54 protein-coding genes (1 of these 54 running past the window's edge) are annotated in these 57,671 nt (G+C 55.0%); 22 read left to right on the forward strand and 32 right to left on the reverse strand.

The window, feature by feature from the left end; all coding sequences use genetic code 11:
* Nucleotides 1-681: 681 nt before the first annotated feature.
* Nucleotides 682-1,101: a hypothetical protein gene (locus SBL51_RS05765; protein ID WP_317929942.1), complete on the forward strand. Its 420-nt coding sequence runs from the start codon at nucleotides 682-684 to the stop codon at nucleotides 1,099-1,101.
* Between the two features lies 1 nt (nucleotide 1,102).
* Complete coding sequence (locus SBL51_RS05770; protein WP_317929943.1) at nucleotides 1,103-1,747, forward strand: glutathione S-transferase family protein; 645 nt, start codon at nucleotides 1,103-1,105, stop codon at nucleotides 1,745-1,747.
* A 539-nt stretch (nucleotides 1,748-2,286) separates the two neighbouring features.
* Here the strand turns inward: SBL51_RS05770 and clpX are convergent.
* The 10 genes from clpX to SBL51_RS05820 all read right to left on the reverse strand — a co-directional run bounded on the left by clpX (nucleotide 2,287) and on the right by SBL51_RS05820 (nucleotide 11,516).
* Nucleotides 2,287-3,621, reverse strand: coding sequence for an ATP-dependent Clp protease ATP-binding subunit ClpX (gene clpX / locus SBL51_RS05775; RefSeq protein ID WP_317929944.1), 1,335 nt, complete (start codon nucleotides 3,619-3,621; stop codon nucleotides 2,287-2,289).
* A 69-nt stretch (nucleotides 3,622-3,690) separates the two neighbouring features.
* A complete protein-coding gene (gene nifM / locus SBL51_RS05780) occupies nucleotides 3,691-4,533 on the reverse strand; it encodes a nitrogen fixation protein NifM (RefSeq protein ID WP_317929945.1) in 843 nt (280 codons plus the stop codon).
* Between the two features lie 21 nt (nucleotides 4,534-4,554).
* A complete protein-coding gene (locus SBL51_RS05785) occupies nucleotides 4,555-5,022 on the reverse strand; it encodes a nitrogen fixation protein NifZ (protein WP_317929946.1) in 468 nt (155 codons plus the stop codon).
* A 33-nt stretch (nucleotides 5,023-5,055) separates the two neighbouring features.
* Nucleotides 5,056-5,391, reverse strand: a complete 336-nt coding sequence (nifW, locus tag SBL51_RS05790; RefSeq protein WP_317929947.1) for a nitrogenase-stabilizing/protective protein NifW — start codon at nucleotides 5,389-5,391, stop codon at nucleotides 5,056-5,058.
* A 277-nt stretch (nucleotides 5,392-5,668) separates the two neighbouring features.
* Nucleotides 5,669-6,202 carry a hypothetical protein gene (locus SBL51_RS05795; RefSeq protein ID WP_317929948.1) on the reverse strand — a complete coding sequence of 178 codons (534 nt, stop codon included), beginning with the start codon at nucleotides 6,200-6,202 and terminating at the stop codon, nucleotides 5,669-5,671.
* 161 nt (nucleotides 6,203-6,363) lie between these two features.
* Complete coding sequence (gene cysE / locus SBL51_RS05800) at nucleotides 6,364-7,257, reverse strand: serine O-acetyltransferase (protein ID WP_411860463.1); 894 nt, start codon at nucleotides 7,255-7,257, stop codon at nucleotides 6,364-6,366.
* 49 nt (nucleotides 7,258-7,306) lie between these two features.
* Entirely contained in the window at nucleotides 7,307-8,461 is a 1,155-nt protein-coding gene (nifV, locus tag SBL51_RS05805) for a homocitrate synthase (RefSeq protein ID WP_317929949.1), read from the reverse strand.
* A 435-nt stretch (nucleotides 8,462-8,896) separates the two neighbouring features.
* Nucleotides 8,897-10,105, reverse strand: a complete 1,209-nt coding sequence (gene nifS, locus SBL51_RS05810) for a cysteine desulfurase NifS (protein ID WP_317929950.1) — start codon at nucleotides 10,103-10,105, stop codon at nucleotides 8,897-8,899.
* A 2-nt stretch (nucleotides 10,106-10,107) separates the two neighbouring features.
* Nucleotides 10,108-11,028 carry a Fe-S cluster assembly protein NifU gene (gene nifU, locus SBL51_RS05815; RefSeq protein WP_317929951.1) on the reverse strand — a complete coding sequence of 307 codons (921 nt, stop codon included), beginning with the start codon at nucleotides 11,026-11,028 and terminating at the stop codon, nucleotides 10,108-10,110.
* A gap of 164 nt (nucleotides 11,029-11,192) precedes the next feature.
* On the reverse strand, nucleotides 11,193-11,516 hold the full coding sequence (locus SBL51_RS05820; protein WP_317929952.1) for an iron-sulfur cluster assembly accessory protein: 324 nt from the start codon (nucleotides 11,514-11,516) through the stop codon (nucleotides 11,193-11,195).
* Between the two features lie 247 nt (nucleotides 11,517-11,763).
* Here SBL51_RS05820 and SBL51_RS05825 point away from each other — a divergent pair, with 247 nt between their 5' ends.
* A complete protein-coding gene (locus SBL51_RS05825) occupies nucleotides 11,764-12,036 on the forward strand; it encodes a nitrogen fixation protein NifZ (RefSeq protein ID WP_317929953.1) in 273 nt (90 codons plus the stop codon).
* A 316-nt stretch (nucleotides 12,037-12,352) separates the two neighbouring features.
* On the opposite strand, the gene SBL51_RS05830 is transcribed toward SBL51_RS05825, so the two are convergent.
* The 12 genes from SBL51_RS05830 to cysQ form a co-directional block, all read right to left on the reverse strand.
* A complete protein-coding gene (locus tag SBL51_RS05830) occupies nucleotides 12,353-12,790 on the reverse strand; it encodes a hypothetical protein (protein ID WP_317929954.1) in 438 nt (145 codons plus the stop codon).
* 540 nt (nucleotides 12,791-13,330) lie between these two features.
* On the reverse strand, nucleotides 13,331-13,720 hold the full coding sequence (locus SBL51_RS05835) for a hypothetical protein (RefSeq protein ID WP_317929955.1): 390 nt from the start codon (nucleotides 13,718-13,720) through the stop codon (nucleotides 13,331-13,333).
* Nucleotides 13,721-13,732: 12 nt separating this feature from the next.
* Nucleotides 13,733-14,266 carry a hypothetical protein gene (locus SBL51_RS05840; protein WP_317929956.1) on the reverse strand — a complete coding sequence of 178 codons (534 nt, stop codon included), beginning with the start codon at nucleotides 14,264-14,266 and terminating at the stop codon, nucleotides 13,733-13,735.
* A gap of 23 nt (nucleotides 14,267-14,289) precedes the next feature.
* The gene (locus tag SBL51_RS05845; protein WP_317929957.1) at nucleotides 14,290-14,613 is read right to left on the reverse strand and encodes a (2Fe-2S) ferredoxin domain-containing protein; all 324 of its coding nucleotides are present in this window, start codon (nucleotides 14,611-14,613) and stop codon (nucleotides 14,290-14,292) included.
* Nucleotides 14,614-14,789: 176 nt separating this feature from the next.
* The gene (locus SBL51_RS05850) at nucleotides 14,790-15,002 is read right to left on the reverse strand and encodes a CCE_0567 family metalloprotein (protein ID WP_317929958.1); all 213 of its coding nucleotides are present in this window, start codon (nucleotides 15,000-15,002) and stop codon (nucleotides 14,790-14,792) included.
* Nucleotides 15,003-15,051: 49 nt separating this feature from the next.
* On the reverse strand, nucleotides 15,052-15,516 hold the full coding sequence (locus SBL51_RS05855) for a NifX-associated nitrogen fixation protein (protein ID WP_317929959.1): 465 nt from the start codon (nucleotides 15,514-15,516) through the stop codon (nucleotides 15,052-15,054).
* Between the two features lie 51 nt (nucleotides 15,517-15,567).
* Complete coding sequence (locus SBL51_RS05860) at nucleotides 15,568-16,041, reverse strand: NifB/NifX family molybdenum-iron cluster-binding protein (protein WP_317929960.1); 474 nt, start codon at nucleotides 16,039-16,041, stop codon at nucleotides 15,568-15,570.
* Nucleotide 16,042: 1 nt separating this feature from the next.
* Nucleotides 16,043-17,482: a nitrogenase iron-molybdenum cofactor biosynthesis protein NifN gene (gene nifN, locus SBL51_RS05865; protein ID WP_317929961.1), complete on the reverse strand. Its 1,440-nt coding sequence runs from the start codon at nucleotides 17,480-17,482 to the stop codon at nucleotides 16,043-16,045.
* 1 nt (nucleotide 17,483) lies between these two features.
* The gene (gene nifE, locus SBL51_RS05870) at nucleotides 17,484-18,938 is read right to left on the reverse strand and encodes a nitrogenase iron-molybdenum cofactor biosynthesis protein NifE (protein WP_317929962.1); all 1,455 of its coding nucleotides are present in this window, start codon (nucleotides 18,936-18,938) and stop codon (nucleotides 17,484-17,486) included.
* 354 nt (nucleotides 18,939-19,292) lie between these two features.
* Nucleotides 19,293-19,511: a hypothetical protein gene (locus SBL51_RS05875; RefSeq protein ID WP_317929963.1), complete on the reverse strand. Its 219-nt coding sequence runs from the start codon at nucleotides 19,509-19,511 to the stop codon at nucleotides 19,293-19,295.
* A 302-nt stretch (nucleotides 19,512-19,813) separates the two neighbouring features.
* Nucleotides 19,814-20,071 (reverse strand): hypothetical protein, encoded by a 258-nt coding sequence (locus SBL51_RS05880; RefSeq protein WP_317929964.1) that lies wholly within the window; start codon nucleotides 20,069-20,071, stop codon nucleotides 19,814-19,816.
* Between the two features lie 671 nt (nucleotides 20,072-20,742).
* The gene (gene cysQ / locus SBL51_RS05885; protein ID WP_317929965.1) at nucleotides 20,743-21,567 is read right to left on the reverse strand and encodes a 3'(2'),5'-bisphosphate nucleotidase CysQ; all 825 of its coding nucleotides are present in this window, start codon (nucleotides 21,565-21,567) and stop codon (nucleotides 20,743-20,745) included.
* Between the two features lie 183 nt (nucleotides 21,568-21,750).
* Here cysQ and yrfG point away from each other — a divergent pair, with 183 nt between their 5' ends.
* From yrfG to SBL51_RS05900, 3 genes are read left to right on the forward strand one after another with little or no spacing between them, the layout of a single operon-like run.
* Nucleotides 21,751-22,419, forward strand: a complete 669-nt coding sequence (gene yrfG / locus SBL51_RS05890; RefSeq protein ID WP_317929966.1) for a GMP/IMP nucleotidase — start codon at nucleotides 21,751-21,753, stop codon at nucleotides 22,417-22,419.
* An 18-nt stretch (nucleotides 22,420-22,437) separates the two neighbouring features.
* Nucleotides 22,438-23,400: an ELM1/GtrOC1 family putative glycosyltransferase gene (locus SBL51_RS05895; protein ID WP_317929967.1), complete on the forward strand. Its 963-nt coding sequence runs from the start codon at nucleotides 22,438-22,440 to the stop codon at nucleotides 23,398-23,400.
* 14 nt (nucleotides 23,401-23,414) lie between these two features.
* Nucleotides 23,415-24,332 carry a hypothetical protein gene (locus SBL51_RS05900; RefSeq protein WP_317929968.1) on the forward strand — a complete coding sequence of 306 codons (918 nt, stop codon included), beginning with the start codon at nucleotides 23,415-23,417 and terminating at the stop codon, nucleotides 24,330-24,332.
* A 66-nt stretch (nucleotides 24,333-24,398) separates the two neighbouring features.
* Here SBL51_RS05900 and SBL51_RS05905 read toward each other — a convergent pair whose 3' ends face one another.
* From SBL51_RS05905 to SBL51_RS05920, 4 genes are all read right to left on the reverse strand, one after another.
* Nucleotides 24,399-25,433, reverse strand: a complete 1,035-nt coding sequence (locus tag SBL51_RS05905; protein ID WP_317929969.1) for a glycosyltransferase — start codon at nucleotides 25,431-25,433, stop codon at nucleotides 24,399-24,401.
* A gap of 19 nt (nucleotides 25,434-25,452) precedes the next feature.
* The gene (locus SBL51_RS05910; protein WP_317929970.1) at nucleotides 25,453-26,175 is read right to left on the reverse strand and encodes a YrbL family protein; all 723 of its coding nucleotides are present in this window, start codon (nucleotides 26,173-26,175) and stop codon (nucleotides 25,453-25,455) included.
* Nucleotides 26,172-27,185, reverse strand: coding sequence for a glycosyltransferase (locus tag SBL51_RS05915; protein ID WP_317929971.1), 1,014 nt, complete (start codon nucleotides 27,183-27,185; stop codon nucleotides 26,172-26,174). The genes SBL51_RS05910 and SBL51_RS05915 overlap by 4 nt, the downstream gene beginning before the upstream one ends.
* A gap of 149 nt (nucleotides 27,186-27,334) precedes the next feature.
* A complete protein-coding gene (locus SBL51_RS05920) occupies nucleotides 27,335-28,453 on the reverse strand; it encodes a glycosyltransferase family 4 protein (RefSeq protein ID WP_317929972.1) in 1,119 nt (372 codons plus the stop codon).
* 244 nt (nucleotides 28,454-28,697) lie between these two features.
* Here SBL51_RS05920 and SBL51_RS05925 point away from each other — a divergent pair, with 244 nt between their 5' ends.
* The 6 genes from SBL51_RS05925 to SBL51_RS05950 all read left to right on the forward strand — a co-directional run bounded on the left by SBL51_RS05925 (nucleotide 28,698) and on the right by SBL51_RS05950 (nucleotide 34,824).
* Complete coding sequence (locus tag SBL51_RS05925; protein WP_317929973.1) at nucleotides 28,698-29,090, forward strand: RNA-binding S4 domain-containing protein; 393 nt, start codon at nucleotides 28,698-28,700, stop codon at nucleotides 29,088-29,090.
* Nucleotides 29,091-29,302: 212 nt separating this feature from the next.
* On the forward strand, nucleotides 29,303-30,880 hold the full coding sequence (locus tag SBL51_RS05930) for a serine protease (RefSeq protein WP_317929974.1): 1,578 nt from the start codon (nucleotides 29,303-29,305) through the stop codon (nucleotides 30,878-30,880).
* Entirely contained in the window at nucleotides 30,877-31,320 is a 444-nt protein-coding gene (locus SBL51_RS05935; RefSeq protein ID WP_317929975.1) for a DUF4124 domain-containing protein, read from the forward strand. Before SBL51_RS05930 ends, SBL51_RS05935 begins: the two co-directional genes overlap by 4 nt.
* A 174-nt stretch (nucleotides 31,321-31,494) precedes the next feature.
* Nucleotides 31,495-32,376: an Hsp33 family molecular chaperone HslO gene (hslO, locus tag SBL51_RS05940; RefSeq protein ID WP_317929976.1), complete on the forward strand. Its 882-nt coding sequence runs from the start codon at nucleotides 31,495-31,497 to the stop codon at nucleotides 32,374-32,376.
* Nucleotides 32,377-32,698: 322 nt separating this feature from the next.
* Entirely contained in the window at nucleotides 32,699-34,264 is a 1,566-nt protein-coding gene (locus SBL51_RS05945; protein ID WP_317929977.1) for a phosphoenolpyruvate carboxykinase, read from the forward strand.
* 92 nt (nucleotides 34,265-34,356) lie between these two features.
* Nucleotides 34,357-34,824, forward strand: coding sequence for a GNAT family N-acetyltransferase (locus SBL51_RS05950; protein WP_317929978.1), 468 nt, complete (start codon nucleotides 34,357-34,359; stop codon nucleotides 34,822-34,824).
* A 107-nt stretch (nucleotides 34,825-34,931) separates the two neighbouring features.
* On the opposite strand, the gene SBL51_RS05955 is transcribed toward SBL51_RS05950, so the two are convergent.
* Nucleotides 34,932-35,759 carry an NAD-dependent protein deacetylase gene (locus SBL51_RS05955; protein WP_317929979.1) on the reverse strand — a complete coding sequence of 276 codons (828 nt, stop codon included), beginning with the start codon at nucleotides 35,757-35,759 and terminating at the stop codon, nucleotides 34,932-34,934.
* 140 nt (nucleotides 35,760-35,899) lie between these two features.
* On the opposite strand from SBL51_RS05955, the gene SBL51_RS05960 reads away from it, so the two are divergent.
* On the forward strand, nucleotides 35,900-36,313 hold the full coding sequence (locus SBL51_RS05960) for a hypothetical protein (protein ID WP_317929980.1): 414 nt from the start codon (nucleotides 35,900-35,902) through the stop codon (nucleotides 36,311-36,313).
* Between the two features lie 39 nt (nucleotides 36,314-36,352).
* On the opposite strand, the gene SBL51_RS05965 is transcribed toward SBL51_RS05960, so the two are convergent.
* Entirely contained in the window at nucleotides 36,353-37,315 is a 963-nt protein-coding gene (locus SBL51_RS05965) for a DoxX family membrane protein (RefSeq protein ID WP_317929981.1), read from the reverse strand.
* Nucleotides 37,316-37,934: 619 nt separating this feature from the next.
* Here SBL51_RS05965 and SBL51_RS05970 point away from each other — a divergent pair.
* Nucleotides 37,935-40,241, forward strand: coding sequence for a Tex family protein (locus SBL51_RS05970; protein WP_317929982.1), 2,307 nt, complete (start codon nucleotides 37,935-37,937; stop codon nucleotides 40,239-40,241).
* Nucleotides 40,242-40,345: 104 nt separating this feature from the next.
* Here the strand turns inward: SBL51_RS05970 and SBL51_RS05975 are convergent, their stop codons facing one another.
* Entirely contained in the window at nucleotides 40,346-42,121 is a 1,776-nt protein-coding gene (locus SBL51_RS05975) for a hypothetical protein (RefSeq protein WP_317929983.1), read from the reverse strand.
* 614 nt (nucleotides 42,122-42,735) lie between these two features.
* Between SBL51_RS05975 and SBL51_RS05980 the strand changes: the two genes are divergently transcribed.
* Nucleotides 42,736-43,608 carry a polysaccharide deacetylase family protein gene (locus tag SBL51_RS05980; protein WP_317929984.1) on the forward strand — a complete coding sequence of 291 codons (873 nt, stop codon included), beginning with the start codon at nucleotides 42,736-42,738 and terminating at the stop codon, nucleotides 43,606-43,608.
* A 60-nt stretch (nucleotides 43,609-43,668) separates the two neighbouring features.
* Here SBL51_RS05980 and SBL51_RS05985 read toward each other — a convergent pair whose 3' ends face one another.
* Genes SBL51_RS05985 through SBL51_RS05995 form a run of 3 tightly spaced genes read right to left on the reverse strand, consistent with a single transcriptional unit; the run spans nucleotide 43,669 to nucleotide 48,983 of the window.
* Complete coding sequence (locus SBL51_RS05985; protein ID WP_317929985.1) at nucleotides 43,669-45,270, reverse strand: hypothetical protein; 1,602 nt, start codon at nucleotides 45,268-45,270, stop codon at nucleotides 43,669-43,671.
* A 25-nt stretch (nucleotides 45,271-45,295) separates the two neighbouring features.
* Complete coding sequence (locus SBL51_RS05990) at nucleotides 45,296-47,725, reverse strand: LamG domain-containing protein (RefSeq protein WP_317929986.1); 2,430 nt, start codon at nucleotides 47,723-47,725, stop codon at nucleotides 45,296-45,298.
* A gap of 10 nt (nucleotides 47,726-47,735) precedes the next feature.
* Nucleotides 47,736-48,983 carry a hypothetical protein gene (locus SBL51_RS05995; protein ID WP_317929987.1) on the reverse strand — a complete coding sequence of 416 codons (1,248 nt, stop codon included), beginning with the start codon at nucleotides 48,981-48,983 and terminating at the stop codon, nucleotides 47,736-47,738.
* A gap of 518 nt (nucleotides 48,984-49,501) precedes the next feature.
* On the opposite strand from SBL51_RS05995, the gene SBL51_RS06000 reads away from it, so the two are divergent.
* The 7 genes from SBL51_RS06000 to SBL51_RS06030 all read left to right on the forward strand — a co-directional run.
* Entirely contained in the window at nucleotides 49,502-52,162 is a 2,661-nt protein-coding gene (locus SBL51_RS06000; protein ID WP_317929988.1) for a hypothetical protein, read from the forward strand.
* Between the two features lie 88 nt (nucleotides 52,163-52,250).
* The gene (locus SBL51_RS06005; RefSeq protein WP_317929989.1) at nucleotides 52,251-52,991 is read left to right on the forward strand and encodes an SH3 domain-containing protein; all 741 of its coding nucleotides are present in this window, start codon (nucleotides 52,251-52,253) and stop codon (nucleotides 52,989-52,991) included.
* Nucleotides 52,961-53,605, forward strand: a complete 645-nt coding sequence (locus SBL51_RS06010) for an outer membrane beta-barrel domain-containing protein (protein ID WP_317929990.1) — start codon at nucleotides 52,961-52,963, stop codon at nucleotides 53,603-53,605. Before SBL51_RS06005 ends, SBL51_RS06010 begins: the two co-directional genes overlap by 31 nt.
* 33 nt (nucleotides 53,606-53,638) lie before the next feature.
* A complete protein-coding gene (locus SBL51_RS06015; RefSeq protein ID WP_317929991.1) occupies nucleotides 53,639-54,148 on the forward strand; it encodes a TlpA disulfide reductase family protein in 510 nt (169 codons plus the stop codon).
* Nucleotides 54,145-54,369 (forward strand): DUF4266 domain-containing protein, encoded by a 225-nt coding sequence (locus SBL51_RS06020; protein WP_317929992.1) that lies wholly within the window; start codon nucleotides 54,145-54,147, stop codon nucleotides 54,367-54,369. Before SBL51_RS06015 ends, SBL51_RS06020 begins: the two co-directional genes overlap by 4 nt.
* Before the next feature lie 31 nt (nucleotides 54,370-54,400).
* Nucleotides 54,401-55,564, forward strand: a complete 1,164-nt coding sequence (locus SBL51_RS06025; protein ID WP_317929993.1) for a DUF3570 domain-containing protein — start codon at nucleotides 54,401-54,403, stop codon at nucleotides 55,562-55,564.
* Nucleotides 55,565-55,662: 98 nt separating this feature from the next.
* Nucleotides 55,663-57,671 carry the 5' portion of an alpha/beta hydrolase family protein gene (locus SBL51_RS06030; protein WP_317929994.1) on the forward strand. The gene runs 31 nt beyond the window's last position, so only the first 2,009 of its 2,040 coding nucleotides appear in the window; it begins with the start codon at nucleotides 55,663-55,665; the stop codon falls past the right edge of the window.

Here is a 57,671-nt window from a genome sequence, read left to right on the forward strand (position 1 = left end):
CACCGGAGCGGATGATATTCCGTAGGGGCGATCGGCGATCGCCCGCAAGGTCCACCACCGCAGAGATAGAATTTGGCACAGAGGCCACCGCCGGCCCCCCGACGGTAAGAGCACAACACCGGAGCGGGTGATATTTCGTAGGGGCGATCGGCGATCGCCCGCAAGGTCCACCACCGCAGAGATAGAATTTGGCACAGGGGCCACCGCCGGTCCCCCGACAGTATGAGCACAACACCGGAGCGAGTGATATTTCGTAGGGGCGATCGGCGATCGCCCGCAAGGTCCACCACCGCAGAGATAGAATTTGGCACAGAGGCCACCGCCGGCCCCCCGACGGTAAGAACACAACACCGGAGCGAGTGATATTTCGTAGGGGCGATCGGCGATCGCCCGCAAGGTCCACCACCGCAGAGATAGAATTTGGCACAGAGGCCACCGCCGGCCCCCCGACGGTAAGAGCACAACACCGGAGCGAGTGATATTTCGTAGGGGCGATCGGCGATCGCCCGCGATGGACGCAATCATCACGGAGATGGAATTTGGCACAGAGGCCACCGTCGGTCGCGCCTCCGGGTAAGGGCTGACCGTAACACCTGGGCAAAAGCGCGGAACACTCCTTGCAGCAGCCTGATTTGCATGCCGTAAAACCCCCAAATTGGTAACAAAGCCCACAAAACCGAAATGACTGAACTGGCCACGCCCCTGCCCTCGCTCGCCGAGGAAAACCTTCGCCTGCAGCCGTTGCTGGCAGCCATCACGCTCGAGCCGCCGGAGTGCGACTGTATAACCGCAGTGATGCTGAAAATACTCGATGGCAAGTGCAAGATGCCGCCCCATGAGAAGGTGACCATGGAGGCGCTCTACCGCGCCACCAAACATCTACCCGGCCACCACCTGGGCGACGACTATCACACCTTTATCACCCCGTTTCTGGAGTGCGACCGCAGCCAGATTGCCGAAGAGAAGATTATGGCGATCTACGAACAGCGGGTATTGGCAGAGACCCAAATCTCGCGGCCGGTGATGAAAAAATTTAAAGGGCGGATGCGAAGCGAAGGGGTGCTGCCCAAGAAAGATAAATCCACCAGCGAGGATGACTAACGTGTTGAATTTCTATATGACCCCCGGCTCCTGCACCACCGGTATCCACATTTTATTGGAGGAGCTGGAGCTGGTGTTCAGTGCCAACATCGTCAACCTGGTGAAGGGCGATCAACACACGCCGGAATTCCGCGCTATCAACCCGCGCGGTACCATTCCGGTACTGGTGTTAAACAATGGCCAACCGTTAACCTCCTTCCTCGAGATCGCCTGGTGGCTGGGTTCGGCCTATCCCAAAAAAGGGTTGATTCCCACCGACCCCGTTGCCCAGGCGCGGATGCTCGACCTGCTCAGCTACGCGGTTAACCACATCCACGGCCAGGCCTTTACCCGCATCTTTACCCCCAGCAACTATTTTGTCGGCGACGCCGAGCCCGGCGTGCAGGAACCCCTATTGTACGAACAGGGTAAAGCGATGGTGATCACTGCCTTTGAGTGGGTGGCCGGGCAGATTCAAGCCAATATCGACGCCGGCCTCTATGCCTGTGGGCAGTTCAGCCTGGCCGATGCCGCCCTCTTCTACGTGGAGTTTTGGGCGGTGCGCAGTGATATTCCACTGCCCGAGGCGTGTCAGCAACACTACCAGGCCATGCTGAAACGGCCGCTGGTACGCCAGGTGCTGATGGAAGAGGGTTACCGGGTTTAAACCTTCCCACATTCTAAACTTGGGAACATGGAGGCGCGAGACCATTCAACTCAAGCAGAACCGCTATTTAATTCTCGTCCGTATCGTGTGCCCAGGGAGTTGGGGCGTAAGCCTGCGCCTTTAATTTAGCGTGTGGATTTACGTTGGTGAGGGGATTTATTTTCCCTGAAGTGGCTGTCTGTTCGGGTAAGCCATGCCAGCAACTATTTTGAGTTCCGGTAAGCTCGCCATAGGTTTCGATGCTCATTTTCCGTTAAAGGTTTTAGCTCGCCTATTTTCGCAACAAACAGGTAGCAGACAATATTGCCAACCACTGGCACCAACCAGACTCCTTTTATGAGCTGCTGTTTCAGTGGCAGGGGTAAATTCTCTCGCCGTCCAACTCGGCTGGTCAGTATTGCGGCCGGCAGCAGCCACGCCGCCCCAATCATAACTGCGACTACTACAAGAATTGTCTCTAACCCCACCATTACACACACCGGACAGATAAAAAAACAGGGCTATTAAAGCCCTGTTTTTTTTATCTGCGCAATAACCGCTCAGTTTTTATTGCTTAACACCATCTCAGAGTCGTCATCGTGACTGTGACTGGCGTGGTTGTGCTCCATCTCTTCCGATGAACCCAGAATCTCCTCGACGATAAATTCCGCCGCGTCGTTGACCTCTTTCTCATCAACAATGCAGGTGCTGATACCGGTTTTGGAGGGGAGATCGAACATGGTTTTGCGCAGTACGCTCTCCATAATGCCACGCAATCCCCGGGCACCGGTGCCACGGTCCAACGCTTTTTGCGCGATGCGGCGCAGCGCAGCGTCGGTGAACTCCAGCTTCACCCCTTGGTATTTAAACAGCTGCCGGTACTGGCGCACCAGGGCATTTTTAGGCTCCTGCAGAATGCGCAACAGCGCGTCGATATCGAGCTCTTGCAGGAAGGTGATGATGGGGAAGCGGCCGATAAATTCCGGAATAATGCCAAACATCTGGAAATCTTCCGGGCTCATCATGGCCAGCAGTTCATTGTTGGATTTTTTGCTGCTTTCGCTAACCATATTGCTGGCGGAAAAACCGATAGAACGTTTGCTCGGCTGAATCCGCTCGGAGACAATTTTATCCAAACCGGGGAAGGCGCCACCGACAATAAACAGAATATTGGTGGTGTCGATCATCACCTCTTCACCACCGCGGCGTTTGTCGCCCTTGGTCAGTTTCACCTGGCTGCCTTCGACCATTTTCAACAGTGCCTGTTGTACCCCTTCACCGGAGACATCGCGCACCGCCGCGGCACCGTTGCTGGTGCGCGCCAGCTTATCGATCTCATCGATGTAGACAATACCCCACTCGGCACGATTCACATCGCCATCGGCCGCCTCCAGCAATCGCTGCAGCACACTGTCGACATCATCACCGACATAGCCGGCCTGAGTGAGGGTGGTGGCATCGGCGATGACAATAGGCACACCAATAATGCGCGCTAAACTTTTCACCAGCAGGGTTTTACCTGTACCGGAGGGGCCGGCCATCAGCACGTTGGATTTCTCCAATTCAGCGCCGGTGTCGGCGTTGAGATCCTGCTCATCGTCGCCCTGATTTAACAGGCGCAGGTAGTGGGTGTAGACCGCGACCGAGAGGGTCTCTTTGGCTTCGTCCTGGCCGATCACATAACCATCGAGGTGTTCCTTAATTTCCAGCGGAGTTTTCAAGCTATTGATCATGGTGGCGCACTGTTTTTTGCGCCCCCAACTGGAGACCACCTGGTGGGCCAGACTGACACAACCTTCGCAGATCATCCCATTGTTGCCTGAAATCAGCGGCACTTCCGGAGATTTCTCCACGCCACAAAATGAACACTGAGCTTTATTGGTAGCATCTGTCATAGGCTAGACCTCGTCCGTTCGTTGACTAGTCGCGTTACTGCGACTAAAGCTTGAGGGTGCCGGCCTAAATCAGAGCGATTTAAGCCAGGCGCGTTGCCGAACTTTGCGGTTTCGATCCGAAAGTTTTTCAACAATAGAGGGCAGTACTTCGGCAAGTGGTACCGGCCCCTCGGGAGAGATGGAATCGCACATCAGTACGTGAAAACCAATAGGCGATTCAATCACATCACTGACTTCGCCGGCTTTCATGGAAAACAGCACATTTTCGATACTGGGGAAGAGCACCCCCTTTTTCACTCGCCCCAATTCACCGCCATTCATAGCCGTCGGGCACTCGGAATATTTGATGGCCTGCTCAGCAAAGCGTTTGGGCTTTTTCTGCAAACGCATGGCAATCTGGGTGGCCCGTTTGAAGGCCTCCTCGCGGCAGTTTTCCGGGAAGTCGGGATTGATGGTGATTAAAACGTGGCGCGCCTGGCGGGTCTCAGCCCGAAAAAATTTATCCGGGTTCATATAGTAGTAGAGCTTGGCGTCCGTTTCGGAACAGCCATCGGCGCTGGCCGCCACCATCTCCATGGTGGCATCCACCCGCAGGTTGGCGGTTACCGCCCGACGGAAGGCGTCGAGGTCGAGCTCAAAATTACTCAGCGTTTCGACAAACTCTTCGGTGTTATTGAAGCGTGCCGAAATACTGTTGATTTCACTCTCCACCTGCTCCGGTGTCACCACCACGTGGGCGGCTTCGGGGCTACGCAGCACTTTGGATTGCAGGGCCACCTGTGCCTGTGCAATTTTCTCCACCTGCTCGCGCTCCTCATCCGTCAATTTGGTGAGACTATCGCCAAATTGGGCAACCGCCACCTGGAGAGTCGCGTAGCGCAGATCTGAGTTGGGAGCTACCGTTGCTGTCATTGCAAACCCACCTCGTCGCGGTTAATGAGCGCTGGATTCAGCGTTTTCTTCTGCCGGCGGCTCTTCAGTAAGCACCGCTTCCGGCATCAGAAAGACGCGACCGTGAAAACGCACGTGATAGGAGACAGAAGTTTCGTCTTTGACGATTTTTTCAATTTCGCCAATATCCCCTTGCTCGGCGATAACTTCACCGCCCATCGCCAGAGTGCGGGCAGCATAGACTTTTTCACGAAACTCGAATTTGTTGGGCACCCAAGGATCATCTGCCCGAATCAGTTCCTCTTCCCGGCAACCGACAGTTTTACCGGCTTCCAGAAAAAAAACACGATAGATGATTTGATCCTGCAAGTAGCTGCCCACATCGTAGATTGCACCAACTTCACCTCGGCGCACCAGTAGAGTGCCTACCTCTTCACCGGGATAGGTGCCATCATTGCGCACGTTACGTGTTAAGCGAACTTCAGTGCCGTATTCGTAGCGAGGTTTCATAGCGTCAACTACCTCTTCCTATTAACAAAGCAATTAAGATTCCAGGAGTGACTCAACTGAGACAAAGCCCGTCTGCGGCTCGTGCATTTTGAAAACTTTAAATACTTTTTCAGTCAGCGCGTCAGACTCAACAAAATCCAGATAGGCGCGAGTCAGCAGGTTTTTGTAGATAGCCTTAAGCGCCTCTTCGTTCTCTGCCACCGCTTCCGGCAGAGCATCCTGGCCTTTGGTCAGGTAGTCATGGTAACGCTGCATAATGTGCAGGCGGTTAACAAACACGACGGTCTGGTCGTACTCAATTTCAAAATAATCGAGAAAATCTTCTGCGGAGCTCAGCTCTTCCAGGTCTTCCAAAAATTCGACGGTCATAACACCACCTCTGCCTTGTGAGATTTAAATTGGCCGATAATCCAGCCGCGCTGCGAAATTTTCCTGATCACACCCGGCCCAACACAGCAACCGGTAAATCCGCGATAAAAAACCATTTTTACGGTAGCGGTTCGCTTAAACCGCCGCTCCCTTTTGGATCACCCGCTGCTAAATTAACAACGTATTAATCACTTCAGTTAAGCGGCGGCGGCGTGCCTTCTGGCACTGCCTACGAACAACTATTTACCGCTACAATCCTTTAAAAAACCTTCAAACTTTATGCCACTACTGTGAGCTTGCCAAAATTGGCATTTTTACGGCGTTGATAACCTTCCACGGTTGCCAGCAGATAGCCGGTGCCCAGTCGGTCTTCTTTATCCAGCTCGAGAACTTTTTCCAACATCTGTACACCGAGGTCGACATTATCCAAACGCAGGTTGAGATAACCAGCCCCTTTTAGGGTCATCAGATAGAATCGCACCAAAGTCATGGAGTTCATCAAACCGTAAGCCAGCGTCTGCATATCCAGCTTCTGCCAGGGAATATCCATCTCCAATTTCGCTGAGGAGATAGCCATGGCTTTATCGGCACAATGCAGGGCATCCACGTAGCGGTGCTGGTAGTAGTAAAAGCGGTAGAGCGAAACCAATACCGTCAGGCTCTCAGGAGCCAGAAAGTAGGCGCGCAACAGAGGGTATTCAGCATTGCCTTCGGCATACGCCTCTGAGGCGCTGTCTATTAATTTTGAAACTTCGGCCGGTAGACTTTCATCGAAGTACATTTCACCGCCGGAGAAGTCGTGCAGATCCATTATCACCTCCAAAACCCAACACTTGATAAGTTGGCTAATGTTCAACGTCAAACGCGGTAATTTTTCAGAGTTGTTCTGACTGTTTCATCCTGAATCGGTCAGATTTTTCTTTAGTCTTTTCGCGCCCAACGAATTTAACTAATGCTCGCTTTTAATAAGCGTTATTGTGTTGCTCTTTTTTCTGACCGGCGTTTGCCACGCACCATTGGTAATGGTGTGTACTGGCCTACGCTACAGCCACAGTCGTAATCGCTGGCAGGTACCGCTTCAACGGGATCGCATATGGCTTCGCACGCGGGCTCGCAGTTGGCGGCCGGCAGATCAGCATTGATATGGCCAGCGTCCAGAAATTTTTGTTCAAGAAAATCCAGCCGGGAGAGTACACACTCCAGCGCCTTGCCTACCGGATCGGGGATCAGATGATGATCAAGATCGATGCCGTGACGTTCGGCCACCGCCTGGTGATTGGTGGAGCGGCTTTTACCGGCACCGGCGACAATCTTGCCGGGAATACCAACCACGGTGCAGTCATCGGGAACATCCTGCACCACTACCGAGTTGGCACCGACGCGGACGTTGCGACCCACGCAAATAGCACCCAGTATTTTGGCACCAGCGCCAACCATAACGCCGTCACACAACTCGGGGTGGCGACGCCCCTTGTTCCAGCTGGTACCGCCCAGGGTAACGCCATGATAGAGGGTGACGTCGTCGCCGATGATGGAGGTTTCGCCAATCACCACGCAAGCACCGTGGTCGATAAAAAAGCGACGGCCGATGGTGGCGGCAGGATGGATATCGACATTGGTCAACACCCGGCCGACAAAGGAGATAAGGCGCGGCAGATAGCGCCAACCACGATTCCATAAACGGTTGCTGATACGGTGCAGCGCCACCGCCTGAATACCGGGGTAGGTGGTAATTAATTCAAACCGGGTACGGGCGGCCGGGTCCCGCTCAAAGGCACAGTTCACATCTTCGCGCCAGTGTGCCATCACACCGATTTTGACATCCTTCGAGCTAGCTACTGTATTGCTTTCAATCGCGTCACTCATATCGAAATTTCCTGATGGGGGCTGGTCGCCCGGCTTGTGAAATTAATTACTAAGCACTTTCACCTAAGCTGGATGATGGTGAAACCAACACAAACTCTTCACACATCGCCCGTAAAACTTCTTCACTGGGGCTGCATTTAAATTCGCTGCAGTAGCGGCGCACTTTCAGCAGCAATTGCTGCAAGCTGTAGTCATCGAGTTCTATACCCAACAGCTGAATGTGTTGTTTCAGATGCGCTCGGCCAGAGTGCTTACCCAGCACAAAACTGTGGTCGCGGCCCAACTCCATGGGATCCAGCGCCTGATAGTTGCGCCGATCTTTCAGCAGGCCATCGACGTGGATACCGGCCTCGTGCATGAAGACACCGGCTCCGATAATACTTTTTTGCCAGGCCACCGGGCGGTTGGAGGCGATGGCCACATAGTTGGAGACATCGGCAATCGCCTGGGGATTGATGCCGGTGTCGATGCCGTGCAGATGCTTGAGCGCCATAACCAGCTCTTCCATCGGCGCATTACCGGCTCGCTCACCCAACCCGTTGACGGTGGTATTAATGTGGGTGGCACCAGCGGCAACGGCGGCCAGGGTATTGGCAGTGGCCAAACCGTAGTCGTCGTGGGCGTGCATCTCCAAGTCCATGTCACACACGGAGCGCAGATGTGCAATTTTTTTGTAGGTGGCGAAGGGGTCTAGGGTGCCCAGGGTATCGGCGAAGCGCAGACGCTTGGCACCGGCGCTTTGTGCGGCTTCGGCCACTCGCGCGAGGAAGTCGGCATCGGCGCGCGAGGCGTCTTCCATGCCCACACAAATCTCAAAACCTTCGTCGCAGCCCTTGGCCACCAACCGGTGGATACGCTCAATCACCTGCTCGGGGGTGATATTCAACTTGAAGTGAATTTGCTGAGTGGAGACCGGAATCGAGAGATCGACCATGTCTACGCCGGTGGTTTTGGCCGCGGCCAAGTCGGTGTCGGCCATGCGACACCAGGCCAACAGGCGGGCGTTGAGATTAAGGCCGGCAATCGCTCGCATCACCTCGCGTTCGTCATCACCCATAGCCGGGATACCAATTTCGAGCTCCGGCACACCCATGGCATCCAACTTACTGGCGATGGTGAGCTTCTCTTCGGTACTGAAAGCAACGCCCGCGCTCTGTTCACCATCGCGTAGGGTAGTGTCATCGATAATTACGGTTGCCTTCATAAATCACCTGCAAAAATCTTGGCTTAATGCCACGGCCAATTGCGCCTCACCAGCAAGGGTTCGGGCCTGTTAACGCGTTATTGCAACCCCCATTCCAGAAAATATTTATCAATAATTTCAACAAGTTAAATTTGCCGAAACGCTTTCACAGCCAACAAAAACAACAACCGGAGCGCGATTGTCACAAACCTCACACGAAAAGCCCGCATTGACACTTTGTGCGTTTGTAGCAAATGTAACAAACAGCCCAAGATTGGCCTGTGGCAGTGGTGATATTGGCTTGTGAGGCGGGAAAAAAACGAGGGATTGGGTTCGGTAAAGGAAAAAAAGCCCCGGTTAAGGGGCCGCAAAGCAAACCGCTCTTTTTCAGTTGAGCACTTCAAAGGAGATCAAAAAAACTTCCCAGCGATTCCGACTGGGAAGCAAAGACGCAAACTAGGCGTATACGGGTGCGAAGCTCTCTTCCGGATTTTCCACCGGACCGTTTTCTCCCCAGTAGGGTGAGAGCTTGCGCAATTTAGCTACAATCGGAGGCACTTCGGCGATTACGCGCTCAATCTCTTCCATAGTGTTGTAGCGGGAGAGAGAGAAACGAGTAGTGCCGTGGGCGGCGGTATAGGGCAGACCCATCGCCATCATCACGTGTGAAGGCTCCAGGGAACCGGAAGTACAGGCAGAACCACTGGAAGCAGCAATACCGACCTTGTTCAACAGCAACAGAATCGCTTCACCTTCGATGTACTCAAACGAGATACTGGCGGTGTTGGGCAGGCGGTTTTCGAGGTCGCCATTCACAAAGCAGTTGGGAACCGCGGCCAGAATGCCCTCTTCCAGACGATCGCGCATGGCCTTCACTTGGGTGTTTTCAAACTCCATGTGTTCGGCAGCCATTTCACAGGCTTTACCCAAAGCGATAATACTGGTGACGTTTTCTGTACCGGCACGACGACCACGCTCCTGGTGCCCACCACGCAGCAGCGGACGGAAACGGGTACCGCGCTTCAGGTAGAGCACACCCACACCTTTGGGTGCGTGCAGTTTGTGGCCGGAAAGCGACAGCATGTGGATATCACTGTTTTCCAGATCGATGGGAATTTTACCAACTGCTTGCACGGCATCGGTGTGAAACATAACACCGGCCTCGTTGGCCAGGGTAGCCATCTCTTCGATGGGGAAGATAGTGCCGGTCTCGTTGTTGGCCCACATCACACTGACGACAGCGACCTTGTCACTCAATACCGCTTTGTACTCGTCCATATCCAGACGACCCTGACGATCCACTTTCAATTTATGAACCGTGTAACCTTCGGTCTCCAGGTGCTCACACAGGTTGAGTACCGCCGGGTGCTCTACCACAGTAGTGATAATCTCTTTGCGATCCGGCTGGGCACGCAGAGCAGACATAATGGCGGTGGAGTCGGCTTCAGAACCACATGATGTGAAAATAATTTCTGAATCAAATTCCGCACCCAGGAGTTTTTGCACCTGCTTGCGTGCTTTTTTTACCGCTTGACCAACCTTGTTACCAAAACTGTGCAGTGAAGATGGGTTGCCAAACTGCTCGGAGAAGTATGGCAGCATCTCTTCAACCACGGCGGGATCCACCATGGTTGTTGCATTGTTGTCCAGGTAGATATCCGACATGATTAGGCTCCTTCCATTGCAACTGGCATTTCGGTGTCAGGCAGAACCTTCACGAACTCACCCAACTCCTCAATCAAACGCTGTTGAATACCACCTAACGTCATCGCGGCCATTTGGCAACCACTACAGGCGCCGGTCAGGTGCACGTAGATAATTTTGCCGTCTACATCCACCAGTTCAACGTCGCCGCCGTCCGCTTGCAGGTTAGGACGGATTGAATCCAAAACCATTTCGATGATTTTGATTTTCTTCAGCATACCGCTGGCTTTGCTGGGCTTGGCGGCAGCAACGGGCGCGGGTGCAGGAGCAGCGGCGGCGGCTTTGCCAACACCGGCGGCAACAAAGCTCTCACCGGCTTCGGCCAGCACGCGGGTAAGCACGGCTTCGATGGCTTCGTGACAAGAAGAACAACCGCCACCCGCTTTGGTGTAGTTGGTCACCTCTTCCACGGTATGCAGGTTATTGGCACGAATGGTCTCTTCCACCATCACTTCATCGACGGCGAAACATTTACAGATCAGAGCACCCTCTTCGTGGTCGTCTTTCCACTCTTCGCCGCGGTAGTTGGCGACAGCGGCCTGCAGAGCTTCACGGCCCATAACGGAACAGTGCATTTTTTCAGGGGGCAGGCCGTCGAGATAGTCGGCGATATCTTGGTTGGAGATCTTCAGGGCTTCATCGAGAGTCAGACCTTTGATCATTTCAGTGAGCGCCGAGGAGGACGCAATAGCTGAACCACAGCCAAATGTTTGGAACCCAGCATCTTCGATGACTTCGTTCTCTGGGTTAACTTTCAAGGTTAATCGCAGGGCATCGCCACAGCTAATCGAACCAACATCACCAACGGCGTTTGCGTCAGCTACTGCACCAGCATTTCTTGGGTCAAAGAAATGCTCTTGAACCTTCTCAGAATAATCCCACATGGCTAATCCTCCAAAAATCTGTTTGTAAGTCCTGTCTGCTAGCCGATTAGAACAGGAAGCTTAATTTGGTTTTTTCTCGCTGGCTTGCCATTCTCTCAACGCGGTTATCCCACCAACGGAGTACGGTTAAATCGTGGGCTGACTATAGTTATGATGCTTCGCCACTAAGCAGAAAACGACTTGCCACAACCACAGCTGGCTGTTGCATTGGGGTTTTCGAATTTAAAACCACTACCTTCCATACCATCGATAAAATCTACGGTCACTCCGGCCAACAGAGGCTCGCTGGCTTTGTCAATAACCAGGTTGATGCCATTAACTTCCTGCACGGTATCGTCTTCGGCAATGCTGTCTTCCAAGCGCAAACCGTATTGGAAACCGGAGCAGCCACCGCCATCGACCTTAATACGTAAGCCTGCGATATTTTTTTCACTGTTCTGAATAAAACGAGTCACCGCCTGTACTGCGCTATCAGTCAAGATAACCATCTGTACTTCTCCTCTCGTGGCAAAGTGTTTGCTAAACCCAATTTCGTCTTCCGTTGGAATCATTCAATGCCGGTTGGCATCGATGAGGATTCGTAAGAGAGGTGGTGCAATGGCTATACCACACACCTTTTCTTTATTTTTTTTGATGAAAATCAATGAATTAAATAGCCAGCACTACGCAGTTAGGTGTGTAGAAAACGACTTCAAACACAGGTTTGTAGTACTTCCGACAAAATAGGAGCCAGTGATGCCTCAGTATCAGTTACAACCCGGCGATACCATCTTAGCCACCCGCGACATCCACAACGACGGCAGCTTCCCGGACTACGAGGAAGACGCATTATTGGTCAAGGCCGGAACTCGTGGCGTGGTGATCAATTTCGGTCACTTGGAGGAGAACGAGGACCAGGAGGTCTTCCTGGTGAAGTTTGAAAATGCCGCCGACGGCACAGAATTGGGCCCTCCCATTGGTTGTTGGCCAGAGGATATCGAGGTGATTCCCGACACCCTGGGACACTAACAATCGCGTCGCATTAGCAACAGAGTCGCATTCACGACACACGCCGCAGGCGTGGCCGGTTACTTCGCCAGCCCTGCCCACTGGCAGCGACGAGGTTGTTGATGGTGGGTAAAGCTGGCACCGGCTCACCTGGCTGCCGATAACCTGGCCACAAGAGTGGACCGGTTACTGGCGGCTCGGGGGTTTGACGGCTCGGGTGTTTGACGGCTCGGGTGTTTGACGGCTGGCGTAATATCGCGCCAGTTGAGCAACGTGGGCTCAACCGCGCTGGAAATGTATCGTTTATTGGTTTTATCGGCTTGCAGTCGGCCAGTGATTAATTGTCGTGGCCCAGCAAAAAGTCGTAAACGCAACGCATAATCAGCCGCTCTATGCCTTCTAGTGCGAAGCAGTCGGGCAACTCGATCCAGCGGCACCCCTCCGGGGCGGCAAAGGGCTGTTCCTGTTCCACTTTCACCAGGTAGATAGGCAACTTTGCCCCGGGTGTATCCACCCATTGTCGAAACTCCGGCACAATGGAGAACAGCTTGGGGTCAATTTGTAAGCTTTGCGACAATTGTTTCAGATACTGGGCGGGATGCAGTGCTAAACAGTGTTGGGAATCGCGGGCATCCAGTAATTCCGAGAGCTTTGGCAAGGCCGTCGGCCAGACAATATGAGTTAACGGCGACAACAAAAAGCGCAGACGGGCACTGGTGGGGTGAATGTGGTGGATAACAAATCGCAGGGGTAGCGAATCGCTATTGACGTTCATGGCTTGTCGCTCTTATAGATTTGGCTGTGGGGGCCTGTCGATAAAGCCACACAGCGGTTGACACTATAACTGACCCGACACGCTATGTAGTTCACTGCCACCGCTCGCAGTCGGGATTAATTTGCAGCCGGAGTCTAAAGCCACGGCCTGCCTATTTTCAGCGGCACCTAACAGCTTTACAACGGTGCCCTTTTTTGGTGGTCACAGCCGCACCGACAATAACCACACAAATGACCACACACCTGCACCCAACGGAAACCAACGGCAATCGGCCGGGCTGCTTTTTCCGAACCGCAGAATCTCTTGGCCAGGGAGCGCATAGCGGCCACGCCAAGGCGCAAACTACAGAAAGTTGAGCGCCCCGCGGGACGCCGAGTAGCCCGTTTGATTTTTCTATCCATAGAAGAGCGGGGTTTTAGGCTAGTTGCCGGCGTGCTTGCCCGCAGACAGCGTTAGCAGACAGCACAACTGAGTCGCACGTGATTCTGGCAGGCGTCGGCAGCAACGATTACGGGTGGCGCTGGCTAGGGCCCGTTGACACTAGATCGCCGGTAGCAACCTGAGTTCGGTTTTGATCTCCTGACGATTGCCCCAGGCCGTCACCGACTCCACAAACCAGCGGACATCGTTGGGGTGGTCGCGCACCACGTCCACCTCAGCATAGACGCTGCCATTGGGCCGAATCTGCACTTCGCCGGTCTGGCTGCCGTGTGTATCCAGCCAGGTTCCCACCAGAGTTTCACTGCCGTCGAAAGGGTCGACCTGCAGTCGATATTGGGCCAGTTCCGGGCGGGGGATCACATTCAGTGCGTCCTCCATACCGGTATCGGTCAGGCGCAGGCGTAGCGCCTGCCAGATTTCAACCAACAACTTTTTTTCACGCTCAAACACTGCGTTGGTTTGGCTGTCGGTTTCAGTCGATGCAGGCATGGCACTCTCCGCTTAAAAAGATTCGGCAATATAAAGGTAATTACCGCCACCAATTTCATCGTGCGGATCCAGCTCCGCCAATTTGCTGAGCACTGTCTTGGCCAGAAATACTTTGCCCCGACGCAGGCGAATAACACCCAGAGCTTTCAGACAAAAAAGAAAGTGGCGCTGATCAGAGTCATGGCTTAGCCAATCAATGGTGCAACTTTTTAAGCGCCGATAGTTGTGACTGAAGCCGTTGCGCTCGGCAATCATACGCATGGCTGACCAGACAATCCGTTCAGCTTCCACATAGCGCGCTACACGAAAGTAGAATTTGAACAAGGCGATATAGGGATCAACACAACCTGGCCACTGGTCGCGGATAGCCAACAAACGGCTCTCCAGGTACTGGTTGCCCCGCACCTCGGAGCGGCCATCGTTTTTGGCGAAGTCCAGTTCCAGCAGGCGGTTCAACTCCAGAGCCAATTCGGCGGGGATTTTGCGTGAAAAATAGTTACGCTCGCCCCCGATAAACTGCACATTACTGACGTCTGCGTCGCTCATTTGCTTGCTATCCAATCCTAGATTTACCAAACCTCGGCCGGTGCCAGCTTCTCAACCACAGGCTCACCTTTCAACAGATGTTGCTCAACGATTTGACCAACATCCTCCGCTTGCACCTGGGTATACATAGTGCCTTCCGGATAGACCAAAACATTGGTACCCACCTGACATGGACCCAAACAACCGGTATTGGTCAGCGCAACTTTACCGAGCAAGCCGCTCTTGGTAAGTGCAGCACCAAAGGCCTGAAACACCTGGGGAGCACCGGTGTGCCCGCAACTACCGCGAGGATGATTTTCCGGGCGGACTTGACCACATACAAATACATGCCGCTCTGGCTTAGGCATATTCACCTCCTGTCGGGCTTCACCCGGCGACAACAATGCCGGGGAATAATTTACAAATTAAGGCGCCGGTTCGACCTTGAGCGACTCTTTGGAACAGCTCAATGACAGCTTGATTTCAGCACCAACAACCGTTACTTCAAACGACTAACTTCCAATAGCTGGGCTAAGCCAAAGCACTAGGCGGTGGCGGATTCAGCTTCCAGTTTTTTGTTGGCTTCATCCCACTCGCGGCAGGCCGCAGCCGTTTGCTCGGCCAGTTCACCCAGCTTGTTGTAGTCTGTCCACAGGGAGTCTTCCACCAAATCGTGCACCGCGGAAGCCAGCTCAGTGGCAATACGTTTTTTCTTGCTCACCTGTTTTTTCAGAGCTTTTAATTCATCTTCAGTCATGATCTTGCCCTCCAACAAAAGCTAACATTGCGCTGTTATTCAGCGACGATTACAACTCGGCTACCGTGCGATGCTCGTTAACCAATCCAGCTGCCTTGCTGACAATTTTTTCACCCTCTTCGATCATTTTTTCCATGGTTGGAAAGCCGAAACGGTGAACGTCGCGCAGGGTTTTATCCATCGCAATTAATTTGCCGACCACGATAAACGCGCGACCAAAACCTTCGTGAGTGAGGTTGACCACAGGCACCGCCATCAGGCCACACTCTTTTTCAATCAGCGAAGAGAGTGCGTTGTAGTAAGCCTTCAAGCGCGCAACGATCACTTCATCGGGATCACCCACCACTGGAATTTCGCGTTTGCGCTCTTTAGTTAAAACCAGCGGGTTGATGACCTTCTCGTCGCTCCAGTTATCGTAAGTGCCATAGCTGTCCATGGCGCGTAACTGAATAACCATTTGGCGTACGAATGGGTGCTCCATAACGCTTTCTGATATTTCTACGGCTTCACTCATGAGTTTGTCTCCATTAATTGAGATTGTTCGGGTTGCTAATTCAGCCGGCGGTTATTCATCCCAGCCTTCCATCTCCATTTCATTGAAACGGGAGATGTTTAAAGTGCTTTTTGTCATCGCCTTGGCCAACCAGCTGGACGGCCCCTGACGTAACTCGGCTTGCAAGGCATCGATCAGGTCTTCGATCAGAGCCCCCTCAACCACCTTTACCGGCTGCACACCAATATCCAGCAGCCGACGCACGCCCGAGGCACCACAGGCGCGGCAGTAGACCGCAATGCAGTCTTCAAGAATGGCCAGTTTTTCCGCCAGTTTGGCTTCGTTTTCATCGCTGCCGATGGCTTCAAACTCGGCCAGCGACAACAGCACTTTGCTGTCCGGGTTGATACCGTATATGACAAACTCCAGCGCCGAACCAAAATGTTGATCGACATGCTTCTGATCAGAGGAGGCGAAGGCCACTTTCATCAGTGGCTCCTGGGGTTCATCGGTCACCACCGACAAACTTCGCTTTAATCCGCTCACCTCAATGACCTCCCCAGACGTTGGGACCTCGCTCTCCCAGATTCTGATAGATCGCCTGCGCTTCCGGTTTTTGGGAATAAACAGAGTGGTAAGGCTGGATATCCTGGTGGTGCGCCAACTTCATATTGGCGATATCAAACAGGGTATTTTGAATACCGCGATAACCGAACCAGCAACGCTGGAAACCACCCAACAGATCGTATTGGGGGAAACCGACTCGCAACAAAGGGACATGCAGGCGCTCGGCACTGGCCGAGGCGTGGGAGTTGCCAATCAACATATCCACCCCTTTCTCTTTGCCGATATTTTCCAGGTCCTCCAGGTCGCCGACCTGCACCGAGTCGACAGAGAGCTTGCCCATGGTTTTGGTCTTGGCCGGTATCACCACCGCTGACATTTCCGCACCCATGGCGGTCATCAGTGCGTCGAAGGCGGTCACCAGGTCGGGGTCGGCGGCGATACCCACACGGGTGGTGCCGATCATAAAGTGGGTATCGAGCATGGCATCCTGCAGCTGCTGACGCTGGCGCTGCCATTTCACAGCGACACCCTGGCCACTGATCTCCGATAACGTGGCCAACCATTGGTCGACGGCTTCCAACGTCATCAGATGGGGAAAGTGGTGGCTGGGCACGCCGGTGCGCTCCAGCATCACCTTACCGGCCGCTTTGATGGAGTCGCCCACCACCAGGGTGGCCGCGCTCTCGCCGGCGGTTTGCAGGTCGGCCACCGACAGGCCACCGGTGGTCAACGGGTTGTAGGCTTCATCGGAGAGGTGGCCGTCGAGAGAGCCGGAGAGGTCGGGAATCAACATGGCGCGCAGGCCGAAACTCTCGATACTCTCAACGATGTACTCCAGGTCACCCGGGGTGAGATTGGCATGGCAGAGAACATTGACCTGTTTTTTGCGAACGCCGGCGCGGGTGCGCTCGGGCTCGTCGCCATTGGCCGGAAAGTAGGTTTGCGGAATCAGGGTTTCCAGAATCGCTTTCAGTGCCAGCGCGAAACCGCTCTCGAAGCTGCCGGTAAAGTCGGGGGTATTGACCGACACCACATGGTTGTTTTCAAACTGCGGGTACTTGGCCTTGAACCGCTTAACCGAGCCGTGCACGTCGGCCCCCTGCGTCTCAGCCAAGCCGGTAGTCACCATGCCGAGAATGCTGGGTGAGTTCTTTTCGCAGATGTTTTTCAGCGCCTCGACAATGTTTTCGTCGGCGCCCATCACGGAACTCACCTGGTCCATGGCGGTGGTCTGCAGGGGAATCGGCTCGCGGAAGTGGCGCACAAAGAAGACCTTGGCGAAGGCTGTACAACCCTGCGAGCCATGCATGATCGGCATAGCCCGGGAGAAGCCCAAAAACGCCAGAGAGGCACCGACGGTTTGGCTCGCTTTTAAAGGGCTAACTGAAAGGGCTTTCTTGCGTTTGATGACTTCGGTCATATCAGGCCTCCACCACGTCATTGGCTGCGGGTTCGTTGCTGGCGGTTAACGGCAGCCCGACTGTGGCCGGCTCTGCGACACTGCTCTCCCAGGGCGCTTTGCTGCGGGCGGCGTTCCACACCGGGCTCTCCAGCGTCAATGTCAGCTGGCGCACCAATTCCAGCATGCCGTCGTAACCGGCGTAGCCAAATTCGCGCTCTTGGTTGATATCGAGGAAGGGCACACGGGCTTTGAGCGCGGTGTACATGTTGCGGCCACCGGCGATGAGTATGTCGGCCTGGTAGTCTTTTACGATGCGCAGCAGCTCTTTCGGGTTACCGTCGTCGATCATCAGGGTGTCGTCGCCCATCAACTCACGGATCCGGGCTTTATCCTCTTCCGTGGACTTTTTGGTACCGGTGGCAACTACCTTCATGCCCAAGTCTTGCAGAGCAGAGATCACCGACCAGGATTTCACACCGCCGGTGAAGAGCAGTACGCGCTTGCCTTCTAAGCGCGGGCGCCATTTATTGAGTTCTTCACGAATGCGCTTCTCTTCGCTCTCGATGAGCGCTTCAGTGCGTGCAGTTAAATCGTCATCATTGATGAGTTTGGCAAAGCCTCGCAGGGCTTCGGAGGTATCGGTAATGCCGTAGAAGCTGCCTTCGAACCAAGGAATTTGGTATTGGTCTTCCATTTTGCGGGCCACGTTCAACATAGCTTTGGAGCACACCATCATATTCACTTCGGCGCGGTGCATGGTTTGCACTTCGTGGAAACGAGCGTCACCGGAGAGGGTGCAGAGTACCCGTAGGCCGAGCTTATCGAGCAGCGGCAACACAAACCAAAACTCACCGGCGATGTTGTATTCACCCACCAGGTTTACATCGTGCACCTTGATGCCTTCGCGATGGGCAAACCCTGGGATCGGCTCTGGCTCGCGGGTGCCAATCACATGCTTAACCATCGCGTCGGCAGCGATGCGATTACCGAGGTTTTTGGTGCCGTAGAAGCCGGCGCTGTCGATGGGCACAACCGGCACACCCCAGCGCTCCTGTGCGGCTTTACACACGGCATCAATGTCATCACCAATTAGCGCGGGCACACAGGTGTTATAAACAAATACAGCAGGTGGATTGTAATCTTCAACCGCTTGTTTGATGGAGTGGAACAGACGCTTCTCACCGCGTCCCATTACCACGTCTTGTTCGGTGAGGTCGGTGGTCATACCCACACGAAAGAGATCGGGGCCGCTGCTACGAGTACCCCGGTTATCCCAGCTGCTACCGGCACAGGCGATGGGGCCATGCACTACGTGAGCAACATCAGCAATGGGCAGCAAGGCGATCTGAGCACCGTCGAAGGCGCAACCCCCTGCGGCCGAACCCGGCTTGGGTTTGGCACAGCCGGATTTGGATTTTTTGTTGTGTTCACACGCGGGTTCGTCAAGCAGTTCTGCAATCTCTTTGGCTTTCATAGACCGGTCTTCCCCTGTGTTTAGGCTTGGGCGGGGGTGTACCGAACAACAACCAGGGTTGTAGCCGGAACACCCGCTTTTGTAGATCCGGTGCAAAGAGTGAGCCCGCCCCAGTCGAGCCAATAACTCAATGATTTATAAGGGGTTTAGCAAACCAACAGAGCTGTAGTAAACACGACAAACACGCAGTTGTTGGTGTTACTACAACAAGATTGAGGGGGGATTTGGCGCTGCTTTGACGGGTTTGCAGCAGAGGCCAGGGGCCGCTTGCGCCATCCATGCCAAGGCCCCGGTGAACCGGCCCTTGGACATGGCGGGTGAGAGGTTTTGGCGGCCAGGTTATGGCCGCCAAAATCAGTTAACGGCGGGGCTTTTTACACCAAACTCCAGGCCTTGTACCTTCAGCTGGGAGCCGGAGACCACCGCGTACTCCGACTCATCCAATGGACTCTTGTTGCGGGCCAGCGCATAGGCTTTGGCTTTTGCCCGATCTTTGCTGCGATAAACCAAGTGCTTGTAACGATGGTTAACGACGTACCAAAAGGTAGGATCTAAACTGCGCGCAGGTTCCATAAATCGGGACTCCCAATAGAAGAAATTCATTGCCCATGGCCAATTACCATCAGCTGACCGGCAAGCAACCTATGCAAAGGTTGCCAGTTAACAGGTCAGTCAACAATTTAAATCTAGCAGTCCGATTGCTATCCGCTGGCCGAAAACAGACGGAGTTACTCTCTGCAGGATGACACAGCGCTCATTTCTGACAATTGCTGGAACAGTGCCTCGGCAGAGGAGGAAAGACGCGCAAACCCCTGAGGAATCAGGCGGCACACCATGAATGGTTGCCGCCAACTTTTGGGTTGGCGGCAATGGAATTAGAAGCTGTAGGGTAGATTGGAGAGCAGTTGACGACGGGAATTAATCATCTCTTTGTAGGTTTCGAGCATGGCAAAATCGACCGAACTGGAATCGATACTGATCTGCTCAAGTTGACGCTGCAAGTTTGTGATCTCGGCCTGGATTCGACTTTTGGTCATATCGGAGATCTGCTGATCGACATTGACAGGGATTTTCGGCTCTTTCATAACATTAGCCTCATAGGAGAGAGTTGGACGACCAAGTACGTGTGACATACCTGGATGGGCACCTTGCTATTTATCCTGCGGCTGCGGCTATCTTCGCTACACGCCAATCACTAACGATGGCGGTGGCTAAGTGGCAGCGTGACCAGCACCTTCTAGGCATCACTCACAATCAGCACCGTTACCTGAACGGTAATCTGGCAACCGATCGAATGTGCCCTGCGTCCATACAACCCTGAAGAACATTGGCACAGCACTCCATAGTCAATGGCACTGCACCTGTCCGGATAACTCATGGGATAGAAACCTACCCAGACTTACCCTTCCCTTTTACCTGTTGTTATAGCGACTTATTTTTGATTCTGCTGTTTTGAGTTTTGTAGGGCCACAGCCCAGCATACACTCTTGGCCGCCCTCAGGCAGCCAAAGATTATGAACTATAGCGCTAACCTTTCGGAATACGCGTGGAAATGGGTCACATTTCCCATGACGCGCCAATCATCAACAACCCCACAACCACCAAATAATAGGTGCCGGGGCAGGTGTACGTTTGGTGTACAGGTCATACCCGCCACTGGAGTAGCGTATAACAGGTTTTCAGGCCCCTGCTGACGACCAGCAGCAAAGAGCCATTGCTAAAACTGAAACGGATATCTTACTTGGAGGTTAATCGCCCTGGCAGCCACAGTGTTTCTGCCAGGGCGACTCATCGATTGGCTGTATCAGTTGCTTAACAACGCTGGCCAATCGTAGGCGGAATCACCCACCACGTAGAAGTAGGGGTTGAGAATATCGTCCTTGGTGTTGTAACGCAGTACATTAAAGTCGATATCCATCACCTGGCCACCGGCCGCTTCAACCACCGCCTGAGCGGCAGCGGTATCCCACTCGGAGGTGAGCGCCAAACGAGGATAGAGGTCGGCCTGCCCTTCAGCCACCAGGCAGAGCTTCAGCGAACTGCCCATATTTTTGGTATCTACCGGGCCCAGGGCCGCGGTGAGCTTGTCGAGCATGGCATCAACGGCGTCGGCACCGTGACTGCGGCTGGCCACCACTTCGATTGGCAGGCCAGTGGCTTGGCGCTCGGCCAGCGTGCGCACCTGAATCGCCTGCTCCTCTCCCTGGCTAACCTTCCAAGCGCCCAGGCCTTTAATGCCGGAGTAGGTGATATCCAGCACAGGCACGTAAACCACCCCCAGTACCGGTACACCTTGGTCGATCAGCGCCACATTAACGGTAAATTCACCGTTGCGTTTGATAAACTCCTTGGTGCCGTCCAAGGGGTCAATGATCCAGTAGCGATCCCAGCTGGAACGCTCTGAGAAAGGCGGCAGAGCCGACTCTTCCGAAAGCACAGGAACACCCGGCAACAGCGCCTCTAATGCCGGATGCAGAATTTTGTGAGCGGCCAGGTCGGCCTCAGTCACGGGGGAATTATCAGCTTTAGCATCGACATTAAAACCGGAATCCCGATTGTATACCTCTAAAATAGCCTCACCGGCTGTACGGGAAATAGTAACTACCTGTGCTAACAGCTCTTTATCCATGAAAAATCCTCTTTCTGTTTGACTACATTCGCTTTAACTAATAGCTCGATCCATCGCCTACGGATGCTACCGCGTTACCACTCTAAAGCTTTTGGCAAGGCCACAGTTAGACTTCTGACTGACTTCAATCCTCACCCGATTAACGGCATACTACCGCCACTTGTTTAATTAACCAATGATGCCATGCCCCCCCACTCGCCCCCTTCGATAGACTGGCAACAAATCGACACTGTTTTGTTGGATATGGACGGCACCTTGCTCGACCTTCACTTCGATAACTATTTTTGGCTGGAACATCTGCCGGCGCACTATGCGCAGGTAAATAAGTTAAGCCGGGAAGAGGCCAAACGGGTGTTAGAGCACCAGTTCCGCAGCCACGAGGGCACGCTTAACTGGTATTGCCTGGATCACTGGTCAGCGGCACTGCAGCTCAATGTCGGAGAGTTGAAACGGGAGGTGCAACATAAGATTTGCGTGCGACCCTATGTTGAAGGTTTTCTAGCATCGTTGAAGGCACTGGATAAAAAACTGGTACTCATTACCAATGCCCACCAACAATCTCTGCAGCTTAAGTTGGAAGTTACCCAGATTAACCGCTGGTTGGACGTTGTGATATCCTCTCACCAATTCAAATACCCCAAAGAACACCAGGAATTTTGGCAGAGACTGCACGCCATTGAGCAATTTGATCCCGAACGCACGCTCTTTATTGACGATACCGTGCGAATTTTAAAAGCCGCAGAGAACTTTGGCATACGCCACCTGCTGTGCATACACCAGCCCGATAGCCAGCGCCCGAGACGGGTGGAAGAGTACCCAGCGATTTACCACTTTGACGAAATCATGCCTTAATTCAATAAGGCCACCGCAATGAATTCAATTTCCCCATTTGTGATCTGGCGATTTGTTGATGGCAAACTCGGCCATGAAAAACAGACACAAGCACTTGTGGAAGGTCTGCAACGCCTGTTACCGGTCGAGTTGGTCAACATAGACGTGTCGGGTTTACAGCATACCTTGCGGGCGCTACTCAGCAAGCGCTGGCCGGAGCTTAAGCATCTGCCGAAGCCCGATATGGCATTGGCCGCCGGGCGCCTGACCCACTGGCCAACGATCGCCGCCAAACGCACCTATGGCGCCGCCGCCGTGGTAATTCACAACCCCACCAGTGTGCCGCCGTGGCTGTTCGACGTAATCATCACCCCGCAGCACGATGGCTTTGCCACCGGCGGACGTCGTCTGGTGGTGCCCACCGCGCTCTCCTCTGTGGTCGACAGCCACCCCGAGCCCAATCGCGGGTTGATTTTAATTGGTGGTGAGAGCAACCACTTTGTGTGGCAGGAAGAGCGGTTACTGGCTCAACTTAAAACACTGCTCAACCAATACCCCGATATTCAGTGGCGTATCTCCAGCTCCAGGCGCACCCCCAAAAGTACCGATGAGCTGCTGCAGGTGTTTTGTCAGCAGAGCAGTAACGCCGAGTTTTTCGCCGTGGAGACCTTATCGGCCGACTGGCTGCCGCAACAACTGGCCGCCGCCAGTCAAATTTGGGTAACCGCCGATTCGGCTTCTATGTTGGGTGAGGCGCTTAACACACAAGCTCAGGTTGGCGTGATTGCGCTAAACTCCCGCAAACACAACCGATTAAACAAGCTGGAGAAGTCCATTACCGCCCTGCAACAAAAAGGCGAGATTGGCTGGTGTGACGAATCTCAGCTGCTATCCGCACCGCCTCGAGCGCAGGCCGCCAATTACCATTTTGTCGTCAGCGAGCAGCTGGTGCAGTTACTTGTTAAGAAGAAATTCATTCACAACTCGCAATTATCGCAATAGGAAGACCTTCGTTCATGCCACCACTACTCCCCCTGTTTCGCAACCGCCGACGCAAGCGCCGTCATAAAGAGCAAGTTGAAAGTGTTGGATTGAATCGCGTGGTCAATCTGAGCCTATTACTGGAAGAACGGTTACTCGCTGGCAAGGAGCCTGGCGTCGGTAATAGTTGTGCGCACGAGATAGTCATCAGCCTGACCACCTATGACAAACGCATTGATAATGTCTGCCTCACCATTGAGAGCCTAATGCGGCAAACTTTGAAAGCCGACCGCATTGTTTTGAATGTTGCCGCCCAGGATTTTTCACCGGAAACGTTACCGGTGAGTTTGCAGCTGCAACATCAGCGTGGTTTGGAAATTGTCTACGTGGATGAAGACCTCGGGCCCTACACCAAATTCTTTTACACACTGCAAAAGTACCCCGATGCGTTGGTCATCACCGCTGACGACGACCTGCTCTACCCAATGGATATGGTGGCCCAGCTTTACAGCGCTTATCTGCGGCAGCCTGATATGATTCACTGCCACCGGGCACATCGAATATTAAACGATGACTCAGGCAAGCTTCTGCCCTACAAGCAATGGGACTTTAACACCGGTAAAACAAAGCCCGGGCTGGATATATTCCCTACGGGAGTGGGTGGCGTGCTCTATTTTCCTGGCTGTTTCCACCCGGATATTTTTAATAAAGAGCTCTTTTTACAACTGGCGCCCAATGCCGACGATATTTGGCTAAAAGCCATGTCGCTTAAAAATGGCACCCTGTGCGCTAAGATTGCCGATGACCGCGACTGGTCCATGCGCTTTCATCTGATTCCCGGCTCGCAGAAAACCAATTTAAAGCGCAAAAACAAAGCGAAGCGTGGTGGTAACGACGAAAAAATTGCCAGAGTATTCGCCCACTACAATTTGTCGGAATTACTCAGCAATTAAAAAACGGGGGCGTTTCAAAGCGCCCCTGTACGGCCGGTGGCTATAGCAGGCCCAGGCCGACAGCAATCATTGAGTAATTTCTCCAAAAAACTGTTGGTACTTTTCAATGATGCGCTCAACGCTGTAGTCGCGACTGTAGGCACTGGCCCCTTGGGCAACCAGCTCGGCCGCGGCCGGCCTGTCGTTCAGCACTTGGCTGATGGCTGCCACCAGCGCCTGTACATCATCAATCGGTACCAGCAAGCCATCGACCCCATGGGTGATCACCTCCGACGGCCCCTGGGATGCCGCCGCCACCACCGGACACTGGTGATACCAGGCCTCCAACAAAATGCTCCCCAAGCCCTCGTGGCGAGAGGGACAGACAAACAGGTCGGCCGTGGCCAGCAGGGCGTTGATGTCGTCCCGCCACCCCAAAAAGCGGACCCGGTCGGTAATCGACAACTCCTCCGCCAGCGCTTTTAAGGCGCCCTCCTCCGGCCCGGCGCCCGCCAGCCAGAGCACCCCTTCGGGTAGTTTGGCCAGCGCTTTCAGCAACACATCAAAGCCCTTATTGCGATGCAAACGGCCAAACGCCAGCAGTAGTGGTTGATCGGTGGGGGTTTGAAAACTGTCCCGCGGCAGGGCCGGTGCCCGCACCTCATCGATGAAGTTGGGGATATGCACCACCCGCTCGGCGGGTAGCCCGCCCTGAATCATATGCCGGCAGATACCTCGGGTGATGCCCACCCAGTAGTCGCAGTGGCGGTAGGATTTCAGGTCGTAGTAGTGGCCGAGCCTGGCCACCAATTTGTAGTCACCAGGAGGCGTTAGCAACGTCGCCCGCCCCATAAAGGTCATGACGATATCCGGGGCAAAGCGGCGCAGTGCCCGACGATAGAAGTAGTGGTCCCAAAAATTGAAACGGCCGCCGAAACGAAACAGCTCCATCTCGACACCCGCGGCCGCCATCACCTGCTGGCGGCGTGGATTTGGACGGGTGAAGGCGCGAATGGAGTAGTCGCTACGGCGCTGCATCTCGGCAACAAAACGGGCGTAGAAATTTTCGGCGCCGCCCACCGCAGCACCCGCTAAAACGGGTGCAAACTTTATGGTCGTCAAGCTTGTATCCTGTAAATCATTAATTTTCTGACTGCCTGGCGGATGCCTTACTCAGCTGTCGCTGATCATCCTCCAGCCAACCGTGGTAACCCCAACTCTTTCCGGTTTTCTGGTTATTGATAAGGTTATCAATCGCCGCCAGCAGCCGCTCGGCCTTACGCTGAGCCTTGGCCCGAGCCAGGCTCGGCAGCCAGTTGGCCAGAGGCAGCAGATCCGGCCAGCCCAGCCCATCAATCACCACCAAACGCAGGCGATCATCTGTTTGTTGCTGCACGACTATGTTATGCAGCAACAAATTGCGCGAGGGCATACCCAGCTCCCCCCACCGTTTGATGAAAGCGTGGACGGCGGCCATCAGTTTAGGTTCCCGGCCCTGCTGCCAGACACACTGCTTCAGCGACAGCGAGACCCGGCCATCGCTGTCGGTGATCATTTCACTCACCAGCCCTGGGCCATGGTTGGTATCGACCATACCAAAGCAGCGGGGAATCAATTGAAAAGCGGCCTCCCCCACCAAGCGCTCGATCTGCTGATAGATACGCAGCTCCTGCCAGTTATCATCAAAATAGTGCAGTGGTTTTAAATTGCGGGGGAAACGATATTTGGCCCTCTTGATGGCCGGCAGGCGATCCGGGCGCAGCACCTTAATGCAACGCCCGGCATCTCTTGGATCAGAGAAACAGAGACGGTTACCACCTTGGGTAAAGGCGTTGTCCAACGGCCCCAAGTCAACGATGGTCATCGGTGCCAAACATAGTCGTGTGAAAAGGGCAACCCCATGGAGGCTTCGACGATGTACTGGGCGTAGAGCGTGGCGTTGATCTCTTTGTGGAAAAACTCCCGCGCCCGCGAAGCCCAGTAACGGCGCTTGGCGTTGTCGTAGAAGAAGTCGCGCAGCTGCTGCTCGAGTTCATCCACATCGGAAAAGTAGACCAGGGTCTCCGGCGGCAATAACTCGTCAAACCGGCCGCCGCTGTGGGTGAAGGTCAGTAGACCGTTGCCCACCAGCTGCGCCATGCGCGCGGAAGAGTACCAATAGAGCCCCTCCTGGCGATTGAGGTTTAACCCCATTTTGCTGGCCGCCAAGGTGCGGTCGTAGTCGCGCCCCCAAACGCCCGGCTCACCAAAGCTGCCCGGGGTTTTAAAGACAAACTCCTCGGGCAGATTGTGCATCAGCTTGGCCACCAGCTCGCCGCGCTGGGTGTAGGCGGTCTCCTTGCTGCAAAACAGCAGATCGATGGGCAGCTCATCGTGGGTGGAGCTGTCGAAGGTCTCGATGGAACTGTCGACTGGGTTGGGCATGTGCCACAGCTTGGCACGGGCGTTGGTGAAGGGCGCCAGTTCACTCACACCGGTGGAGACGAACATCGAGTCCACCACCTGCACCCGCTGCTCAATTTTGGCGACGTTGTCCGGCACAAACAGCGGGTCGTTGTTGCAGCCGGTGATCACCACGCCTGGGCGAATCGTGCGCGCCGCCTCCAGGGTGGCGTTATCGATAGTGTCGCAATGGCCGACAATGATCAGCTCCGGCTCAAACGCTTCAATGGTTTGCAGCAGCCGTTTATTGGCCTTTTTGCGGCCCAGCTCGCGAATTCCAAGCGGCGCCTCAAAGGCGGCCACATCACGGTCGCTAAAGGCTTGCACACAGTGACCACTGCGAATTAAGCCAAAATAGAGCTTTTGCGCCCAGCTGACACGATTGTGCCCATATTTACGCAACTGCTGGTGTGCAACGTGGAGAATGCGCATGTAATCTTCTTTCTCTTTGCTCTTTGCTTTTAGGTTCTTGGCTGTTCGCCATTCCCATGGATATCGATTGAACAGCTATTAAATTGGGCGGCGTGGGGCTAGCCTCCTGCTCGCAAGCGCCGCCAATATAAGCGGATGGCGCGCTTAGCTCAAACCACGTCGCCGCGCCCGGCCAGCACCTGCTGGTAGACTTGAACCGTTTTACCCGCCTGGGTCGCCAGGGTGAACTCCTCGCTCAGCTGCACCGCCGGTGTTGAGGCCAGCAGCTCCGTCACCTTTGCTTTGAGTGTGGACATATCACCATCGGCCACCAGCCCCTCAGGGAAACAGGCTGCCAGCGACTCCGCCGGCCCGCCGCTGTTAAAAGCCACCACCGGGGTGCCCACCGCCAGCGCCTCGATCACGGTGCGACCAAAGGGCTCGGGGTGTTGCGACAGGTTAAGCACCAGCCGACTGATGCCATAGAGGTTGGCAATATCATTGCGGTGCCCGAGAAAGGTGATCATCTCGCTCAACCCCTCGGCCGCCACGCGCTGCTTGAGCTCCTGCTCATACTCCTCTTTACCGGGGCTTGGCCCCCCCACAATCAGGCCGTGGCAATCGATGCCGTCTGCCTTCAACGACGCCATCAAATCAATAAATTCGGTCTGCCCCTTCCAGCGGCTCAGCCGGCCGGGCATCAGCAGTAGCGGCTTATTGGCCAGCTCCGGATACTGGCTGAAAAATGCTTCTCGCCACTCGGCATTCACCTGGAAGTCCGCCGGAAATAGCCGACGATCGACGCCGCGATGCACCAGGGTGATCTTAGCCGGTGAGACCTTCGGGTAGTTGCCCACTATGTAGTCGCGCACACACTCGCTGATCGCTATCACCCGGTCGCCACAGCCCATAATGGCGCTGTAGCCATTGACCGAATAGAGCCCATGAAAGGTGGAAACCAATCCTGGCCGCCTGGCCCTTGGCCGCCGACCGATGGCCAGCCACACCAACCAGGCCGGCATGCGCGAACGGACGTGGACGATATCGGCGTCGATGCTGTCCAGCAGGCGGCGTAAAGAGCGCACCTTGGTAAACGACCAGAGGCTCTTCTTGTGCACTGGAAAGGCAATATGGCGCGACCCCTCCTGCTCAAGCAGCGCCACCTGTCGACCACCGGCCGAGATCACAATCGACTCGTGACCCTGCTCCACCAGAAAACGGGCAAACTCAACCGTCCCGCGCTCAACACCACCGGCATTCAGTTCGGGCAACACCTGTACAATCCGCAAGCCTTGAATCTCCTGAGCCAATCTAAGGCGGCGCCATTCTAGCGGAAATCGGCTGCACAGGATAAGAGCAAAAAGTCCGAGAGGCTTGCCGCCGTGAATGACGGCTGTCATAGTGGCTCGATATAGCTCAGCCGCGCGCCCTCAGGCCGGCTACAGGCAGGCTGAGTTCCAGTCTCTCTCAACCCGCAAGAACTGCTCCAGCGCTTGGGCACTGGTTAGCAGAAGAGCACAACCACGAAGGCAGATGGATAAGGTACGCATTGATAAATGGCTCTGGGCGGCCCGCTTTTTTAAAACGCGCAGCCTCGCCAAGCAGGCAATTGATGGCGGCAAGGTCCAGTGTGATGGCCAACGGGTTAAAGCCAGTAAAGATGTAACGCCCGGTCTCACCCTCACCATTACCCGCGGCTTCGACAAAACCGAGGTCACCATTGTCGCGCTTTCGGATCAGCGTCGGGGCGCCCCCGAGGCGCAAACCCTCTATGAAGAGACCCCCGCCAGCAAGCAGCGACGGGAACAGGCCGCCGTCGAACGCAAAGCGGCGGGCGCCGCCCACGCCCACTTTGATCACCGGCCCAATAAACGCGAGCGGCGGCTGATTCATCGCTTCCGCGACCTGCTGAAAGACCCGGAGTGACAACGCCGCCAACCACCAGATGCAGACTGGGACAGGCCGAACCGGGCAAAAAAGAGTACTGGCACACAGATTGGGGCAGAGCTGACTGGGCTGAGCTGGGATTCGCGCCAAAATGGTCCCAGCCAAGACCCACCCCATCAATCTTGGCTAAACTGGTTTGAGTAATACGCCGGACCGTTCGACCAACTCTCAGCACCGGAACCAGGCTGACTATGCAGAAATCTGACTTCCCTGCCTCGCTTCTCTCCCCCTTAATAAGCCTGGTGCTGCTGTGCACCTGCAGCCTGGTATCCGCCGGTGATGCAAACGAACTGCTACGCCTCAAGCAGGCGGTGATAAAGATTTACACCACCCGCGCCGCGCCCGATTACTTCACCCCCTGGCGCCTGCTGAACCTGGAGCAGACCAGTGGTTCCGGTGCCGTTATCAGTGGCAATCGCATTCTTACCAATGCCCATGTGGTGGCCGATGCCCGTTACCTGCAGGTGCAGAAGCACGATGACCCGCAGAAGTACCTGGCCTCGGTGGAGTTTGTCTCCCATGAGGCGGATCTGGCGATTGTCGCGGTGAATGATCAGCACTTCTTCGATGGTTTAAAGCCGCTGACCATCGGCAAGCTGCCGGCGCCTTTGACCGAGGTCTCGGTATTCGGCTTCCCCTTTGGCGGTCAGACCCTCAGCATCACCCGCGGTGTGCTCTCCCGGGTGGAGCATCAGCGCTACGCCCACGCCGGCAGCTATCTGTTGGCCGGGCAGATAGACGCCGCCATCAACCCCGGCAACAGCGGCGGCCCGGTGATTGTCGACAACAAGATCGTCGGTGTCGTTATGCAGGCCAACGCCGGCGCCAACGCCGAAAACCAGGGCTACTTCGTGCCACCGCCGATCATCAATCATGTTCTTAAAGATGCCGAAGATGGCGTCTTCAATGGCGTGCCTGATCTCGGCTTTCGCACCCAAAGTCTGGAGAGCCCCGCCAGCCGAAGGGCACACGGCCTGGAAAATAGCGAACAGGGGGTGTTGGTCACCAAGGTGTTTGCCGACAGCTCCGCCTTTGGCCAGGTCCAGGAGAACGACGTCCTACTGGCGATTAACAACCACCCCATCGCCAACGACCAGACCATCCGCCTGGCCGAGGATCTGCGCACCGACTACAAATACATCGTCGATGACCTGCAGCCGGGCGACCCGCTGCGCCTGCAACTGGCGCGGGCGGGGCACCGCTTAACCGTCACCATTACCGCCGACCAGGCCGACACCAGCCGCACCCTGGTGCAGGGTCTGCAGTACGATCAGCAGCCCCGCTATATTGTCTACGGTGGTGTGGTGTTTGTGCCGCTCAACATGAACTTGATCAAACGTTGGGGCCACGACTGGCCGCGACAGGCACCGATCGATTTTCTGCATGCCCGTAACGAGTGGGCCAAGCCCGAGCAACGGGAACTGGTGGTGGCACTGAAGGTGCTCGCCGCTGATGTGAACCTCGGTTATCACAACTGGAGCAACTGGATCATCAGCGAGGTCAACGGCACGCCAATCCGGGACTTCAGCCACTTTGCCGAGATGCTCTACGGCTACCAGGGTGAGTTCATCCGCTTCAGTGATGACAAGGGCAATCAGATGGTGCTGGACCACCCGCTGGCACTGGAGTCAGAAGCGTCCATCCTGGAGCGTTACGGCCTGCCGGCCAGCCAGTCGAGCGGCCTGTATGACCATTTCGCGTCCATGGCTCCGGACGCCCCCTTTGAGCAGGACAAAACCGAAAGTAAACAGCTGCAGCAGGATTTATGAACGTAAGAGCAATGCTTGCCACCTGCGCGGTGGTACTGGCCGCAATGCCAGGTTATTTGAACGCCCAGATCTATCGCTGGGTGGATGACAACGGCAAGGTGCACTACAGCGACCGCAAGCCGGAAACCAATCGGGCCGACGATGTCAGTGACGACCTCGGCACCATTAATGTCACCGCCAGCGAGCCGGTACAAGCGCGCGGCAGAGATCTGCCGGAAACCGAAGCCGAGCGGGCAGTGCGCGAATCTGAAGAACGCGAGGCGCAAAAGGCCAGTGCCGCCAAACAGAAACAGTGCGCTATCGCCCGTGACTCCCTGCGCAAGATCTCCGGGCCGGTCTATTTCGAGCGACCGGATGGCTCCACCTATGAGATTACCGAAGAGGAGCGCGCCGAACGCGAGGGCCAACTGCGCCAGGCCATTGATCGCTACTGTCAGTAGTGCCTTGGCCGGGAATAGAGCACAGCGATTGGCCGCACAACAGTTGCTACAGCAATCCCGGCCGCCGGCAGCGCTTCTCAGCCTGCCCAGATCGAGTACAATAGCCACTTTGCCGAGCCCACAGGCTCCTCTCGCCCCTCCTGACCGCTAAGTTAACGGAACCAGAACACCACCATGTCCGACCAGCAGTGCCGATTTCTCTTCGACAACGCCGATATCCGCGGCGAATTTGTTCAGCTTGAACAGAGCTATCAGCAGGTCATTAGCAATAATGATCTTCCCACCGTCATTCAACAGCTGCTGGGTGATTTTCTCAGTGCCGTCAGCCTGCTCGCCGCAACCCTCAAGTTCGATGGCATATTAACCCTGCAGGCGCGAGGCTCCGGCCCACTGTCGATGATTATGGCCGAGTGCACTCACCAACAGCAGGTGCGGGCCATTGCCAGGCTCAATGAAGAGGTGGACGAAACCACCCCGCTGCCCAACGACCTGCAGGCACTGGTTGGCAACGATGGTATTCTGGCGCTGATTATCGATCCGGATAAAGGCGAACGTTACCAGGGCATTGTGCCCCTGGATGCACCCAACCTGGCCGCCTGCCTGGAACACTATTTTTCCCAATCCGAGCAGATTGGCACCCGCATTTGGCTTGCCCGCAACCAACAGCGCTGCGCTGGCCTGCTGCTGCAGGCGCTACCGAAAAGCAATGTCGCCACCGAAGAGGAGAACCTAGACCACTGGCAGACCGCCGTGCATCTGGTCTCTACGGTTAAGGCCGAAGAGCTCCTGGAGCTTGCGCCGCAAACTCTGGTGCACAGATTGCTTAATGAATTCCCGATACGCCTGCTCGCGGCCACACCGGTTGCGTTCCAATGCAGCTGTTCCCGTGAGCGCTCTGCCCAGGCATTGAGCGCGCTGGGAGAAACCGAGGTGATGACCATGCTGGCGGAAAGCCCAACAATTATTATTGATTGCCAGTTCTGCCATCAACGCTATCAATTTGACATGGATGATTTATCCGAGCTATTTCCCGATAACCACCCCACTCTGCATTGATAGCACGCAACAGAATACGACTAAAATACAGCCCTAAGTTGGCTAAATTACCGGGTGTGAAGATCGCCTAATGCACTGTTTTCTGTCATACTTCGCGCCCTCAACCCAATCCCACAGGAAGGGCAAGAGTAAAGCAGCTGAGCCCGCACAATCTGATAGAGCCCCGCTCTAGCACGCGAGCTAAGTTGAGCCAGCCAGGAGGGCTGACTCGCCAACAAAATATACGTACTTACCGGTGATCTTGTGGCCATTGCCCAGGTAAGTTTATTGCCCACTAACTTGACCCGGCCACACACTACTAGCAGCTCACAGGACTAGCCTAATGACACAGATAGAAGAAGCCACGGCCACCGAACACATGGATTTGACTGCGCCATTGCTGATCGAACAAGCATTGAGTCGCAACGAGGGTTACCTATCTCACACCGGAGCCTTTGTTTCAGAAACCGGAGCGCGAACCGGACGTTCGCCAGCTGATCGCTTTATCGTCGAAGAGCCTTCCACCGCAGAAGCCATTGACTGGGGTGGCGTCAACCGCCCATTCCCCGCCGACAAATTTGATCTGCTTTGGGATCGCGTCGAAGAGTATCTGGTGCAAAACGATACCTTCGTTTCGCACCTGCATGTCGCCCAAGACAACGACTACTACATCCCCGTTGTGGTGACCACCGAAACCGCGTGGCACAGCCTGTTTGCCCTGAACATGTTTATCCGCTCAGACAACTACAACCCCAAAGGTAAAGAAGAGTGGCGCATTCTGCATGCCGCCAACTTCGAGTGTCTGCCCGAGCGCGATGGCACCAACTCCGATGGTATTGTCTGCATCAACTTTGCCCAACGCAAAGTGCTGATTGCCGGTATGAAGTACGCCGGTGAGATGAAAAAATCGATGTTCTCTGTGCAGAACTTCCTGCTGCCAGAGAAAGACGTTATGCCCATGCACTGCTCGGCCAACGTCGGCAAAGATGGCGACACCTGCCTCTTCTTCGGCCTTTCCGGCACCGGTAAAACCACCCTCTCCGCCGACCCGGAACGCTACCTGATTGGCGACGACGAGCACGGTTGGGCCAAGGGCACCGTATTTAATATGGAGGGCGGTTGCTACGCCAAAACCATCGATCTGAGTCAAAAGAACGAGCCCGTTATCTGGGATGCCATCCGCTTTGGCTCCATCGTTGAGAACGTTATCCACGACCCGGACACTCGTGTACCCGATTACGCGGATACCAGCCTGACCGAAAACGGCCGCTGCTCTTACCCGCTGGAGCACGTTGAAATGCGCGTGGTAGAGAACCGCGCCGGCGAGCCCAAAAACGTGATCTTCCTGACCTGTGACGTAACCGGCGTACTGCCACCGGTTGCCATCCTCAACAAGGAAGCCGCGGCCTACCACTTCCTGTCGGGCTATACCGCTCGTGTTGGCTCCACGGAACTGGGTGCGGAAGCGGGTATCAACCCCACCTTCTCCACCTGTTTCGGCGCGCCGTTCATGCCTCGCCCGGCCCGCGAATACGCCGAACTGCTGATGAAGCGCATTCAGGACTTTGGCGCCAGCGTCTACCTGGTTAATACCGGTTGGACCGGTGGCTCCGGCGGCGCTGGCGGCGACGGTTCCCGCTTCCCGATTCCGGTGACCCGAGCTGTAGTTGCTGCCATCCAAAGCGGCGCCCTGGATGGTGTTGCCACCGAGCACCTCGACGCCATGAACCTGGATATCCCTCAAGCAGTACCCGGTGTCGATGCCTCCTACCTGAACCCACGCAAAGCCTGGAGCGATGCCGGCGCCTATGACGAAGCCGCCCAAAAGCTTGCCAAACTCTTTGCCGCCAACATCATTAAATTCGAAGTTAGCGAAGAGATTGCCGCTGCCGGCCCCAGCGCTGAGTAAACTCGGTTGATGCAGTAGTGGTTGGGCTCCCCGGAGCTCAACCACTTTCAACTCGCAGCCGGTCATTTTCTACCACTCGACTGCAACACACCTTGAAGCCACTATTTACCCTCTCCAGAGCCACTGCGTCTGATCGCAGCCAGTTAATTCAGTTTTGGACCAAACTGGACGACAGCCTGCCACCCACAGCCTTCGGCTCATCTCCCAGCGGCAAGAAGAAGCTCTATCAAAAACTGGCTCGGCAGCTGACCAGTATGGATCACGGCTTCGCCTTGATGGCCTGGCGGGAGAAGCAGCCAGTGGCTTGTGTGTGTGGCCACATTTACGACAAGGACGAGTCGATCAACACCCCGGTCGGGATACTCTACAACCTGTGGGTGGAACCCGATGCCCGCCGTCAGCAGCTTGCCACGCAGCTGGTGGATGAGGCGGAAGTCCGGCTGCGCAGCCTGGGCGCCAAAAGTTTTCAGGTGGCCTGGCGCAACGATCCAACTGCAGAATCCTTTTGGCGCCGCCGCGGCTACCAGGGCTACGAGACCATGGCCGGCAAACACAGCTAACCGCCAGCTACCCACAAGTCATTGCCTAAGTGATACGCCTAGAACCCGTAACCGCCTCCCAAACCAGTCACCGTTGACCGGCTTAGGCCAGCGGTTAATTCACTCGGCTAGCCAACCACCAACCGCTCAACCAGGCTGACGCAGTCGCTCTCCAGTTTTAATGAGGCCAGCGGGTCGGCCCGAGTTATCCCCTGATTGACCAAGGCGATCGGCTTGCCCTGCTCCGCCGCCTGCCGACAGAAGCGAAACCCCGAATAGACCATCAGCGAACTGCCCAGCACCAATAGCGCATCGGCGCGATCAAGAGCCGCCAGGCTCGACTCAACCCGCGCTTTGGGCACACTGCCGCCAAAGAAAACCACATCGGGCATCAGGTCGCCGCCGCAGTGGCTGCAGGGTGGGCAGCGAAGTGACTGGAAGTCGATGCCGCCAAATTCGGCGTCACCATCGGGCCGGGGTTCGGCCGCCACCGCGCGCAAGCGGTGGTAGAGCTCCGGGTTCTGCTCAATCAGCAGCTGCTGCACCGCCGCCCGTTCGAACTGGGAACCGCAGTGCAGACAGACCACCTGATCCACCCGCCCATGCAGCTCCACCAAGCGGCTGGAACCGGCTCGCCGGTGCAGGCCATCGACGTTCTGGGTAACCAATAGCTCCACCCGCCCGCGCCGCTCCCACTCCACCAGCACCTTGTGCAGGGTATTGGGCTCAGCCGACTGCATCATCTGCCAGCCAACAATACTGCGCGCCCAGTAGCGTTTGCGGGTGGTGAGGTCGGCAACAAACGCCTGGTGTTTGATCGGCTCACGCGCCAGCCAACGCCCCTCGCGGTCGCGGTAGGCGGGAATACCCGACTGAGTGCTGCAACCGGCACCGGTAATGATTAATAAATTGCGATTGCGGTCGATAAATTCCTGCAGGAGTTCTACATCTGCCAATTCAGCCACCTAACATCATCAAATCCATCCACCCGGGTGAACACCCGTGGGCAGTGGCGCCAAAAAATGCCAAATTATGGCCAACTACACCGTCGATTGCGACAGGAAAGCGAATTCACGACCAAGAACAAGGAGCCAGAATGCGTTCGCGCGAAACGACAACCCAATCCAAGCCGCTGGAGCGGCTATTCGCCCGGATTCCCCCCGAACTGGCCGAGAGTTTTAGCGAGCCACAACGCGCCGCACTGGCCGAGGCACTGGCCAGCAGTTCCAACCACGCCATCGATTTTCGACCAGTCGTTAAAATTCCGCTGCTGCCCTGGAGCTTCTATCTCGTCTTTCTGGCAGGTAGAAACCGGCGTTTTATGTCGAGCCGCGAACAGCGCATGGCGGTGCAGACACTGATTTCGCTGTTAATCACCGCCATCGTCGTGTTGGGCCTGGTCGGGATTGTCGTGCTCTATCTGATCAAATCGGCCCTGGGCATCGATTTGATCAAGGACTTCCACTGGGGGATCTGGTTCTGGTTTGAAGATCGCTTCCTGAAGTCCTAGCCCCAGGAAGCGGGTAGCGCAGAGGGGTTTAAGGCGGGGTTATTTGACACTCGGGCTCAAATTGCCCCGCCAGTTGCGCCACAGACTGGGGTTTAACTCCGCAAAGCTTCGTTCGCCGGCGCCCAGGGAGAAGATCAGCACAAAGCTGACGACAATGGGCACATGCCCCATCAGCTCACCAATACCCAGTAAGGTACCGGTCAGGGTAAAGACGGCAATCACCAGCGCCGCCACCAAGCGGGTGGCAATACCGAGCACCAATAAAATACCCAGGCTAACCTCGGCCAGGCCAATCCCCACCACAAAGCTGGCGTCATCAAACAGCGTTAAGCCAGACATCTGCAGGAAATTCCATGGGTGCTGCGCCAGAAAGGCCAGCCCCATGCCCGGGTTCAGCAACTTGTTGTGCACCGCCAGCACAATCAACTGCAGGCCAAGGCAAATGCGCAGGTATTTGACGGCGCGCTCTGCATGAGCGGAAAAATGCAGCGCCAAGGCAAAACCGGCCAGCTCCAGGCCATAGTCAATCCAGAGACTGCTATCCACACTCAGCATCAACTGCAGCAACAGCAGAAACAGGCAGAAGGTGACACTGGCCAGCCGGTGGCTGATCAGCAGCACCACACCACACACCGCCTGTAACAGCAGAGAAAACTGCCAGGCGCCATTGGGTTCCAGGTTGGGAGCAATAAACTCGCCGTGATAGACGTTAAGCAACAACCACAGCCCAACCACAATCGCCAGAATCCGCCACTGCAGTTGCATTGGCCAGGCATTGAAGAAGGGGTTATCCGTTAGCTGTTTGATACTGACCCGCGACAGCGCCAGGGCAACCAAGCATGCCGAGATAGCGATGGCCAGCAGCAGATATTCGGGAAGGGACCAGCTATAGGGGACCAGATTCTGTTGGTTGCCCACAAACCAACGCACATGTGCCTGACACAGGCTAGGGCCAAGCAATATAAAGGGCAGCAGCAAATAGCGCATGACGACTAACTCCATTTAACATCCAATTTGCAATCATCTAGGGCCTGTTAACACTAATTTAGCACCACTGCTGGAGGTCAGTTTTTTGTCCAGCTAGGCGCCAGACGTGCCATGTAGTGGGCCTACATAAGCGGCTGGCAACAACGCTGGGCCAAAAACTGGCCCCAGCCCGAAGGGTTGAGCCTGAAATGAGCTCAACAGAGGTGCTAAATTAGTGTTAACAGGCCCTAGGTTGAAGAGCGCGCCGGCCGGCCATTGAGCCAAAAGCAGCGCGCTCCTGTCGGTTAATCTGTGAGCACCCGCCGGTGGTTCTCCCACCGCTATTTTGCCCTCACACAAACCAACGATAGACTACAGCCCTGAATAAAATGTCATTAAAAATCAACAAGTTGATACAGGTCATTCGAAAAATACCATTTTGTCGCAAGGAGAATCCTGAACTGACAGCCAGGCAACTTTTCACGCTGCTTTTATTTGGCAGCGAGGGCACATTCGCTGATGGATAACAAGACTTTAATCTCAATTTTTTTTTCGCATAATGCCTGCTTCCGCACACGGTTTTGTGAACGCAGGCGGCGTGAAAAACGTCTAACCCCCGTTTTGTACTCCTACGATAACGACTAGCAGGCCTTTAATGACCCAATCCATCTTTCAGCAAATCGCCGATGAACTTAACGTCCAGACCAAACAGATTGAAGCCACCGTCACCCTCATTGACGAAGGCGCCACTGTCCCCTTTATCGCCCGCTACCGAAAAGAGGTGACCGGTGGGCTGGATGACAACCAATTGCGCACACTGCACGAGCGCTTGGGGTATCTGCGAGAACTGGAAGACCGCCGCCTGGTGATCCTGAAAAGCATCGAAGAGCAGGGCAAGCTGACCGATGAGTTGCGCCGGGATATCCTCGGGGCCGACACCAAGAACCGCCTGGAAGACCTCTACCTGCCCTACAAACCCAAGCGCCGCACCAAAGGGCAGATCGCCATCGAAGCAGGCCTGGAACCCCTGGCCGACGCCCTGCTGGCCGACCCCACCCTAAACCCCGAGGCCGAAGCCCAGGCCTACCTGAACGAAGAACACAAAATCGCCACCAGCAAAGATGCCCTCGACGGCGCCAAGTACATCCTGATGGAGCGCTTCAGTGAATCGGCCGACCTGTTGGCCGAGCTGCGCGACTACATTACCGCCAACGCCAACCTGAGTGCCCGGGTGGTCACCGGCAAGGAGTCGGAAGGGGCTAAGTTTAGCGACTACTTTGAACACGATGAGCCGTTGAAAAGCGTGCCCTCCCACCGGGCACTGGCCATGCTGCGCGGTCGCAACGAAGGTATTCTGTCGCTAGCCCTCACTTTCCCGGAGAGCGAAGGCAGCAGCCACCCTTGCGAAGGCATGGTGGCCAGCCACTGGCAGATCAGCCATCGCGGCCGCGCCGGTGATGACTGGCTGGCGGAGGTAGTGAAATGGACCTGGAAAATCAAACTGCTCACCCATTTGGAGACCGATCTGGTCGGCCAGCTGCGGGAGAAGGCAGAACACCAGGCCATCGACGTCTTTGCCAGCAACCTGAAAGATCTGTTACTGGCCGCCCCGGCCGGTGCCAAGGCCACCATTGGCCTCGACCCGGGCCTGCGCACCGGTGTGAAGGTAGCGGTGATCGATGCCACCGGTAAGGTGGTGGACCACGGCGCCATCTTTCCTACTCCACCACAAAACAAGGTACGCGAGGCGGAGGCGGTACTGGTTGGCCTCTGTCGCAAACACAACATCGAGTTGATCGCCATCGGCAACGGCACCGCCAGCCGGGAGACCGACCGCTTTGTGGGCGATGTGCTAAAAGCCCACCCCGACCTGACCGCACGCAAGGTGATGGTTAACGAGGCCGGCGCCTCGGTCTACTCTGCCAGTGAATTTGCCGCCCGCGAGTTTCCCGATCTGGACGTTACCATCCGCGGCGCCATCTCCATTGCCCGCCGGCTGCAGGACCCACTGGCCGAGCTGGTTAAGATCGACCCCAAATCCATTGGTGTTGGCCAGTACCAGCACGATGTTTCGCAACCGCAACTGGCCAAGTCTCTGGATGCCGTGGTGGAAGACTGTGTAAACGCCGTGGGCGTGGAGGTGAATACCGCCTCGGCGCCGCTGCTGGCCCGCGTCTCCGGCCTGAGCCAAAGCCTGGCCGCCAATATCGTCAGTTTTCGCGATGAGCACGGTGCCTTCCACAACCGCGAGCAGCTGAAAAAGGTACCTCGTTTTGGCGATAAAACCTTTGAACAGGCGGCGGGCTTCCTGCGTATCGCCGATGGCGACAACCCACTCGATAAATCCGCGGTTCACCCGGAGTCCTACTCCGTGGTAGAGAAGATCGCCAGCAAGCATCAGCGCCAGTTGGCCCAGGTGATTGGTGACAGCCAATTCCTGCATACACTCAAAGCCAACGACTACATCGATGAGCAGTTCGGCTTGCCCACCGTGGTCGATATTATCAAGGAGCTCGACAAACCCGGTCGCGACCCGCGCCCTGAGTTTAAAACCGCCAGCTTCCAGGATGGGGTGGAGAAGATCTCCGACCTGGAGCCGGGCATGGTGCTGGAGGGGACAGTCACCAACGTTACCAACTTTGGTGCCTTCGTCGATATTGGCGTTCACCAGGATGGCTTGGTGCATATCTCGGCCCTCTCCAACACCTTTGTCAAAGATCCACGGGAGGTGGTCAAAGCCGGTGATATCGTCAAGGTGAAGGTGATGGAGGTGGACGAGCCGCGCAAGCGTATCGGCCTCTCAATGCGCATGAGCGACGAACCCGGAGCCAAAATCAGCGCCGGTGACGCCCGCCCAGCCCGCAAAGGCCAACGCCAACAGCGCCATCAGCCGGCCGAGAAACCGGCCTCAATGGGCAGCATGGGGGCCTTGTTGCAACAGGCTATGAAAAAAGGGCGATAAGTTCGCCCTTTAACTCCGCTCTAATTTTTGTCGAATTAAATTTCAACAATAAAAAAGCCAGGATTGAAACCCTGGCTTTTTTAATGCAGTGGGCACCGCAGGATTTAATCGCTCACACTCCAGCGGACCGTGTCATCACCAACCTTCAATACTAACTCGCCGTCAACTGTAGCTATATCATCACCTCGAATCTCTACAGTATATGTCACAGGCCCGATGAGATTGTTCTCTATTGCACCAGATTCCCCATTGAGAATATCGAACCCATCAGCAGAGAAGGAAACCGGTATACCCGCACCAGGGGGATTTCCAGATGTACATCCATCTTCGAGCGTATAGACAAACTCTGCAGCATCACCACTGGTTAAATCGATACTGTCGAGAAGAGCGAGATCCTCTGCCGGATCCGCGTTTGGAGTTGGAATAAGCAGTACTTTATCGCAAGTGATCGCCACCACACTCTGTGCGAAGATCACCGCTGAATCATCACCATCACAATTTGCAGTAGGAACAATACCTTGTAAGCACTGCCCATCCCACTCACCATTGGGATAATCATACTGACCATCTACACCTGTCGCGGTGTCTACAAATAACTCACCAAAATCGTAGACCCCGTTATCATTCACATCTAGAAAGGGTTCAGGCAAATCGTCCTTGGCAATATTAAACGTATCCACGTTTTCATAAACGAAGTTTCCGTTTACATCATTAAAAGTTTCCACGCCCTCGGTGAATGCCAAAATCGCACACAGCCCATCACCATCCGCCTGGCTCGCGGTATTACTACGCCATATGACACTACAACTAGATGTCGCGTCTATCTGGCAGCTTGGTTCGATCACACCACATTCAGCGTAGAAGTTGACTTGTGTTCCCTCGGTAACAATATTGCCAAATTGATCAGCAGCCAAAATGTTATAGGTTACCTCGATACCATCTGTGTCAAAGGTATCTTTAGGGTTATAGACTGACTGAGTTAGTGAAAAACTTTTTTGGATGGGTAATCCAGATGAAATAACAATGCTATCTGAAGTTGCAGAAACCAAAGTGGCATCATGGGTGGCGGTTACCCGAATATTGGTCGCCGCCGTGCCACTCTGTAGAACTGTAGTTACGGTACCATCGGTGCCTGATACGGCGGTTTCAGTGCCCGCAGCCAGCGCAGCGCCACCTTCATCACCCTGAATAGAGAAGCTTACCGACTCACCGACAATACTCGCACCCAAAGCACCCACCAAACGGAAAGTTAAAACTGTCGTCTCGTTACCACCGGTACCCGCCAAATTTAGAGTTGAGTTGGTAGCACCTTCATAGGTAATGCCCAGCACGGTATCGGCAGCAACGCTCAAGGTAACCGACGCTGTGAGCACCTCACCGTCGACAGTTGCTGTGGCCACCACCTCGTCATCTCCCGAACAGCCATTGGGTGTATAAACTACCGTACCAAAGCCACCAGTATTGGTGTTGACAGAAGTACTACTAAATCCGGCAATACCTGAGGCATAACAGTTGGAAGTAAAGCTGACATTGATCACGGCCCCCAAGGCATCGTTACTTTGGTCAACAAAATTTACCCGCAACGTTACATTCTGACCGGCAGTTACAGCAGTCGTACTTGCCCCGATTACGCCCTCGACAAAACTCGCACCAGTACCATTACCAACTTTTACGCCAGTGGAGGTTTGCGAATCATCAGCGTTATCCGTAGTGGCAGAACTGCTGCCTCCTGTGTCACCACCCAAACTGCCATTACTATTACCAGAACCACCACCGCCACAGGCAGAGAGCGATACCACTCCCACAACAAGCACCGTCGTTAAAACGAGACTGGCAATCCGTCTCGAAACGTTAGTTAGGATTTTGTTACACCCTGCCATTATCTTTCTCCAACAAGCTCCATTTTTTGTGCCTTCTCAAGACCTTAGATATCCAATCATTGAGACTCTTAACAATAAGGCCGAACAATACTCTATAAACAGCCAAGCATAAAACATAGATTCATAAAAAAATCTTTACACTTTACCGATCGAACTTTTTATCCAATTAAAAAAAGCTTGCCATAAACTCTTTTTCTTTGTTTGCAACCAGAGACAATTAACTACGGATAAAAAACTACGTGATTAACTAGCCAACAGCAGATAAAAACTACGAATTTCATTAGCCACACCTGACTAAAAATTGTAATAATCACCAAGCTCGCACAATTTAAAACCATTACTAAATTTTGATTAATTGACGATGTATGAATAGTAGTAGAGCCCAAACCAATAAGCCGGGCAGAGTAATTTATATGCTGCCAACCCTGTTATTTTTAACAGGTCTTTTACTCTCATTTATTCAAGCTGCAGATGCCGCCGTGGTTTTGCAGTACCACCACGTGAATGACAAAAGCCCGGAACTCACCAGCATTACACCAGCGCAATTTAAGCGACACATTAATTTTTTGCTTGATCACCAATTTGAAATTATTAGCACCAGCCAAATAATCGAAATGCTCAACAATAGAGATGCCCGCTTGGATAACCCGACCAGCAAGCTGGCGGCAATTACCTTCGATGATGGCTATAAGTCAGTGCTTACCAACGCCGCCCCACTACTAAAAAGACACGATTTACCGTTCACGGTTTTTGTAAATCCGAGCCTGGTTGGCAGCAAAGGGTATTTAACTTGGCAGGAGTTGGCGCTACTGCAAAAACAGGGGGCCATTATTGCCAACCACACCCTTAGCCATCCTCATCTTATTCGCCAAAACAGTGGCGAAAGCGAAGCCGACTGGCTGCTTAGAGTGGATTCAGAAGTGAGGCGCGCAGAAGAAATTATATTGGACAAGTTGGGCGTTAGTGTTAAACAGCTGGCCTACCCCTACGGCGAATACAACAGCGCGATTGAAACGCTTTTAGCAAAGGCGGGCTACTCGGCTTTTGCCCAACACTCCGGGGCTGTAGGAATTTATAGCCAGTTGCAGGCAATTCCTCGCTTCCCTTTTGGCGGTCGCTACGCGGAGAACGACAGCTTTATCGACAAATTCAACAGCCTGCCGATGCCGCTGCTGGGTGTAGTGGCCAGTTCAGAATTTGGCAGCCCACTCATCGACCCTCTGTTGCCCGCTGGCGTTGAGAAGCCAACGCTGACGCTAACTCTAAGCCAGCCGTTGCAACTCACCTGCTTTGCCACCGGCCAGGGGGCTATACCCGTCGCCTACCCCGCACAGACCCAGGCAGTGGCACAGGCGGGCAGCACGTTACCCGTGGGCCGCAGCCGCTATAACTGCACGGCGGCCTCAACCGTGCCGGGGCGCTTCTACTGGTACAGCCACCCCTTTTTCCGGCTGCGCGCGGATGGCAGCTGGTATAACGAATATTAAATCACAGGCAAAAAAATCCCCGGCGAACCGGGGAAATACCTTAGAGAATAGCGAGGAAAATTAAACCGGGTTGCCCAAGGAGCCGTTATAGATCGGCTGGAAGGCAGTTATCGCATCACGGCTGGCGCTGTTACCCAAGCCATGATTAGGGAAGAGAGTCGAGAAATCACCCTGCAAATTGTGCAGGGCCAAATAGTTTAGAATTACCGTCTCCACCAGCAGATTCACGTTATTTGCGGCTGGGCTGGAGGAGGTCTCCACATCGCCGGTGTCGCGCATGTAGCCGATTTGTTGATGCTGAGCCTGGATATCGGGCGTGGTTCCCATTAACACCGCCCGCATGCCGGGATTGTAGACCAGGAAGAAAGCAGAGGCCGTCTGCTGGTTGTCTCCGGTCCACACGCCCTTGCCTCGGCCATCCACAGAGTCATCGGTCGCACCATTGCTGAATACCGAGCCATCACTGAATACATACATCATCAGCGGCTTGCCCTTGCGCGCCGCGTACTCCAAACAGGCCCCCATACAGCGACCGGCGCGCAGGTCGCGCTGCTCGCCGGTGGCCCGGTCGCCTGTGTGGTAGTCATACCCGCCCATGGTGATGGTACCGGCTGCCGAATAGCCATTGACAACCAGCTTGGCGATAGAGGCGGTTTTTTCAAACTCCCGGTCACCATCAAAATCGGCAAAGCTAAATACACCAGCCGGGCCGACCAGATCTGGATCTGCAGCGGGATCCAGATCAGCGGGATTACCAAAACGATCAGCCAGATCCGCGGCTTTGACATAGCCACAGCGAACCAGATCTTTCACCACATCGTCAGAGGTGATTTTGGTATCGACACTGTTTAATTTCTGCGCGCTGATGCGATAGATGGACTCCATTACCGCTACGGTATCTTGTTGACTGAGCAGGCCCACCAGGTCGCCGGTATCGACCAAGCCGGTGACATCACTGCCGCGGTCCACTTTGGTGGGCCGCACTTCCGGGTTGATCATACTCAGTGGGCTTTCAGAGTTACCGCCCGATTCGCTGGAACGGGAGCCCACCAGGGTGACCAGTTCACCATCGCCGCCGGCGATGTTAATCCCGTACATGGGGTTGTGCGGGTTGTTGCTGGTATCGTTTTCCGAGCGCGCGGCAATCACCGCGCCGTTAATGCGGCCGATGGTGTCGGTACTCACCTTCTCCAAAATACCGCGCAGAAAGGCGCTGTCGGAGTGGAATGCCAAACCCAGCTGGCTATCCACAAAATCGGTGGTGTTAGTAGCGGCATCCGCCACCTGCGGGATCATATCCCCCGGCAGGCCCTGTTTGTTGTAACCGGCGGTGGAGAGAAAATCCAACTGCCCACCCTGCTTGCCCACCAGCACATTGGAACCGGCGATATTGGCGCCCCCGGCCAGGTCGAAACAGATAAAAGGAATGCGGTTGGCCGAACTGATGCCGCCACAGGTGTTGTTGAGAATCTGCAGTACATCATCCGACAGTGCCGCAGCGGCTTTATGAGGGTCGGCAAAAAGGCCCAAAATACTGCCGCCCATTACGCTGGCCACGCCGGTGGAGATACCCTGGGCAATAAAAGAGCGTCGGGTCAATGGGCGATGGTCCCCAAACAGGAGTGGCTCATCGGGCCGGCGGAATAGTTTTCGTTTGCTCATAAGATGATTCCGTTCCTGAATTGGGTTACTGGAGCAACGCGATGGCGTTACCCGTCGCCGCAGCACAGGTGGCAATGGCCGCTGCACTGTTGCCCGATGAGCCGGCGATCTGATTATAGAGATCGGTCAACTCCGTACGCACGGTTTTACTGGCGTCCGGACTGGCGATATCGGGGTGAGGTTGGGTTAACAGTGGTTCACCGCCATTACCGGCCAGGTTATTGGCCAGCAGGTTACTCAGCAGATCATCAATCAGTTGATCCCTAGCCGGCAAACTGCCACCTGCGTCCTGCACCATGGCATTACAGTAAGCCACAGCCAACTGCGTTACACCCATCTGATGAGCGCTCAGGAAGCCACCGATATTCTCCACGGTGGGTAACTGTTGCTGCAGGGTGGTGTAGGTCTCAGCTACCCGCGAATCGGTAATCGGGATACCGGTAACCTCCGACAGGGTGGCATTGATCTCGGCGAAGTTTTTCAAGCCAATATCCGATGCCGGTTCCAAGTCTTCGGGCACTGGCGCTACCGGTGCTGGCGCGGGTGGCCGGTCGTAGGCGCGGTTGCCGATGGCATCAAAGCTCAGGAAGAAGAGGTCATCGGCGGGGCCAAACTCCAGCGGCACAATGGTACCCAGGTTGGAGAGCTGTTGGCCAACCCCGGGCTGATAGCTGGCGTCGGTTATATCGACATTCACATTGGCAAAGGCTTGGCCAACCCCCGCTTCCCGGCCGTTAACACCCAGGTACATCCCTTCGATATGCACAACATTACCGATAGTGGCCGTGTTATCCAGGCTGATAAAGAACGGTTCGGAGAAGAGGTAGGCATAGTCATCAAACTGTGACACCTCAAAGGCGACATACGCCTCAGGCACAGAGACGTGATCCTCAACATTGAAGAGCACGTAGTAGCGTTGACCCACGCCCACCTCAAAGTTTGCGACTATGTCTTCCACCGGCATAGCCCGGTTGTAGATGGCCAGGAAACGGATAATTCCCTCCCAGGCATTGCTGCCGCCCACTTCCGAACCCAACACCAGAGCGAAGCTGCTATCCCAGGCATTGAGGTTACCGCCAGCAGCCGCCTCTTCCGCCACCAGTTCGCCGTTGACATAGAGTTTGCGGCCTTCAATGGGGTCGAAGGTAGCGACCACATGTTGCAAGGTCGCCTGTAGTACCTCATCGGCATCGGCGGTGTTTAATGACGGGTCGCCATTGGCATCGGAGGTACTGCTGCGCGCCAGGAAGTTATAGTTGTAGAGGGTCTGTCCCAACATAAAGTTACGAGAGGTGGCAGAACCGGAATAACTGACGATTCGCGCCGGGCCCTCCTGTGCCACATTACCCGGCACCAGCCACGCTTCGATGGTGTATTCACCGGTAGCGGTAATCATGTTGTACAGTTTTTGGCTGTCTTGTGTAAGCGCCTGAGCACGGCCGCCGGCGCCAATATTAATACCGTAGGAACCAACCCAGGCAACGTTGCCACTCAGCGATAAATTAACCGCCGGCTCAATACCGGTTCTATCAAAGGCGGTCGCACCCGTGCCGTAACTGAAATCCCACAGAGCAATGACATTGTTCTCCACCCGGCCACCGCCGTTGGCGGCGATGCCATCGAGCAAGCCCATGGCTCGGCTGATCACCAGATCTGGGTCGACCGATGTCACCGGAATAAGCGCCGAGAAGTCGGCTATGGCCTGCTCCATTTCGTTGGCGTTGGCAACGCAGTCGTCCCAGCAGTTGTGGAATTCAGAACGCAGACGCGTTACCAAACGGGAGTTGGCGGGCGTGGTGAGGTCCATCCGCGACTTGGCCGCCGCGTAGCTCACCTCGAGATCAGCACTGCCAATAAAAGGCTGCTGCTGGGTGGGCGCGTCTTCCGAGTGGCAACCCGAACAGTAGAGGCTAACCAACGGATAAACAGTGTTGCCATAATCGGTGGCATCGGCTGGGAAGTTTTTGGTCTCCCCCACATCGCGCAGCGCCGGCGCGGTCAGAATGATGGTGTTGGAGACAGACCCGGAAGCTTGAGCCCAGCTCTCAATGTAGCCGGTGATAATATCGGCACACACCGAACTCACCGCCTCCCAACAGTTGTGACCGCCGGCCACCTTGGTAACCAGGCGCGACTCCGTGGGCACCTCCAGGTTCACCAGTGGGTTAACGGCACTGTAGGCAAGGTTGATATCGTCACTGCGCACGAAAGCGGGGGTCTGTTCAAAGTGGCAGGCCCCACAGCGCTCACTGCTGCTCAGGTTATCCCACACATTGACCTTGAAGTTCTGCACATCGTCACTGGCCGGGTCCGGGCCGTCGTAGGTGACGGTGTCGGGCTGGTCATTGCTGGTATCCTGATTCACCACCGTCGGTGCGCCGGAACCACTACCGCCGCCACAGCCGACTAGAACCAACACAGCCGTAAGAGAAAGTAATGCGAATAGTCTGTTCATGATCACGCTCCTATTCGCCTTTGCAGTAGTCCGCCGACTCGGCGAATACCTGCTTAATGTTGTAGTTACTGGCTTGGAAGCTATCGATCATCTGATCGAGCTGAGAGCGATCCGCCGCATCAACCGGCGAGCGCAGGCAAACCGCCTTGAACACCTTTTTTACCTGACAGCTGGCAAAGGCCTCACTGTGGGCCAGCTCCATATTCATGCTTTTGGCGCCATCACCCGAGCCCGGCAGGGTTGAATCCCAGCCCAGCAGTTGGTTGATACCCTCACGCCAGTAGTTGTCCCAGTGGTCGTTGGGCGTGACATAACCCATAGGGAAGGTGTTGGCGTTGATGCGGTACTTCTCCTGTACACGACTGCCGGTCTCCGGGTCGAGTTGGCCAACGTCGTTGTAGCCCATGTGGCCATCGATGCCTTCCGGATCGGCGTCCTCGTCGTAAACCCAGGTGTAGTAAGCGTAGCTCTGCACCATTGGATCCATACCGCTGTGGCAGCCAATGCAGCTGTTGAGGAAAACGCGGCTGTCGCCACCGGGGCTGCGCGAAACATCCTGGCGTATGCGGTCGGGTGGGCGGGTGGTGTCGTGCACCTGCTCCAGGTCGTTACAGAGGTGGTTAATTAACGTGAAGCGAAACATGGCACGGTTGGTACCGGCATAAAAGTAGGCCTTGGCCGCGGCGCGGGAGGTGATCACTCCGGAGGTAGCGCCAGCCGGCAGGCCATTCACCTCGGACTGAACCCGCTCCACCAACAGGGCGGGGTTACTCAAATCGACGTTTTGAGTCTCCATCTCCTGGTAGTGGCTGTTATCGCTGTTGGAGTAGGGGGTTAAACCCAGTGAACTGGCCCCCACATAGAGCACGTTGTCGTAGAGCAAGCCGCGAAAATCTTTGTTGTCGCGCACATAGCCGATAACGGTGGCGGTGTAATCGTTGAGCGGCTGAAAGACATCCTGCTCTTCGTTGGTCCAAGGGGTAACCCAATTTTTTATGGTAACCGAGTAGAACCTGGGGTCTTCCATGGCGGTATAGGCCGCCGCCTGGGCATCACCACCGGCGATATCGGCCGCCATATCGTTGAGGATGGCTTCGGTGGCAGGCACACCCACCAAACGGTCATAGATGCGTTTGGCCTGTTCGTATTCACCGGCCATAGCCAGTGGCGTCAGCCCACACAATAAGGTGGCCGTTGTCGAGAACCTGAGCAGCTGTCTGATGAGCGGCATCCCTGGCTTCAGTTTATTCACAGTCATTAGTACAGACTCTACGTTGCTATCGTTGGTTGGCTATCAACACACTCCTAAGATAAGCAACCAACTCCACGATTATCCACCACATCCAAAATGGTGCAGCGTACTTGGCGAAGTTATTATGCTAGTCGCAAAACTGGATTGACCAGACCTGTTCGCTGCCCTAAATGATAAGCCTGTCCCAAGTTTGAGGATTAATTTTCGTTAAGTTGGAATAACCGACAGCTATAATAATCAACACTTCTAGTAACCAAACACTTCCAACAAAGTGGCTCTAAGGCCAATTTTTAACCAGTTCGCTATTTTTTTAGCGAAATGCCGAAGAGCTAGCAAACCGTGAAACAAGCCATGGACCTAGGAAAGGGAAATCCAGACAATCGGCTACTTGAAATCGCTACTAGACTTCTAAGTCGTTCATGATAACGGGCAAAGCCAAATTAACGCCCTATAAATGGGCAGGCGATCAGCAAGCTACAAAAACCATCGGCAGGATCAGCCGATTTATGGAGAGAGTGTTTTCGATGCGAGTGCCACATTTTCTGTTCCCTTGCATAGTAGCGGGCACCAGTTTTCTACTACTGAACTGCGGTGGCAATGGCGAGAGCAATAGTAGCTCCGGTACCAAGCCCGATGCCGCCGTAGCCGACATCCCCATTGCCTATGTAAAACGCAGTGTACCCTTCGATGAAGACGGCGAATTTATCAACCAGGAGGGGTTAAACCCCAGCCAGTTTGTACCCGGCGCCGAACTCTTTGTTCGCGAACGGGCCGACGCCAACGCCGCAGAAATCAACCTCACCGACGGCCTCTTCCCGGAAGGCGAGCTGTACGACGTTAAAGATCTGGTCGCCAGCAACGATGGCACCAAACTGCTATTCGCCATGCGCGCCCCCGAACTCGAAAACGTCGACCCGGATGAACAACCCACCTGGAATATCTGGGAATACAACCTCGAAACCGAAACCCTAAGGCGCGTGATCGCCAACGACATCACCGCCGAAGATGGCCAGGACGTCAGCCCCGCCTACCTACCCGACGGCCGTATCGTCTTCGCCTCCAACCGCCAGCTGCGCAGCAAGGCCATTTTGCTGGATGACGGCAAACCTCAATACGAAGCGCAAACCGATAACCGCCGGGAAGATGGCTTTGTACTGCACGTAATGGATGAAGACGGCGCCAATATCAGCCAGCTGACCTACAACCAAAGCCACGATTATCAGCCCCTGGTACTGGCCAGCGGCCAGATCGCCTACAACCGTTGGAGCAACAAAGAGGCCACCAACCGCCTCTCGCTCTTCACCACCCGCCCCGACGGCCAGGATACCCAGGAGCTCTACGGCTACAACAGCCAGAGCACCGGCACCGATGGCGCCGACGCAATCTTTTACCACCCGAGGGTGATGGCCGATGGCCGCCTGTTAGCGGTGTTGCGTGCCCGCGAAAGCAGCAACTGGGGCGGCGACCTGGTCGCTATTGATATCGACAACTACAGCGATATCAACCAGGACGTCAACCAACCCATCACCGACGAACCCGGCCTGGCCGGCGACCTCCCCGGCCAGGAATCCTTGGCATTTGGCGACATCATCGTCGATGACGACCCAACCACCATCTCCTTAAATGGCTACTTTGCCGCCGCCACCGACCTGTTCGACGATACCGCCCGCCTGTTAGTGGCCTGGAGCGACTGCCGCCTGCAGGACCCAGACGACGACACCCGGGTGCTGGCCTGTCTCGACAGCAACCTGGCCATTGCCGATATCACCGAAGCGCGCCCGCTCTACAGTCTGTGGATCTACAACCTGGAGAACAACACCCTGCAGCCGCTGTTTGCGGCGACACCGGGTTATATGTACACCGATGTGGTCGCCTTTGGCCCGCGCGCCGAAGATACCTTCCTGGCCGACCGCCAAGGCGGCGTTGAACTCGACCAGGGGCTGGTGGACAACGCTCTGGCGGAGCTGCATATCCGCAATGTTTATGAAGTCGCCGGCGTCGATATCGCCGGCATAAGCCTACTGGCCGACCCGGCACTGACCACCGCCGATGATCGCCCCGCCCGCTTCCTGAAAATTGAAAAGGCGGTCAGCCTGCCCGACCGCGACGTCTACGACTTCGATGGCAGCGCCTTTGGTTTTGCCAATAACATGCGCGAGATTATCGGCTATGTGCCGGTGGAACCCGACGGCTCGGTTAAAACCCTGATCCCCACCGATGTCGCCCTGGCAGTTTCAATCACCAACGCCCTGGGCCAACGCATCTCCGGCACCACCAGCGTCTGGTTTAGCGCCCGCCCCGGGGAGCGGATCGAATCCAACGACCTCAGTGTGGGGCTGCGCCGGCTCGACGCCACCCACGACACCACCAACCCCGGCGCGCCGATGAACGGCTACCACTTTCCCAACACCGAGCCACTACTGATCGCTCAGGCCGGCGAAACCATGGCCGAGGCGTGGTCGCGCATGAATGGCACCCGCAGGCCAAGTGTTGACCTGATCTTCAACGACGACTGGACCGACACTGCCGTACGGGCAAAGGATGCCAGTTTCAGCTACCTGTACGCCAACCTGCTCACCGCTGCCCCCGCCAGCGACGCCTGCCAAAGCGAGTGGGTTGCCGCCTGCCGTACGGTAATCAACTATCAGGATCATATTCAACCGCTGTGGGATTTGGATCGGCCACCGGATGCTATGAACAATGTCATCACCTGTATCGCCTGCCACAGCCGCCAGGATGCCATGGGCGCCACCCAAGTCCCCGCTGGCCAATTGGAATTGACCCAATCCCAACTCGACACCAATAATCACTACCGCTCGTTCGAGGAGCTGGCCGCCGACGATATTGTCTATGAGTTGGATGCCGAGGGCATTTTGGTGCCAGTGATGGTGCCGGTGCCGGAGGTTGATGCCGACGGCAATATCGTTTATGAAACCGACCTGGTTACCGGTGATCTGATTCTCGACGGCAACGGCGACCCGATACCGGTGATTCAGATGACCACCGTGACCGAACCGCGCGCACTGATACCCGGCAACGCCGCCGGCAGTCGCTTCTTTGACCTGTTTGCTGCCGGCGGCAGCCACGCCGGTTACTTAAGCAACGACGAGCTGAAATTGATTGGGGAATGGATTGATTTAGGCGGGCAATACTACAATAACCCCTTCGACGCCCCGGAAAACTAGATTGCTGCACTCAATATGGAAATAATTTGTGTCTCTTAACGGATCAATTGGGAACGAATCAATTGGGAATGAAGCAAGCGGCGGCCTCTTGAAAGCTCTACTGCACTCACTTTCTGCGCTACTACTCTGCCTGCTGAGTTGGTCCTGCCTGGCCAAAGAACCGGTACTGGTAAAGGTAACCGCCACCTATATCGACGTTTATACCGGGCCTGGGCGCGGCTACCCCATCACCTATGTGCTGGAGAAAGACGACGTTATCGAGCTTAAAAAGCAGCGCACCGACTGGATAAAAATCAAAACCGCGCGCGGCCGCCTCGGCTGGGTACAGGTGGCCGACATCAACCAAACCGTGGGTATTAATGGTGAAGTCGTCGCTTTTACCACACCGGGCTTGCAACAATTTATTGATCGCCGCTTTGAACTGGGCTTCGCTGCCGGCGATTTCGAAGGCGCCGATGAAGTCAGTGCCTATATAGGCTGGCGCCTCACCCAGAACATCTCCGTTGAAGCCCACGCTTTCGAAATTGTTGGTGACTTCTCCGACAGTACCGCCTATACCGCCAATATTGTTCTGCAGCCGTTCCCCGAATGGCGCATATCACCGTTTGTTACCCTGGGCTCGGGGGTGATTAATATTCGGCCAGACGCCAGCCTGGTCGACACAGAAACCCGGGACAACAATATCCTACAGGCCGGCATCGGCGTTTACGGCTATATCAGCCGCCGCTTTGTCGCCCGTATTCAGTACAACAACAACAAAATAGTCACCGACCGCAACGACAACGAGGAGATCGACGAATGGCGATTCGGCTTAACCGCATTCTTTTAGGAGTGCCGCTCCTGGCGGGAGTGCTGTCGGCTAATGCCTTCGCTCAGGAAGAAGTATTGGACGACATTATCACCCCCGATCTCGAGCGCCGCACCATTAAAGAGGGGGCCATCGACAGCGAAAACTTCGAGGTGGGCCTCTACGCCGGCATCCTTAATATTGAGGATTTCGGCAGTAATGATGTGGTCGGTTTTCGCGTCGCCTACCACCTCTCTGAACTGCTCTTCTTTGAGGGCGCCGCCGGCCAGTCCCGCCTGCAGGAGACCAGTTTTGAGCGACTAAGCGGCGATATTCAATTACTAACGGACGACCAACGCGATCTCACTTACTACAATTTATCTGTAGGTTTTAATTTCTTTCCCGGTGAGGTTTTTCTGGGGTCGAAATTCGCGATGAACACCAATTTTTACTTTATCGCCGGGCTCGGCAACACCCAATTTGCCGACGAAGAGCACTTCACCTACAACTTTGGTGCCGGCATTAACATGCTGCCCACCGACTGGCTAAGCATCCGCTTCGATGTGCGCGACTACCTGTTCGAACATGACCTGTTTGGCGAAACCGTCGACACCAACAACCTGGAGGCGAGCTTAGGATTGAACATCTACTTCTAGTAAGTAGCAGAGCCAAGCGTTTGAGGAATTTTCATGAGAGTAACAACGATTAAAAACCTGGCCAGCATTGCTCTTGCCACCTGTCTGTTTGCCGCCGCACCCACTTTTGCCTCTGTCGAGATCAAGGGCACCGCCCCCGACTTCACCCTCAAGACCAAAGGTGGCGAGAACTTCCGCCTGGCGGAACATCGCGGCGAAGTGCTGTTTATCAACTTCTGGGCCTCCTGGTGTGGCCCTTGCCGCCAGGAGATGCCTATTCTGGACGAACTGCATCAACGCTACGAAGGTGCCGGATTTAAAGTAATTGGCATTACCATCGACGAAGACACCAGCGAGGCCGACGCTCTGCTGAAGAAGATCCCAGTCTCCTTCCCCGTACTCTACGACGCCCAAAGCCAGGTGAGCCGCCTGTTCGATGTCGACGCCATGCCCACCAGCGTGTTGATCGACCGCAGTGGCAAAATGCGCTTTCTGCACCGCGGCTACAAGCCCGGCTTTGAAGATGACTACCGCGCTCAAATCAGGGAGCTTATCCGCGAATGAACCGACTCGCCCAGGCCGCTCTGGTGTGGTGTTTACTGGTGCTGATGGGTTGCGCTATTGAACCCTGGGTAAAGCCCTACGAGCGGCAAAACCTGGCGGACCCCATCATGAGTTTCGAACGCGATGAAGTCTCCGCCGCCTACATCTCCCACGTCTACGACGCCCGCGAGGCGGCTCGTGGTGCTGAAGGTGGCGGCGGTGGTGGCTGCGGCTGTAACTAACGGCGTAATGGCGAAAGTGGAACACACAAAAATGGACTACTCCCCACGCAAACCCCTGCAATGGTTGGCCAAGCTACTGGCCACGGCTCTGTTCTCCTGGTCGGTGCAGGCGGCCGTACTGCCGGAGGACCGGGCCGATGTGCTATTGCATGCCTTTGACGGCGGCGGCGTTGAGATTAAAGGGCCCTCGGTGCTGGTGCGTAAAAACTTCGCCGAAAAGGTGTCACTGTACGGCAACTACTATGTCGATGAGGTCTCCGGCGCCTCCATCGATGTGCTCTCTTACGGCTCGCCCTACTCGGAAGAGCGCACCCAATACAGCCTGGGTGCCGACTACCTGCACAACAAAACCATGATGGGGGTCAGCTACACCAACAGTAGCGAGAACGACTACGACGCCGACACCTATAGCGTTAACTTCAGCCAGGACTTCTTCGGCGACCTCTCCACCCTCACCATGGGTCTGAGCTACGGCGAAAACAGCGTCGGCCGCAATGGCGACCCCAATTTTGAAGAGTACTCCGACCAAACCCGCTACCGTATTGGCCTTACTCAGGTGGTCACCAAAAATATGGTGCTCACCTTTAACGCCGAATCAGTAATCGACGAGGGCTACCTGAACAACCCCTACCGCCAGGTTCGCTTTCTAACCGGTGATGGCACCACCACCTCCAGTAAAACCGAGCTCTACCCCAACACCCGTAACAGCGACGCCTACTCCATTAAAGGCATGTACTACCTGCCCTACCGCGCCGCCATTCGCGCCGACTACCGCTACTACAGCGACAGCTGGGGTATAGAAGCCGACAACTACGAGCTGCGCTATATCCACCCGCTAAAACAGTATGAGGGCCTCACCCTGGAGTTTCGTCTGCGCCTAAGCGACCAGACTCAAGCCGATTTCTACAGCGACCTATTGCCCTATGAAGATGCCACCAACTTCTACGCCCGCGATAAAGAGCTGAGCAGCTTTACCAGCCAGCAGGTCGGTTTTGGCGTAACCTACGAGCTGAAAAAGAGCTGGTACTTTGTCGATCGCACCACCTTCAACTTTTACTACGACCGCATCGCCTTCGATTACGACAACTTCCGCAATCAGACGCTGAGTAACAATGGCGCCTATGCCGTGGGCGAAGAGCCAACCTACAGTTTTGATGCAAATGTGTTTCGGGTTTATGTCTCTGTCTGGTACTGAAACCTGATAGATACTGCAGAATATTGCATTTAATAGACCGGCAATTTTATTTACACTCCCTGTTCGAAGGACGATAGCCACCGCAGGGAGCGCCGCCAGTGCCAATTAGCCAACAACCATCAAACACCCACCCCACGTTCCACAGCCACATTCACCACTTCCCCAAACGAAATCGAGTTGCACAATGGACCATAGGCATCTGGCTGCTGATGGCTTGCTTTTGCAGCGCAGCCTATGCCGCTGAACTGGAGGCGTTTGGCCAGTTACCCGGGGTGAAATCATTCTCCATCTCGCCCGACGGCCAGCGCTATACCTGGATTGCCAACCAAGAGGGTGAAGAGCCCGTGTTGATGGTTTACGACGCTATCCACAAAACACTGATTGGTGGCTTGCGGCTGGCCGGCGACGCCAAAGCGCGCTATGTCTATTTTGCGACCAATGATTTTATTATCCTGAGCGCCTCCGATACCCTTCACATTCGTGGCTACCTGGGCCGATTAGAATACTCCGGCGCCTATGCCTACCACATCCCCAGCAAAGAGATTCATCAGCTGTTCGATAAAACCAAAGGCTTATACCCCGCTCAGAGTGGTTTAGGTAATATTATTGGCATCAACACCGAGCAGAGCTACGCCTATATGCCCGCCTATGGCGATAGTTCACCACCCACCAAAAATCTATACCGTGTCAATTTAAAGAGTGGTCGCGGCAAGCTGATTGCCCGGGGCCGTACCGATACACTCGACTGGTTTGTAACCGACAGCGGCGAGATTCTGGCCCGCGAAGATTTTGACGGCGACGGCGAAGAGCACAGTTTCTACTCCTATTTAAATGGCCGGCCGGAGAAGGTATTCAGTTACCAGAGTAAGCTACCCAATATTTCCGTACAGGCTGTCAGCGCCGATGAACGAGGGTTACTGTTTATCTACGACGATGACAGCAGCAGTTCAGTCCAGCAACTGAGCTTGGTCGATGGCACCATCAGCGCCCCACTGTTTGAAAGCAGCGACAAAGAGATTGCCAGAATAATTACCGACAACAACCGAAAACTGCTGGCGATAAAATATTCCGGCCTTCTGCCCGACTACGAATTTGCTAAAGAAGGAATGACAAAAACCTTCAATTCAATATTGGCGAGCTTCCCAGCCAGCTCTGTCGATCTGATCGAAACAGACGCCGGTGCGAAAAAAATGTTGATCCAAGTGGGCGGCAACTACCTGCCAGACGCCTACCTTATTTACGATAGCGAAGCGAACCGGCTTAACTACATCACACGCGGCTACCCAACTTTAGAGGAGAAGGATTTGGGCGAAGTAATTGGCTTTCGCTATACCGCGCGCGACGGCTTAAAAATTCCGGCAGTCTTAACCTGGCCGGTGAACAGCTCCAATGCCCAAGGCCGAAAAAATCAGCCTCTTATTGTCTTACCTCACGGTGGGCCGGCCAGTTACGACCGTGTTCAATTTGATTGGTTGTCCCAGTACCTGGCCAATCTTGGCTACGTGGTGTTACAGCCGAACTTCCGCGGCTCCACTGGTTTTGGTGCCGAGTTTCGCAACGCTGGGATTGGGCGCTGGGGTAGAGAGATGCAGGACGACGTAACCGATGGGGTTAACTACCTAATCGAGCGCGGCATCGCCGATAAAGACCGGGTTTGCATTGCCGGCGCCTCCTATGGTGGCTACTCCGCACTGATTGGTGGCGCCTTTACGCCAGACCTATATCGCTGTGTGATTTCAATTAACGGCGTGACCAACATCCGCAAGGAGATAAGCAACGACCTTATCAACTCCGGTCACGATGAAATATTAACGAATCATTGGGAAACGGAATTTGGCGAAGGCAAGGAGGCGAAACAGAATATGGATGCGGTCTCACCCATCTATTTTGCTGATCAATTCAGGGCACCCACATTAATTATCTACAGCAAGGACGATACCGTGGTGCAGCCCAGCCAATCGATAGATATGCACAAAGCTCTAAGCAAGGCCAACAAAAACTCAACCCTGTTCGCATTAAAGGGCGAAGACCACTGGTTATCCACCGGCGAAACCCGCACTGAGACACTGCAATTAATGACTCAGTTTTTAACCGAATATAACCCAGT

This window comes from Halioxenophilus sp. WMMB6 (genome assembly GCF_033283405.1).
GTDB lineage: Bacteria > Pseudomonadota > Gammaproteobacteria > Pseudomonadales > Cellvibrionaceae > Halioxenophilus.

Bases quoted from the DNA above. Each gene is read 5' to 3' on its own strand.
- yrfG (WP_317929966.1), top strand. From the start codon at position 21,751: ATGCCCCCCCACTCGCCCCCTTCGATAGACTGGCAACAAATCGACACT.
- SBL51_RS05765 (WP_317929942.1), top strand. From the start codon at position 682: ATGACTGAACTGGCCACGCCCCTGCCCTCGCTCGCCGAGGAAAACCTT.
- SBL51_RS05985 (WP_317929985.1), bottom strand. From the start codon at position 45,270: ATGAGCAAACGAAAACTATTCCGCCGGCCCGATGAGCCACTCCTGTTT.
- SBL51_RS05990 (WP_317929986.1), bottom strand. From the start codon at position 47,725: ATGAACAGACTATTCGCATTACTTTCTCTTACGGCTGTGTTGGTTCTA.
- nifV (WP_317929949.1), bottom strand. From the start codon at position 8,461: ATGAAGGCAACCGTAATTATCGATGACACTACCCTACGCGATGGTGAA.
- SBL51_RS05945 (WP_317929977.1), top strand. From the start codon at position 32,699: ATGACACAGATAGAAGAAGCCACGGCCACCGAACACATGGATTTGACT.
- SBL51_RS06015 (WP_317929991.1), top strand. From the start codon at position 53,639: ATGAGAGTAACAACGATTAAAAACCTGGCCAGCATTGCTCTTGCCACC.
- nifU (WP_317929951.1), bottom strand. From the start codon at position 11,028: ATGTGGGATTATTCTGAGAAGGTTCAAGAGCATTTCTTTGACCCAAGA.
- SBL51_RS05935 (WP_317929975.1), top strand. From the start codon at position 30,877: ATGAACGTAAGAGCAATGCTTGCCACCTGCGCGGTGGTACTGGCCGCA.
- SBL51_RS05915 (WP_317929971.1), bottom strand. From the start codon at position 27,185: ATGCGCATTCTCCACGTTGCACACCAGCAGTTGCGTAAATATGGGCAC.
- hslO (WP_317929976.1), top strand. From the start codon at position 31,495: ATGTCCGACCAGCAGTGCCGATTTCTCTTCGACAACGCCGATATCCGC.
- SBL51_RS05910 (WP_317929970.1), bottom strand. From the start codon at position 26,175: ATGACCATCGTTGACTTGGGGCCGTTGGACAACGCCTTTACCCAAGGT.
- SBL51_RS05795 (WP_317929948.1), bottom strand. From the start codon at position 6,202: ATGGATCTGCACGACTTCTCCGGCGGTGAAATGTACTTCGATGAAAGT.
- SBL51_RS05785 (WP_317929946.1), bottom strand. From the start codon at position 5,022: ATGAAACCTCGCTACGAATACGGCACTGAAGTTCGCTTAACACGTAAC.
- SBL51_RS05895 (WP_317929967.1), top strand. From the start codon at position 22,438: ATGAATTCAATTTCCCCATTTGTGATCTGGCGATTTGTTGATGGCAAA.
- SBL51_RS05845 (WP_317929957.1), bottom strand. From the start codon at position 14,613: ATGCCTAAGCCAGAGCGGCATGTATTTGTATGTGGTCAAGTCCGCCCG.
- SBL51_RS05975 (WP_317929983.1), bottom strand. From the start codon at position 42,121: ATGGCAGGGTGTAACAAAATCCTAACTAACGTTTCGAGACGGATTGCC.
- nifS (WP_317929950.1), bottom strand. From the start codon at position 10,105: ATGTCGGATATCTACCTGGACAACAATGCAACAACCATGGTGGATCCC.
- cysQ (WP_317929965.1), bottom strand. From the start codon at position 21,567: ATGGATAAAGAGCTGTTAGCACAGGTAGTTACTATTTCCCGTACAGCC.
- SBL51_RS05995 (WP_317929987.1), bottom strand. From the start codon at position 48,983: ATGACTGTGAATAAACTGAAGCCAGGGATGCCGCTCATCAGACAGCTG.
- SBL51_RS05965 (WP_317929981.1), bottom strand. From the start codon at position 37,315: ATGGAGTTAGTCGTCATGCGCTATTTGCTGCTGCCCTTTATATTGCTT.
- SBL51_RS05980 (WP_317929984.1), top strand. From the start codon at position 42,736: ATGCTCAACAATAGAGATGCCCGCTTGGATAACCCGACCAGCAAGCTG.
- SBL51_RS06000 (WP_317929988.1), top strand. From the start codon at position 49,502: ATGCGAGTGCCACATTTTCTGTTCCCTTGCATAGTAGCGGGCACCAGT.
- clpX (WP_317929944.1), bottom strand. From the start codon at position 3,621: ATGACAGATGCTACCAATAAAGCTCAGTGTTCATTTTGTGGCGTGGAG.
- SBL51_RS06025 (WP_317929993.1), top strand. From the start codon at position 54,401: ATGGACTACTCCCCACGCAAACCCCTGCAATGGTTGGCCAAGCTACTG.
- SBL51_RS05850 (WP_317929958.1), bottom strand. From the start codon at position 15,002: ATGACTGAAGATGAATTAAAAGCTCTGAAAAAACAGGTGAGCAAGAAA.
- SBL51_RS05840 (WP_317929956.1), bottom strand. From the start codon at position 14,266: ATGAGCGACGCAGACGTCAGTAATGTGCAGTTTATCGGGGGCGAGCGT.
- SBL51_RS05960 (WP_317929980.1), top strand. From the start codon at position 35,900: ATGCGTTCGCGCGAAACGACAACCCAATCCAAGCCGCTGGAGCGGCTA.
- SBL51_RS05830 (WP_317929954.1), bottom strand. From the start codon at position 12,790: ATGAACGTCAATAGCGATTCGCTACCCCTGCGATTTGTTATCCACCAC.
- SBL51_RS06020 (WP_317929992.1), top strand. From the start codon at position 54,145: ATGAACCGACTCGCCCAGGCCGCTCTGGTGTGGTGTTTACTGGTGCTG.
- SBL51_RS05875 (WP_317929963.1), bottom strand. From the start codon at position 19,511: ATGGAACCTGCGCGCAGTTTAGATCCTACCTTTTGGTACGTCGTTAAC.
- SBL51_RS05930 (WP_317929974.1), top strand. From the start codon at position 29,303: ATGCAGAAATCTGACTTCCCTGCCTCGCTTCTCTCCCCCTTAATAAGC.
- SBL51_RS05835 (WP_317929955.1), bottom strand. From the start codon at position 13,720: ATGCCTGCATCGACTGAAACCGACAGCCAAACCAACGCAGTGTTTGAG.
- nifE (WP_317929962.1), bottom strand. From the start codon at position 18,938: ATGAAAGCCAAAGAGATTGCAGAACTGCTTGACGAACCCGCGTGTGAA.
- nifW (WP_317929947.1), bottom strand. From the start codon at position 5,391: ATGACCGTCGAATTTTTGGAAGACCTGGAAGAGCTGAGCTCCGCAGAA.
- SBL51_RS05825 (WP_317929953.1), top strand. From the start codon at position 11,764: ATGCCTCAGTATCAGTTACAACCCGGCGATACCATCTTAGCCACCCGC.
- SBL51_RS05900 (WP_317929968.1), top strand. From the start codon at position 23,415: ATGCCACCACTACTCCCCCTGTTTCGCAACCGCCGACGCAAGCGCCGT.
- cysE (WP_411860463.1), bottom strand. From the start codon at position 7,257: ATGAGTGACGCGATTGAAAGCAATACAGTAGCTAGCTCGAAGGATGTC.
- SBL51_RS05970 (WP_317929982.1), top strand. From the start codon at position 37,935: ATGACCCAATCCATCTTTCAGCAAATCGCCGATGAACTTAACGTCCAG.
- SBL51_RS05820 (WP_317929952.1), bottom strand. From the start codon at position 11,516: ATGGTTATCTTGACTGATAGCGCAGTACAGGCGGTGACTCGTTTTATT.
- SBL51_RS05880 (WP_317929964.1), bottom strand. From the start codon at position 20,071: ATGTCACACGTACTTGGTCGTCCAACTCTCTCCTATGAGGCTAATGTT.
- nifM (WP_317929945.1), bottom strand. From the start codon at position 4,533: ATGACAGCAACGGTAGCTCCCAACTCAGATCTGCGCTACGCGACTCTC.
- SBL51_RS06010 (WP_317929990.1), top strand. From the start codon at position 52,961: ATGGCGATTCGGCTTAACCGCATTCTTTTAGGAGTGCCGCTCCTGGCG.
- SBL51_RS05925 (WP_317929973.1), top strand. From the start codon at position 28,698: ATGGATAAGGTACGCATTGATAAATGGCTCTGGGCGGCCCGCTTTTTT.
- nifN (WP_317929961.1), bottom strand. From the start codon at position 17,482: ATGACCGAAGTCATCAAACGCAAGAAAGCCCTTTCAGTTAGCCCTTTA.
- SBL51_RS05855 (WP_317929959.1), bottom strand. From the start codon at position 15,516: ATGAGTGAAGCCGTAGAAATATCAGAAAGCGTTATGGAGCACCCATTC.